Genomic DNA, 56614 nt, shown 5'->3' with positions numbered 1-56614 from the left:
CGAAGTGCGCGAGATCCTCGCCTCGCTCGGGTTTACCCGGCTCGACCAGATCATCGGCGCCTCCGAGCTTCTGGAGAAGGACGAGATGCTGGCGCACTGGAAAGCGAACGGCCTCGACTTCAGCCGCATCTTCCACAAGGTCGACGCTGCCAAGGAAGAGACGTTCTGGACGAGCCGGCAGCAGCACCCGATCGACGATATTCTCGACCGTGTGCTGATTGCGCAGGCTGAGCCGGCGCTGACCGCCAAGACACCCGTTGCCTTCGAAGTAGGCATCAAGAATGTCGACCGTTCGGCGGGCGCGATGCTTTCCGGCGAAGTCGCCAAGCGCTTCCGCCATCGCGGGCTGAAGGAAGACACGATCAATGTGACGCTTCGCGGCACGGCCGGCCAGAGCTTCGGCGCCTTCCTGGCGCGGGGCATCACCTTCAACCTGATCGGCGATGGCAACGATTATGTCGGCAAGGGGCTTTCGGGCGGCAAGATCATCATCCGGCCGCCGGAGAATTCGCGGATCGTCGCGGAAAACTCGATCATCGTCGGCAACACCGTGCTGTACGGCGCGACCGAAGGTGAATGCTACTTCCGCGGTGTGGCGGGCGAGCGGTTCGCCGTGCGCAATTCGGGTGCGATCGCGATCGTCGAGGGTGTCGGCGACCATGGCTGCGAATACATGACCGGTGGCGTCGTCGTTGTGCTCGGCGCCACGGGCCGCAACTTCGCGGCCGGCATGTCCGGCGGTGTCGCCTACGTGCTCGATGAGACCGGCGATTTCGCCAGCCGCTGCAACATGGCGATGGTCGAGCTCGAGCCGGTGCCCGAGGAGGACGACATGCTGGAGAAGCTGCATCATCACGGCGGCGACCTTATGCACAAGGGACGTGTCGACGTCTCCGGCGACATGACGCGCCATGACGAGGAGCGCCTTTACCAGCTGATCTCCAACCATCTGCATTATACGGGCTCCACCCGCGCCAAGCAGATCCTCGATAGCTGGGCCGATTACCGTCCGAAGTTCCGCAAGGTCATGCCGGTCGAATACCGTCGTGCGCTCGAGGAAATGGAGCGCAGCCGGATGGGCATCGCCGCGGAATGATTTGTACCGGGTCATCTGTCACCTGCTGATTGAGGTGACGGATGACGAATATCTCGACGACCTGTGAGGAACCGACGGCGAAGGCTGTCTCGACCGCACGGATGTTTGCAAGGGATATGATCCATGACGGTCAAGACAAGCAACTCGCTCGGGCTACCGGGACTGACGATAGACAGATTGGCTGCGGTGAGGCGGTCATGAGGGTAAGGGACGAAGATATGGGTAAGGTAACAGGGTTTCTGGAAATCGACCGGCAGGTGGCGAAGTATCAGCCGGCGTCGGATCGTATTCGTCATTTCCGTGAGTTCACGATCCCGATGTCGGACCCGGAAGTGCAGAAACAGGCTGCGCGCTGCATGGACTGTGGCATTCCCTATTGCCATGGCCCTACCGGTTGCCCGGTTCATAACCAGATCCCCGACTGGAACGACCTCGTCTACAATAACAACTGGGAAGCGGCGATCCAGAACCTGCATTCGACCAACAACTTCCCTGAATTTACCGGGCGCGTCTGCCCGGCGCCTTGCGAGGAAGCCTGTACTTTGAATCTCGAGGATGCGCCTGTTGCCATCAAAACCGTCGAACAGGCGATCGCCGACAAGGCCTATGAACTCGGCTTCATCCGACCGCAGCCGGCCACGGTGCATACCGGCAAGAAGGTCGCCGTCATCGGCTCCGGCCCTGCCGGCATGGCGGCGGCCCAGCAGCTCGGCCGCGCCGGCCACGAGGTGCATGTCTATGAGCGCGAGACCAAGCCCGGCGGCTTGCTGCGTTACGGCATCCCCGATTTCAAGATGGAGAAGAACTTCATCGATCGCCGCGTCGAGCAGATGAAGGGCGAGGGCGTCACCTTCCATTGCGGCGCCAATGTCGGCGTCGACGTCAAGGTCGAGCAGCTGTTGGCCGATCACGACGCCGTTCTCTACTGCGGCGGCTCCGAAACCCCGCGTGAGGCTGGCATTCCGGGCGCCGACCTTGCCGGCGTGCATGATGCCATGCCCTATCTCGTGCAGCAGAACCGCCGCGTCGGGCGCGAAAATATCGACAGCGTCGGCTGGCCGTCGGACCCGATCCTTGCCGGCGCCAAACATATCGTCGTCGTCGGCGGTGGCGATACGGCTTCGGACTGTGTCGGCACCGCGTTCCGCCAGGGAGCCGTCAAGGTCACCCAGCTCGACATCCGGCCGCAGCCGCCGGAGAAGGAAGACAAGCTTGCCGTCTGGCCCTTCTGGGCGACAAAAATGCGCACCTCCTCCTCGCAGGCCGAGGGCGCGGTGCGTGAATTCCAGGTGGCCACACTTGAATTCGTCGGCGAAGACGGGGTGCTGATCGGTGTCAAGTGCTGTGAGGTCGACGAGCGCCGGCGGCCCGTTCCCGGCACCGAATTCGTCATTCGGGCCGATCTCGCCTTCATCGCCATCGGTTTCCGCGGCCCGTTTACGACAAGCGTGCTGAAGGAGCTCGAGGGCAAGCTGACGCTCAACACCGACAAGCGCGGCTCGACCAATGTCGTCGCCAACGACAGCAACTACAAGACGTCGGTCGACAAGTTCTGGACGGCGGGCGATGTGCGCCGCGGCCAGTCGCTGGTAGTCTGGGCGATCCGCGAAGGCCGCCAGGCGGCGCGCGCTATCGACGAGGAATTGATGGGCTCGACCGTCCTGCCGAACTGACCGCCGGCAGCACACAGCTCACAAGACAAGAACTCCGCCCTCCGGCGGAGTTTTTTCGTAGAGCGCTGCGCGTCCTGTCGGCACGCGAGGACGCGCTTTAGCTCTTTGCTATGATGCATGCCGTTGTCCCGGAACCGCTGCATACTTCCGGGCGACATGCATTATCGCTTTGGATTATACCCGGGTGCGACCGCTTGACGCGCCGGCATTCGGCGCAAGCCTCAGGCAATGCCGGGAAGCGAGATTTTCGCCGGACGCGGGCTCGGGAAGAGCCGGCGGCGACCGGAAGGGAGGTGCCATACCGTTTCGGTCAAGGCATTTCACCATCGGCCGCGGGCGTTAGGGACATCGACCGCCGCGAATGATCGACAAGGATTTTTCAAATGGTTTCTGCACTTGACAGCACGCGGCTGGTTTCTGCCCAATATGCGCTGAAAAACCTTCGCAGCTCCGATGACAGTTCGCAGGATACGCAGAGTTCGTCGGCTGCCGGTATCTTGAGCAACTATGGGCTCGATCCGAGCTCCGCCTCGCTGCTTTCCAACCAGGCCCTGTCAGGGCTGCTCGACACGCTTTCATCCCAGAACGACACGCCCGATGCGACCGACACGACTGGCGGCAGCGCCGACGTGACCAGCGCTTCCTTCATGTCGATGCTGAAGAAGCAGCTGCAGGATGCGGCTGCGGCCGAAGGCGAGAGCGGCAAGGCCCACGACATGTTAGCCGCCCTCGAAGCGGGCATGCTCATCATCTCCGACCCGACGCAGGGCGTATCGATTGCCGCCTGGGACGTCGACGATGCCGATGAGGCGGACACTCAGAGCAAGGACGGCAAGGAGATCGATGTCAGCGGCTGGAGCGACTTCCTCGATGCGCATTTGGAGCGCGGCTCCGACGGCGCTTTCGTCAAGGAAAACGGCAGCTATGTCGACCAGACGAACGACAGCAATGCCTTCTTCGGCCTGATCGGCTCGAACTACTATTATCTGAGCTGGCCGCAGGCGACGGCGACGTAAACGGAACGACGAGCAAGGCTGGCGCACGCGGCCTTTTCATTTGACCGAGACTTCGGCCGCCGTCTTTGCCACCGGCAGGCGGTAATCATCGACGCGGCCAGGAGGCGCGGGCGTCATTTCGCCCTGCTCGACCAGAAGGTCGCGGGGCGACCGCGTCAAAGCCATCGGCGGCGGCCTGGCCCCGAGAAGCTCGGCGCCGCCGTCGAGATTGGGGTCGGAGAGGCTGATCGGCACGGTATGTTCGACCGGATTGGCGGGGAGGCCGAGACCGGGCAGATTGCTGGAGTCGAGGCGGACCAGATCGGGGCTTGCCTGCGTGCCGAGAAGTCGCCGCGCCGGTTTTTCTACATAGAAGGCGAGCTTGCGCCGGCCGGCCTGGGTCAGATTGATGCCATCGGAGGTGCGCAGTCTGACCTGCTGGCCGTTTACATCCGAGCCGGTGACGATGAAGTTGCTGTTTTCATCGACGAAACCATCCCAGATATCGACGAATTCACCACCGATGCTTTCGACCTGATTACGGTAGAGCTGATTCATCTGGACGGCATCGGCCGTCATCTGATCGGATTCGAAGGCGGGAAGGCCGACCCAGAGCAGCGGGATCTTGCGGTCGGTAACTTGCCTGCCGAAGGAGAGAACACGGCGGCGGTATTCGGTAAACCAGCTATCGGTGCGGAATTTTTCCTTGGCCGTATCGGTCACCATCTGCTGGCGATCGTTGGCGCCGATCATCACGACGACCATTGCCGGCTTCAGCTCGTCGATCATCTTCGGCAGCTGTTCCGGCCAGTCGTAATAATCGTCGCGGACGAGACCCGATGAGACATTGCCGCGAGCTTCGACGACGACCCCCGGCGAGGTCTCGAAGGCGGCAGTGAGGCCGTCGCCGAGGCCGCTGGCCAGGAAATCGCCGACGATCAGAATCTTCTTGGCGTCGCCGAGCTTCTGCACCACCGGCTCTTCCTGCACGGGCGCGCGGAGCGGCGGCGCGGTGCGGGTGTTGACGATGGCTTTCTGTGACGGCGGGCGCTTGCGCTGCTGGCGCCTCGGCTGCTGGACATCAGGGGCTTGCGGGGCGTCGTCGAGATAGCGGCGGCCGAGGAAGAAATCGAGGATCGAACGCCGCTGATAGCGCTGCTCCTGGGCTTGCGCCATAGGCACCGGCGCAAGCGTGCCAAGACATAGCGAGGCCGCCGCCAGGGCGAGCACAAGCCAACGGATGGGGGTTCGATCGGTTTTCTTCGTCATGGGCAGTTCCGCATCTGCCGGCATCTTGCACGTGGGGTAGGCCAGCGTCCACTCCCGCTGCTATCTAGGTCACGGTTCTGGCAGTTGTAGAGCATCATGCCGAAAAGTCTGTGTGGGTTTCGGGCGGCATCATGCCCTATTTCCTTGATTCAAAGGCGGATTCAGATTCCGGCCGATCTGGCCGGATCAACAGGGTCTAGCGGCGCAGCGCGTTCAGAAGCGGCAGCGACGGCTCGCCGTCCGGCTGCATGCCGATGCGCGACTGCACGGCTGAGATCGCCGCCTTCGAACCCGAGCCGAAATTGCCGTCGACCTCACCATTGTAATAGCCCAGCGTCTTCAAGCGGGTCTGCAGCTCGAATTTTTCGGTGACGTCAAGGGCGCCGTCCGGGCGCGGCCAACGCTGCTGCATGCCGCCGTAGCCGGCGATCTGGTCGGCGAGCAGGCCGACGGCAAGCGCATAGCTATCCGACGCATTGTAGTTCTTGATGGTGAAGAAGTTGGCGGTCATCAGGAAGCCGGGGCCACTGGGCCCAGCCGGCATTTTCAGCATGGCCTTGGTGGCGCTCTCGCGGAAGGCCTTGCCATTTGGTCGTGCCAGGCCGAGTGCCGCCCATTGGGCCAATGTGTGGGTCTTGCCGACCTGCTTGGCGACTGCGGCGGGAACGACAACCTCGTAGCCCCAGGTCTTGCCGGCGTCCCAGCCGTTCTTCATCAGAAGATTGGCCGAGGTTGCCAGTGCATCGGGCACCGAGTTCCAGATGTCGCGATGGCCGTTACCGTCGGCATCGACGGCGTAAAGCAGGTAGCTTGTCGGAATGAACTGGGTGTGGCCCATGGCGCCGGCCCAGGAGCCGGTCATCTCGCGTGCCGGCACATCGCCGTTCTGCAGGATCTTCAGCGCGGCGACCAGCTGCTTCTTGGCGAATTTGGCGCGGCTCGGATCGGCATAGCCAAGTGTTGCCAGCGCCCGCGGCACGTAGTGCAGCCGGTCGTCCTTGTCGAGGATGGCGCCGTAATTCGATTCCATCGACCAGATGGCGAGCAGAATGGTCTTGTCGACGCCGAATCGCTGTTCGATCGCAGCGAGCGTTCTTGCGTGTTTGACAGCCATCTCGCGGCCGATCTTGACCGTATAGGGATTGACGCGGGAATCGACGTAGTCCCAGATTTTCGATGTGAATTCCGGCTGATAGGCCGCCTTTTCGAGCACGGTTGGATCGGGCTCGGTCACCCCGGAAAAGGCCTTTTGATAAGTTGCCTTACTGATGCCACTCTGCGCGGCAGTCTGGTAAAAATCCGCGATCCATTTCTGGAACCGGGAATCGGCTTTCGCGTTGTCAGGAACCAGCCCGACCTGGGCGGCGACAACGAGGGCAAGAGCAAGACCACGAAGGGAGTATTTGTGATTCTGGGCCATCGACAATCGTATCCGTCATCTTCAGTTTCCGGTGCAGCGGGGCATCATGTCCGCCCAGACCCGAGACTACAGGAACGGAGTCAACAAATTCTTTACCATAGCGATCCGCTGCGGTCACCGTTTGCAAAACAGTAGCAATTCTATACTAGTTAAAGCTAAAAAGCTCCATTTCAAAAGCGATATGATCGAAGCAGGAGGCCGGGTGTGGCTCAACACAATAAAGTTCGTAAAGCAGTATTTCCGGTTGCCGGGCTAGGGACGCGATTCCTGCCGGCAACCAAGGCTGTTCCGAAGGAAATGTTGACCGTCGTCGACAAGCCAATCATTCAATATGTCGTCGATGAGGCGATCGAGGCCGGGATCGAACATCTGGTTTTCGTCACCGGACGCAACAAGCACGTCATCGAAGACTATTTCGACATCCATTTCGAGTTGGAGCAGACGCTGCGCGAGCGCTCCAAGAAGGCCGAGATAACCCTTCTCGCCCAGCAATTGCCGAAGGCCGGCACGGTGAGCTTTACCCGCCAGCAGGAGCCGCTCGGCCTCGGCCACGCGGTTTGGTGCGCCCGCGAGATCGTCGGTGACGAGCCATTCGCACTGTTGCTGCCCGATATGATCATGAAGGGCGACAAGGGCTGCATGAAGGGCATGATCGACCTCTACGGCCAGAGCGGCGGCAATATCATCGCCGTCGAGGAATGCGCACCCGACCAGGCCCATAAATACGGCATCGTCGGCGTCGGCGAGGCGATCGGCGACGGCTTCCGAATCACCGGCATGGTGGAAAAGCCTGCCAAGGGGACGGCGCCTTCCAACTTCTTCATCAACGGCCGATACATCCTGCAGCCGGAGATCTTCAAGATCCTCGAAACCCAGGAGCGTGGCGCCGGCAATGAGATCCAGCTCACCGACGGCATGCTGAAGCTGCTGAAGGAACAGGATTTCGCCGGTTACCACTTCCGCGGCGCGACCTACGACTGCGGCGCCAAGGACGGCTTCATCCTGGCAAACGTCGCCTTCGCCCTTGAACGCGACGATATCCGCCCCACCGTCGAAGGCGGCTTCAAGGAATTGCTTGCCGGTCTGAAGTAAGCTTCCGCACAGCATATAAATGATAGAGCGCCGCGTATCCTCTCAGATGCGCGGCGTTTTTGCATGACTAGCGCTTCAACTTGAGACCGACGCCGGCGCGCCATTGCTGCGAATCGGTGCCTTCCTTGCGCGTTGTCAGCTCGTAGCCGAGCGTGCTGGTCAAATCGAGATAGCGGTTGATGTTCCAGGTCAGGCCGGTCGCTGCGGTATAAACGAGCTCGTCATTGATGGTGCTATCGGTGGGATAATCGCGCCACGTTACCCCGCCGATCATCGTGCCCACCAGATTGTCGCGCAGCTGGTGGGTGACAGTCGTCGTCAGCGCGTGCGAGACGTAGCCGCTTTCGCCGGCCGTGGTCGACGGCTGGATGCTCGTCTGCAGGTCGAAATTCACGTCGGTGCCGCGGATCGGCGACCAGAGAAGGCTTGCATCGAGCGTGGCCGTGTCGATCGAGGACAGGCGGCTGTCTTCGAAATTCGCCATCTCGTAGCCGACACCGACTTCGCCCTTCAGCTTTTCGCCGAGGTCGACCTCGACGCCTGCCTTGGCGCCGTAGCTATGGCCGGAACGCTCGTAACCGGCGGAATCGCGCGTCTCGTCATAGACACTCCGGCCGATCGTCGCCTCGATGAAGGGGATGAGCGCCGGAGACAGCTCGTAGCCGACGCGGCCGCGCAGCGTGCCGGCCGTCTGGTCGCGGTCGCTCAGCGCAACGGTCGTGCCGTTCGCAAGCGTGGCATCCGAATAGATCGAGCGGGTCAGTGCCAGTGCCGTCGTGCCGCGCAGGATGCCGAAATCGCGTTGGACGGAGGCGCCTGCGCTAAACTCCTGCACATCAGACTGCTGTGTCGCATTGGCGACCGCATCCGGATCATCCGTGTCCTCGCGGTAGAAATTGTAACCGGCGGTGAGATGCGCGACAGTATCGTCGGGAAGATCCAGCCTGAGGTCGCCGTTGACCTTGAAGGAAGGCTGTTCCTCGCCCTCGCCGCTGATATTCTTCTGCCAGGCGCCTTCCGAGGTGACGGTCAGCTGATGCCGGCCCCAGTCGGAGGTCAGGGTCGCGGCTGCATCCGTTTCGAGGAAGGCGCGCTGTTGCCTGGTGTTGCCGTCCTTGGTGGTTTCGGTGTTGATGCTCTGGGTGACGCTCGGGCGGAGCACGAAGGTGCCGATCGGAATGCCCGGCGTTTCGGCGGCCGATGCACTTTCGGCGGTTCTGCGGCGCGGCAGCGTTTCATCGATCGGTGCTTCGCGGGTGTTCAGCCGGCGGATGTCGTCGTCGAGGATGGAGCCGGTAATGTCGTCGCCGGTTTGCGCTTCCGGTATGGCCGGCCGCTGCGCGGCATCATCGGGGTTAGTGGTCGTGCCGTTTGCCGCAGGCGTGGCGGTATCGTCGGTGCCGTCATCGAAGGCGGCGGCTGTGTTCGTGGTGCTATTGTCCTGAGAGACGGTGGAGCGGCTATTTGCCGTCGTTGCCGGCTGTTGCGAGGCGGACTGCGCCAGGGCTGCCGTCTGGCTGAGAAGCAGGCCACCGAACGCGGCAAAAGAGACGGCACGGCTCATGGCGCGGAGCGGCGTCACACTGCTCGTCTGTTTTGGCTGGCCCATGCAATTCGCGCCTGACATGCTTTCGGTTCTTACCCAAAGGTAAAGCCTCGTGGTTAATCATTCGTTGCCGGCGGCGGGCGCTGTTCACATTTCGGAAAGAGTGCGGGGTGGACTTGGAAAGTGAAAAGGTCTAACGCAATTTCATGAACAGAAGAGCGATAAACCTCGTTGAAAACAGCGTGCTCGAATCGGCAAAACGCACGATAGAGACCGAAAGACGCGGTCTTGAAGCGCTCGAGCAGGCCTTTGACAACGGATTGGCCGGTCCATTCACGCGCGCCATCGAAGTGATCGGCGACATCTCCGGGCGGGTCATCGTCACCGGCGTCGGCAAAAGCGGGCATATTGGCGCCAAGCTCGCGGCGACATTCGCGTCAACGGGAACACCTGCCTTTTTCGTGCATGCGGCGGAGGCCAATCACGGCGATCTCGGGATGATCGCGCGCGACGACGTCGTGCTGGCGATTTCCAAGGGCGGTGAGAGTGCTGAACTCAAGAGCATAATTTCCTTCACGCGGCGATTCTCCATACCGCTGATCGCGATCACTTGCAGCGACAGTTCCTCGCTTGCAACCGCCGCCGATATCGTCCTTCTCGTGCCGAACGAGCAGGAGGCCTGCCCGAATGGGCTGGCGCCGACGACCTCGACGCTGATGCAGCTCGCGATGGGTGATGCGCTGGCGGTGGCGCTATTGGAAGCGCGCGGCTTTACCGCCACGGATTTCCACGTGTTCCATCCCGGCGGTAAATTGGGCGCAAGTCTGATGCATGTCGCCGATATCATGCATACCGGCGAGCGGTTGCCGCTCGTTGCCAAGGGCACACCGATGCCGGAGGCGATCACGGTGCTATCGCGCAAGCATTTCGGCTGCGTCGGCGTGCTTGATGAGGATGGGCGGCTGTGCGGCATCGTCACTGAAGGCGACATGGCGCGCAACCTGACCCGCAATCTCTCCGAACTTGCTGTCGATGACATCATGACGCGGACGCCGAAGACGGTGAAGTCGACGGTGCTGGCGACCGCTGCCCTGGCGCTGCTCAACCAGCATCACATCGGCGCGCTGATCGTCACCGACGACGACCGCCGGCCGGTCGGACTGGTGCATTTCCACGACCTGCTGCGGATCGGCGTCGCCTGATCAGATTCTTTCTATCAGACTGGCTCGACCGTCAGGTCGCGGCCGTTGCTCGAAACCACCTTCACCTGCGTTCCGACGGGCAGGTCGGGTCCCATCACCTGCCATAGCGTATCGTCGAGACGGATGCGGCCGCGGCCCTCGCGGATCGGTTCGTGCAGCGTCGCGGTGCGGCCGACGAGGCTCGCGCCGCGCTGATTGAGGAAGGGCTCGTCGGTCGTGGAATTGCGCAGCGTCAGCCGACGGCCGGCGAAGGTCGTGGCGACGGCAAGCAGCGCAAAAAGGATCGCCTGCAGCTCCCAGATCCAGAAGGCGCTGTCCCAGAAGATGAGCGACAGCGCGCCGACGATCAAGGCGGCAAGGCCGATCCAGACCAGGAAGAAGCCGGGTACGATCATTTCCGCGGCGAGCAGGACGAGGCCTGCGACCCACCAGCTCCACGGACCAAGTTCGGCGACGATCTTCGCCAGCATGGCTTATCGCTCCTGATCCGGATTGAAAGGATTGGGGGTCGACGGATTGATCGGCGGCGTCGAGCGCGCCGGCGCGGGGCGCGGACGCGGCAAAGGTGGCGGCGTTGCCGGGTTGTTGCCGGCATCCCCGAAGACTTCGCGGGCAATGGCGCCAATGCCGCCGAGCGAGCTGAGGATGGACGAGGCTTCCATCGGCATCATCACGATCTTGGAATTGGGTGCCGAACCGATCGAGGTGAGCGCCTCGGTGTATTTCTGCGCGACGAAATAATTGATCGCCTGAATGTCGCCGGCGGCGATCGCTTCGGAGACCATCTTGGTCGCCTTGGCTTCAGCCTCGGCCAGGCGTTCGCGGGCTTCAGCATTGCGGAAGGCGGCCTCGCGCTGGCCTTCGGCCTGGAGAATGGCCGATTGCTTGGCGCCTTCGGCCCTGAGGATCTGCGCGTTGCGCGAGCCTTCGGCTTCCAGCACCTGGGCGCGCTTCTCGCGCTCGGCCTTCATCTGGCGGGCCATCGCATCGACGAGGTCGCGCGGCGGCTGGATGTCCTTGATCTCGACACGGGTGACCTTGATGCCCCAGGGATGCACGGCCTCGTCGACGACGCGCAGCAGCCGGTCGTTGATTGCATCGCGGTTGGAAAGCAGCTCGTCGAGATCCATCGAGCCCATGACCGAGCGGATGTTGGTCATGGTGAGATTGAGGATGGCGTTTTCGAGATTGGCAACCTGATAGGCGGCCTGGGCGGCGTTCAGCACCTGATAGAAGGAGACGGCATCGGCCGAGACCGAGGCATTGTCCTTGGTAATCACCTCCTGGGTCGGCACGCTCAGCACCTGCTCCATCACGTTCAACCGGGCGCCGACACGCTCGATGAAGGGAGTGATCAGGTTAAGTCCGGGCTCCAGCGTGCGGGTATAACGCCCGAAGCGCTCGATCGTATAGCGGTAGCCCTGCGGCACGGTTTTGATCCCGGCAAAGAGCACCAGAATGACGAAAATGACCAGCACGATCACGACGATATCGAAGCCGCCGAACAGCATGAAAAATTCCTCTCATCCGCGCATGCGCGCGCGTGCACACCATAGATGTGGTGAGTTAGCATGTTCTTTGCGAGGAGGAAATCACACACACATGCCCACCTCCCATCCAAGTGAAAAGAAGGTTTGGTCTTGCAATGCCCATTCGGGCTGGCGCCGGCTAACCGTGCAATGCTGCCTTCTGAAAACGGGTTCTCAGACCCAGCCCTGCAATTCGCGGCGGACGACCTTTTCCAGCACCGTCATACCGTCCTCGCCGTCGTTGAGGCAGGGGATATGCGCGAACTTCTCGCCGCCGTTCTCATGGAAGGAATGGGCAGCCTGTTCGGCGATCTCCTCCAGCGTCTCCAGGCAGTCGGAGACGAAGCCGGGATTGATGACGGCGATGCGCTTGACGCCGTCCTTGGCGAGCTTCTCCACTGTCTTGTCTGTATAGGGCTGCAGCCATTCCTCCGGCCCGAATCGGGACTGGAAGGTGACCATGAAGTTTTCCTTGGTGAGCCCGAGCCGCTCGCGCAGCAGCCGGCCGGTCTTCTGGCATTGGCAGTGGTAGGGATCGCCCTGCTTGAAATAGGACATCGGAATGCCGTGGAAGGAGGCGAGCAGCATTTCGGGCTTCCAGTCGAGCGTCGAAAGATGCTGTTCGACGGACTTTGCGAGCGCCTCGATATAGGTCTCGTCGTCGTGATAGGCGGGCACGGTGCGCAGCGCCGGCTGCCAACGCATCGAGAGCAGCTTCTGGAAGGCCTTGTCGTTGACAGTGGCGGTCGTTGCCGCCGCATATTGCGGATAGAGCGGGAAGAGCAGGATGCGGTCGCAACCCTCCTGCTTCAGCGCCTCCATGCGCGAGGCGATCGACGGCGTGCCGTAGCGCATTGCCCAGTCGACCTTGACGTTATCAAGATCCTTCAGGCGCCCGGTCATCAGCTCCGACTGGTTGCGGGTATAGGTGCGGAGATAGCTTTCGTTCTTCTCCCTGTTCCAGATCAGCTCGTAGGCCTTGCCGACTTTCTGCGGGCGGGTGTTGAGCACGATGCCGAACAGGATCGGATACCACTTCCAGGGCGACCATTCGATGACGCGGCGATCGGTCAGGAATTCCCTGAGATAGCGGCGCATTGACGTGTAATCGGTGCCATCGGGCGTGCCGAGATTGACCAGCAAAACACCGACCTTGCCTGATTTGACGGACGGATGGTCCGCCGGGCGGTGTGAAAGATCTGTTGTCATTTGGCCCCAACGCTCTCTTTTCCGTCTCGTCGGCTCATACGCAGCCTGGAGATCATGGTTCACCCTATAGAAAGAAAAACCGGCCCGGGAAACCCCGGACCGGTCGTGGCAATCGGGACAAATTGTCTTATTTTGCCGGAACTTCGATCTGTTTGCCGACCGTCAGGTGGCGTGGGTTCGGACTGCCGTTGGCCTCCGAAAGCTTCCGCCACAGCGTGCCGTCGCCATAGAAGGTCACGGCGAGATCCCAGAAGGTGTCGCCCGCGGCGATCACGTGGGTGGATGGCGTCGTTGCGGCGGGTGTGGAGGCTGCCGGCGCCGGTGTCGGTTCCCCGGTGGGGGCAGGCGTTGCTGGTGCTGCCGGAGCTGGTGCTGCCGGTGCCGCAGGGGCAGGCGCGGGCGTTGCCGGTGCAGCAGGCGCGGGGGCAGGTTCTGTGGTTGGTGTAGGGGCTGCCGGTGTTGCTGGTGCGGGAGCGGCCGGTTCGGCAGCCGGTGCCTGTGCCACTGCCGCGCCGTTTTCGGTGACGCGGCCGTCGGTATAGGGCTTATAGGGTGAGTGGGCGGCCAGATATTCGGCGGTCACGTCGGCAAGATCCGGGCCAAAGTCGTAGGCGTTCTTGCCTTCCTTGAAGATCGAATAGCCGTCGCCGCCGGCCCGCATGAAGTTGTTGGTGGCGACTTTGTAAGTCTTGGCTTGGTCGATCGGAGCGAAGTTGCCGCCGTCCTTCACCTGAACATCGCTGACGCGGCTGCCGACGGGCTTCGACTGGTCGAAGGAGAATTTCAGGCCGGCGACCTGCGGGAAGCGGCCGGCGCCCTGATCGATCTGGCTGACGCCGTTTTCAAGCGCCTTGACGACATCTGCGCCGGTGGCCTCGAAGGTGGCCAGCGTATTCTGGAAAGGCAGGACGGTGATGACCTCGCCCTGGGTGACCTCACCGCCATCGATCGAAGCACGCAGGCCGCCGCCATTCTGGACGGCGATGGCAACACCCTGGTTCTTCGTGCGGTCGAGCATGGCGTCGGCCACCAGATTGCCCATCGAGCATTCCTTGACGCGGCAGACCTTGCGGTCGCCCTCGATCGGGGCCTCGGAGGAACCGATGACCTTCTTGCGCAATTCTTCGATCGGTTTGGCCAGTTCGGCGATGCGGGCAACGACGGCCGGATCGGGGGTAAAGGTGGAATCGATCAGGATCGGATCGCCCGTGGCATCCTTGACGACGCCGCTATCGTCGAAATTGACAACGAGATCGCCGAGATATTTGCTGTAGGAGGCGGCCTGAACGACCGGCACCTTGTAGCCACCGGGATTGTCGACCATCGTCGGATAGGGACCCTCAGCCTTGGGATCGGTATTGGAGAGCAGGCTATGGGAGTGACCGCCGACAACGACATCGACATCCGGGATCTTGGCGATCAAAGCGAGATCGCGGGGGTAACCGACATGGGTCAGCGCGATGATCTTGTTGACACCCTGGCCCTTCAGATCCTGAACGGCTGAGGTGATCGCCTGGACGTCATCAGCGATCGTGACATTCGGGCCGGGGGAGGAAAGTTCGGGTGTATCATTGGTGACCGCGCCGACGATACCGATCTTCTGGCCGCCGACATCGAGCACCAGCGACGGCTTGATGCGGTCGCCGAGCTTGGAGGCGGCTGTCGCCTTGACGTTCGCCGTCACGACAGGGAACTGCACCTTGTCGAGGAAGGTCGCAAGCCCGTCCTCGCTGTCGTCGAATTCATGGTTGCCGACGGTCATGGCGTCGAACTTCATCAGGTTCAGGAATTCGGCTTCGGCAGCGCCCTTATAGGTCGTGTAGAAGAGCGAGCCCTGGAAATTGTCGCCGGCATTCAGCAGGAGGACATTCTTGCCGGAAAGCGCCTGACGGCGCTGGTCGATCACGGTCTTAAGGCGGGCAGCACCCCCGAAGCATTCCTTCTTGCCTTCTTCCTCGGCCGAGCAGGTGGAGTCGAATTTGTTGATCGATTCGATGCGCGAATGGAAATCGTTAATATGAAGAATATTGAGTTCGTAATCCGCAAAAGCGGCGCCCGCGCTCAGCGCCAGCATGGACGCGGTCAAAAGACCGAAGCTGAAAGACTTCGTCATCCTTGTTCTCCTGATTAAGGCGAGAGATCCCCCTGATCCTCGCCGATCCCTTCATAGTCCGCCGGGGGCGGTCCCGGCCTGCGGATGTTCCATCAGACGATGGGCGACCGCAAGTGAAAGCTGGGCCGGGCTGGGCGCTTTCCAAGGGGGCAGGGCAAAAAAGCCGGGTGGTTATCCCAGGCATTCGCCGGCGGCGGCGTTTCGATAGAGTTCGTGCACGGCCTCCGCAATATTCGGAACCGTAGCGAGCGCGATGCTCAAACAGAGAAGGAAAACGAGGCGATGAAAGCGCCGGCCGGCCCGATAGGCAAAGAGCGCGCCGGCGCCATAGATCAGGATTGCCGGCACGGCAAGGATCCACCTGCAGCGGCCCATCGCAATCGGGAGCGGCGACACCCTGGGCACGATAGACGTTGGCCGGCAAAACGACGGCAAGTGCTGCAAGCGGCAGCGCGAGCAGCAGGACGAGGTAAACGGCGAGGGCGCGCATGGCGTGCTTAGCCCATCACCTCATCTTCAGCCTCGGCGGGAAAGCGTGAATTGTGCGCCGGAATCGGAGGTGCAATTGAGCTGGCTCTGATTGACAAGGGCGCAATTCACCTTGGACTGGGTCTTACGCACCAGCGAGGTCATGTTGATCTCCACCAAGGTCGGCGAGGTGTTGATGTAGGTGCCCGAGGCAAGAAGCTGATTGCTGTCGGTCGTGCGGGTGGTGAAACTACCGCCCTGGAAGGTGGAAACGATGCCGTTCGGATCGCTCCAGTTGCCTTCGACGCCGGTGGCTGCCGGCGTCATTGCAACCGGCAGGCGGCGCGGCTCTGATGAAACGCAGGCGGCAAGAGCAGCCGCTGCACCGACAAGAACGAGACCAGTTCTGATTTTCATAAAGCTTCTCCCGGCGAATCGGCGCGGCGGAACACCCGCCAAGTTCGGGCAAAACATGGCGCGCGCCCGGCGTGAAGGCAAGCCTTGGCGGGGCGCCGGGCGGCATTTAGACAGCCGGCGTTACAAAAATGCCCGCCTTGCGGCGGGCATCTTCAGGGCCGCGTAAGCGATCTCAGCGAACGAGAATGTTCTTGAACTGCCACGGATCCTTGGTGTCGATATCTTCCGGGAAGAGGCCTGGGCGGCCATCGAGCGGGGTCCAGTCGGTGTAGTGTCCCTCGACCGGGCCGAGATAGGGCATCTGCACTTCGAGGCAGCGCTTGTAATCGATCTCGTCGGCCTCGACGATGCCGGCATTCGGGTTCTCAAGCGCCCAGACCATACCGGCGAGAACGGCTGAAGTGACCTGCAGGCCGGTGGCGTTCTGATAGGGCGCGATGCGGCGCGTTTCTTCCAGCGACAGGCGCGAGCCATACCAGTAGGCGTTCTTCTCATGGCCGTAGAGCAGGACGCCAAGTTCATCGATGCCGTCCTCCAGCTCGTCCTCGTCGAGAACGTGGTGGACGGGCTGCGCCGTGCCGCCATTGCCGAACATCTCATGAAGCGAGAGCACGGCATCGTTGGCCGGGTGGTAGGCATAGTGGCAGGTCGGGCGGAAGGTCACTTCGCCGTCCTTGTCGCGAACGGTGAAATAGTCGGCGATCGAGATCGACTCGTTGTGGGTGACGAGGAAGCCATATTGCGGGCCGGGCGTCGGGCACCAGGTGCGTACGCGGGTGTTGGCGCCGGGCTGCTCCAGGTAGATCGCCGCCTTGTTGCCCTTCTTGTGCTTCTTGGCGTTCTTCGGCATCCACTCTTCATGCGTGCCCCAGCCGAGTTCGGCCGGCTGCAGGCCTTCGGAGATGAAGCCTTCGACGGACCAGGTGTTCCAGAAGACGTTGAGCGGCTTCGGATGCTTGGTGCGCTGGGTGTCGCGCTCGGCGATGTGGACGCCCTTGACGCCGAGCTTCTTCATCAGCTTTGCCCAGCCTTCGCGATCGTGCTGGTCCGGTTCCTCGAATTTGAGGCCGGTGTCATTGGCGAGGTTGACAAGCGCCTGCTTGACGAACCAGGAGACCATGCCCGGATTGGCGCCGCAGGTGGAGACGGCAGTGGCGCCCCCCGGGTTCTTTGCCTTTTCCTTGCGCATGGTTTCGCGCAGCGCATAGTTGGTGCGGTCAGCATTGCTCATGCCCTTGTCGAAATAGAAGCCGAGCCAGGGTTCGACGACGGTGTCGACGTAGGGCACGTCATGCTTGCGGCAGAGCTTGATAATGTCGAGCGAGGACGTGTCGACCGAGAGGTTGACGCAGAAACCCTGGCCTTCGCCTTCGGTCAGCAGCGGCTTCAGCAGTTCCTTGTAATTTTCCTTGGTGACATATTCCTTGATGTGGCGAACGCCGTGCTTCTTCAGAATCTCCATGTCGGAGGGCTCTTCGCGCGGGTCGATGACGACCATCCGGCTCTTGTCGAATTTGAAGTGGCGCTCGATCAGGGGCAGGGTGCCGCGGCCGATCGAGCCAAAGCCGATCATGACGATCGGACCGGTGATTTCGGCATATACCGGATAGTTCTGTTCCGTCATTCTTTTCTCCTATGGAAGGGGACGAAGGCGTTCAGCCCGAAGAATTCTTTTGCAATTGCCGCAGAGATGCGAAGTGACCGGCTCTAACCATAAAACGGCGTCACAATAAAGAGCGTTGAGGGGGAAACAGCAAATATCGGGCCGGCGAGAGGTCAGCGAGGCCATCTGACCGGTCTCCTGCAAAATCAGCGTTTCAGGATTTCCAATCCTTCGACCGTCGTCGTCACGGCGAGCTCGGTGATGTCGTATTCGGCGACCCCTTTGGATTGTGAAGGGATCGGCGGCAACATAGGCCTCGATCATGGCGCGGTCGCCGACCGCCAGGATCGCGCCGCCGGTGCGCGGCACCTTGCGGCCGGAGGCGAGGAACCAGCCCTTCGCATATCCCTCCTTCACCCAGGCCATGTGCGGCTCCATATGCCGGTCGGCTTCGTCATTGGATTTGATATAGGTGAGGGAGAGAATGAACATGGTCAGTTCCTCAGAAGGTTTGCGCGGATCAGGCCGCGCAGCGAGTTGCCGATATAAAGCGTGCCGGCATCGAGATCGGTAAGGGTGAGGCGGCCGACGCGAGCCTTGCGGGCGCAGATCAGCTCAGTGCGCAGCACGCCGGCGAGCAGGCCGCAGGAGATGGGCGGGGTGCGCAGAATGCCGGTCCCGTCGTCCAGGAAGATCGAGGTGATAGTGCCCTCGCAGACGTCGCCGCGTTCGTTCAAAAGAATGACTTCGTCGGCCTCGTCGAGCCTGTATTCGGCGCGTGCGCGCTCGTAGACGGCGCGGCGGGTGGTTTTGACGCGCAGCAGCCTGTCGGTGGAGTTCAGACGAGTTTCGGCAAGGCGGACGGTCCAGGTTGCGTCGGACGCCAGCGGCACGAACGCGGCGCTTGTCACCTCGATGCGGCCTTGGGCGTCGAAAGTCAGGCGGACACGCAGCGGACCGGCAGCACCGGCTACGGCTGCGTCAAGCCTTGCCGCCGCGTCGATCGGTTGCGGGAAGCCAAGGCGACGGGCGGAGCGGGAAAGCCTGGCGAGATGCAGGCGCAGGCGGATAAAACCCTCGCCAGGCTGCCAACGCAGCGTCTCGATCAACGAAAAATCGATCATCGCGCAATCCATTGGTCGCCGACGGCGAAGCGGGCTTTGAGCAGGCATTCCTCATATTCGGCCTCGGCTGTGGAATCGAAGACGATGCCGCCGCCGACATTGAAGACGGCTCTGCCGCCGTCAAATAGCGTGATGGTGCGGATGGCGACGGAAAAGCGCATGGCGCCCCTCGGCGAAATCATCCCGATCGCGCCGCAATAGGCGTCGCGGGGCGTATCTTCGAGCGCATGCAGAATTTCCATCGACCGCATCTTCGGCGCGCCGGTGATCGAGCCGCAGGGAAAAAGCGCGGAGAAGACGTCGCGGATCGAAAGGCCGGGGCGGAGCCTTGCCTGCACATGGCTGACCATCTGGTGGACGGTCGGATAGGTCTCGATGTCGAAAAGCTTGGGCACGTCGAGCGTGCCGACCTCGGTGATGCGGGAAATATCGTTGCGCAGCAGATCGACGATCATGCGGTTTTCCGCCTGCGTCTTGATATCGCGGCGCATGGCCTCGACGATTTCGGTATCCTCAGTAGCGGTGGCGCCGCGTTTGGCGGTGCCTTTCATCGGATGGGTTTCGATCCAGCCTTCTTCATCGGTGCGGAAGAACAGTTCCGGCGATCGCGAAAGGATGACCGGACCGCCGAGATCGACCAGCGCGCCGTATTTGACCGGCTGGCGTTCGATCAGCGACCAGAAGGCGGCACGGGGATCGCCGCTCCAGCGGGCCTCGACCGGCATGGTGAGGTTTGCCTGATAGGCGTCGCCAAGCTGCAGGTGCCGGTGCAGGCGGTCGAAGCGCTCTTTATATAAGGGGAAATCCCAGGCGGCTTTCGGGGCGGTTAGGAATTCTTCGTTTTCGAGGCGCTGTTTCGACTGGGCAAGCGGGTGTGTGTCCGGCTGCGGCGCGTCGAAGACGCCGAAACAGAGTAGCGGCGTTTCGCGGTCTTCCCCGGCAAAAGACGCGAGTTTTTCTTCGAAGAGATATCCGGCCTCGTAGCTCATATGCCCGGCAAGCCATTTGCCGTCAGCCTTGGCCTGTTCCATTCGGATAAGGCCGGCAAAAAACTCAGCGCGCGTCCGGGCGAGGATGATTTCTGCCGGTTCGGCGAAAAGCATCACCTGGCCTGATGTGTCGTCGCGGAAGAGGATATAGGGTTGATCGGCCACGCTACGCTTTCAGTTTTGTTGGGCTTCCGAGGGTGAGCGACGGTTCCACCGTTTCGCCCTGTCATCCGCCTGGCGGTCCCTTCTGCCCGGGGAGAAGGGACTCGCTCTCTCAGCCCCTATCCAAAGCCTCCAACTCGTCGATCAGCCCTTCGATCATCGACAGGCCCTGGCTCCAGAACGACGGATCGGTGGCGTCGAGGCCGAAAGGCTTCAGCAGTTCCGAATGATGCTTGGTGCCGCCAGCCTTCAGCAGTTCGAAATACTTTTCCTGAAAGCCGGTCTCGGCCTTCTGGTAGACGGCATAGAGCGAATTCACCAGGCAATCGCCGAAAGCATAGGCGTAGACGTAGAAGGGCGAGTGGATGAAGTGGGGGATATAGGCCCAATAGGTCTCGTATCCTTCAGAAATGTTGATCGCCGGCCCGAGGCTTTCCGACTGGACGGAGAGCCAGAGTTCGCCGATGTCGTCGGCGGTGAGTTCACCAGCCTTGCGGGCGGTGTGCAGCTTGCGCTCGAATTCGTAAAAGGCGATCTGGCGCACGACCGTGTTGATCATGTCCTCGACCTTCTGAGCGAGCATCGCCTTGCGCTCGCGCATGTCGCCGGTTTTTTCCAGGAGCGCGCGGAAAGTCAGCATCTCGCCGAAGACGGAAGCTGTTTCGGCAAGCGTCAGCGGCGTCTGGCACATCAGTGCCCCTTGCGCGCCGGCCAGAACCTGGTGCACACCGTGCCCGAGCTCATGGGCAAGCGTCATCACGTCGCGCGGCTTGCCCATGTAGTTGACGAGCACATAGGGGTGGGCCGAGGGAACCGTCGGATGGGCGAAGGCGCCGGGCGCCTTGCCGGGGCGGACCGGGGCATCGATCCACTGCTCGTCGAAGAACCGCCTGGCGATCGCCTCCATCTCGGGGGCGAAATTGCCGTAGGCCGAAAGTACCGTGTCCTTTGCTTCGGGCCAGGAGATGACGGCACTGGAGGTTTCCGGAAGCGGCGCGTTGCGGTCCCAGAAATTCATCTGCTCCATGCCGAGCCATTTCGCCTTCATCTTATAATAGCGGTGCGAAAGGCGGGGATAGGCTTCGCGGACGGCGGCGGCCAGCGCATCGACGACCTCGCGCTCGACGCGGTTTGCCAGATGCCTGGAGTCGGCGATGTCCTCGAAGCCGCGCCAGCGGTCAGCGATCTCCTTGTCCTTGGCAAGCGTATTGGTGATCAGCGTGAAGGTGCGGATATTCGCCTTGAATGTTTCGGCGAGCGCCATGGCGGCCTTGCGGCGGGCTTCGGGATCCTTTTCCTGCAGCCTGTTCAGCGCCACTTCGAGCGGCACTTTCTCGCCATCGATCTCATAGCGAAGCTCTGCCATGGTTTCGTCGAAGAGGCGGTTGAAGGCAGCGGCCGATGTCATCGACTTCTCGAGGAAGAGCTGTTCCAGCCTGTCGTCGAGCTGGTAGGGCTTGTCCTTCCTGAGGTCGATGAGCCAGGGGCGATAGTGTCCGGCGGCGGTATCTCTCGCCATGCAGGCGTCGATCACCGCGTCGTCGATGCGGTTCAGTTCCAGCGCGAAGAACAGGAGATGACCTGAAAATTCGGTGATCTTGGTCTGCACGTCGCCATAGAGCTTGCCGTTTGCCGGGTTGGTGGTGTCGGAGAAATAGGTGAGGCCGGCAAAAGAGCCGAGGCGGCCGATGATGTCGTCCAGCGCCTCATATTCCTTCAGCGCCGCGCCGATGCCCTCAGTGCCGGTCTTGGTTGCCGCCGCGGCCAGTTTGCCCTTCCACTTTTCTTCGAAGGCGATCGCGGCCTTGCCGGCCTTTTCCATGTCGGCGACGAAGGCGGTCGAGGTGGCGGAGGGATAAAGATCCTGCAGCTTCCAGACCGGCAGATCGCCGAGCGCCGGATCGGTCGCCCCAGCTGGCGCTGCTGCCGAGAAAAGAAGGCTGGCGTGCGGGAGCTTGATTTTCATGGGGCAATTCCTCTCCACTTTCATAACAGGTCTGCTTGAATAAGCGCGAGAAGGCCCGGCATCAAGGGCCTTTCGGCGCAAGAAAGGCGTCGGTTCGGCACGAAAATGACCCGTTCCAATCGTTAAAATGCAATTATTTCTCAAAACTGGATGTTCAAGCCTTCCTGTCAGAGTGCGCTTCATGGTTTCGCATGAAGTGAGGCGACAATGACCGGTTACAATGAGCTCAAGGGAGCAGGGCAAATCCTCGTGGTCGAGGACGACCCCGTGCAGCGCCGCCTGCTCAAGAACGCAATCGAGCGACACGGCCATGTCGTGCACCAGGCGGAAAACGGTCGCATCGGCTTGGAAATGGTCAAACGCGACAGCGGCCTTTTCAACGTCATCGTGCTCGATCTGATGATGCCGGAGATGACCGGCCTCGAGTTCCTCGACGCGCTTCACGAATTTGGTACGCAGATCCCGGTCATCGTTCAGACCGGGCAGGGCGGCATCGAAACGGTGGTGCAGGCGATGCGGGCCGGCGCCTTCGATTTCGTCGTCAAGCCGGTCTCGCCCGAACGTATCGCCACGTCGATCTCGAATGCGATGAGGCTCGATCAGCGCGAGGTGAAGGCGCGGGCCGGCCGTCGGTCGCGCTCAGGCTCGGTGGGCTTCGACGACATCGTATCGGCAAGCCCGGCGATGCTGCGCGTCATCGATCTCGCCCAGCGGGCGGCTCAGTCCAATATTCCCGTCGTGCTCGAAGGCGAATCCGGCGTCGGCAAGGAGCTGGTGGCACGTGCCATCCAGTCCGGCGGCGACCGCTCGAACAAGCCCTTTGTCACGGTCAATTGCGGGGCGATCCCCCATAATCTCGTCGAGAGCATTCTCTTCGGCCACGAGAAGGGTGCGTTTACCGGCGCGACCGAGCGCCACATCGGCAAATTCATGGAAGCCGACGGCGGCACCATCTTCCTCGACGAGATCGGCGACCTGCCGCTCGAGGTGCAGGTGAAGCTGTTGCGCGCCGTGCAGCAGGGCGAAATCGAGACCGTCGGTGCGCGCACCGCCCACAAGGTCAATGTCAGGCTGATCTCGGCGACCAACAAGGATCTGATCGAGGAGGTCAAGAACGGCCATTTCCGCGAGGATCTCTATTATCGCCTCAACGTCTTTCCGATCACCATTCCGGCACTGCGCAAACGCAAGGAGGACATTCCGCATCTGGTGCGGGTCTTTGCCGAGCGCTTCTCCAGCGAGCAGAAGAGTGGTCGCCGCATGACGGTGAATTCAGGCGCGCTGGCATTGCTGACTGCCTATGACTGGCCGGGCAATATCCGCCAGCTTGAAAATGCGATCTTTCGCGCGGTCGTTCTCGCCGAAGGGCCGGAGCTGACCGAGGGGGACTTCCCGCAGATCGCCGCCCAGCTTCCGGAATACGAAGTCGTGGACCATCTGGCGCTCGTTGCCGACAATACCGGCCTCGATCCCGACGACAGCTATGGTGAAGATTTCAGGGCATCGATTTCGGGAGAGGTGCATCACCGTCTGTCCGAAGCCTCCGAAAACGCGATCGCCAGCGTCAATCCCGCCGGCGACGTGCGCAGGCTTGCCGATGTCGAGGAAGAGCTCATCCGATTCGCGCTCAAATTCTATCGCGGACAGATGAGTCAAGTGGCGCGTAAACTTGGCATTGGCCGGTCCACACTTTATCGTAAGCTCAAGGACTACGGCATAGACCCCGATAATCCCCAGAAAGATGCGGCTTAAGGGCTTTTTGTTAAGACTCAGGCAACCACGATTTGTTACTTGTCATAAACCACTTGTTAGTGGCTCGTTCACTATGTAAAGAAAAGGTTGATCATGTGTGGCATTTTTGCCATCGTGTGACCGCATTTGACAGTCATCTGAGACAGTACGGGACATTGTCTGTCTGACGGGGATCGAGTTGCCGAATCTGAATGGGAATTCCAAGCCTTCGCGCTTGAGCTGGCGCTTGTTGTGCGCCGACCTTTGCGGAAAGGCAGTAAGGACGGCAGCGGCCGCCCTTATTGTGCTCGCGGTTTCCTCACCGGTATTCGTCAGTACACCTTCGCAGGCAGCGGGCGACACCCGCAGCCTCAAGCTCTATTTCATTCATACTGGCGAAAAGGCCGTCATCACCTACAAGCGCAACGGCAAGTTCGACCCGAAGGGCCTGGAGCAGCTGAACCGCTTCCTGCGCGACTGGCGCAAGAACCAGCCGACGAAGATGGATCCGCGCCTGTTCGACCTGATCTGGGACGTCTATCGCCAGAGCGGTTCGAAGGACTACATCAACGTCGTCTGCGGTTTCCGCTCGCCGGGAACCAACGAGATGCTGCGCGGCCGCTCGCGCAATTCAGGCGTCGCCGAAAAGAGCCAGCATATGCTCGGCAAGGCGATGGACTTCTTCATTCCCGACGTCAAACTCGCGACGTTGCGCGGGATCGGCATGAAGATGCAGGTCGGCGGCGTCGGCTTCTATCCGAAATCCGGCTCGCCCTTCGTGCATATGGATGTGGGCGGCGTTCGCGCCTGGCCGCGCATGAGCCGCGACGAGCTGGTCCGGCTTTTCCCGAACGGCAATACCATTCATATTCCGGCTGACGGCAAGCCGCTGCCGGGCTACCAGCAGGCAATGGCCGACTACAAGCGCCGCGTCAGCGGCACGCAGATCGAGATCGCCAGCGCCTCCGAATCGGCGCCGAAGCACAAGACGCTGTTTGCCGCGCTGTTTGGCGGTGGAGCGGATGAACAGGAAGACGATACGGACGATTCGACCCCTGTTGCCGTCGCCAAGGCGACGCCGCCGAAGGCCGAGCCAGCCCCTGTCGAGCCGCAGCAGACCGAAGTCGCCGATCTGAACGCGCCAGTGCCGCAGGTTCGCCCGGCATTCAGCAACCAGCCGGCCGGCAGCGACGTGGCGAGCGCGCTCGTCGCACCGTCTTCGGGTAATGCGGCGCAACAGGCTCTTGCAGCGGCCCTCCCGGCCGATCAGGCCCAACCGCAGCAGTTTGCCGATCTCAGCGCCTATAGTATTCCGGTCCCCTCGCTTCTCGGCCCCCGCCGTGCGCCTGGCGACGCCGAGCTTGCGTCGCTGACGGGCGCCAATGCCCTGCCGGTTCCGACGCCGGTCGAACGCCCCGCCGTTGCCGAGAACCTGCTTGCTGCGGCCGATGCCGATCCAGAAGCGGAGGCCGACGAAGCCGATCAGGACGCGTTATCTCCCGCCGTCGCCGATGCGCTCGACCAGCAGCGGAACGAGGGGGAAAGTCAGGTCGCGTCGAAGGCGCCTGAGATGACGGTAGAGCAGGCGATCAACGCCGCGATGACGCAAAAAGCGCCTGTTGCAAAGCCGCCGCTCGAACTCGCGGCTTTGGCGCCGACGACCAAATCGGCAAGCTTTGGCGACGGCTTCGACGAACCGGCCGCCGAAAGTGCTGTGGCTCAGGGACTTCCCGCCAAGGGCGGCCGCCCGACGCACAAGGAAGCCGCCGCAGCCGATGCCAGCCGCGCGGCAGTGCGCACCGAGCCGAAGCTGACGGAAAAGATGATTTCGCAATGGGCGCTGACCAATGCCCGCCTCGAAATGGCCTCCAAGCAGGTCAAGGCGCCGCGTTTCGTCAGCCAGACGATGCGTGCCCAGCCGACCGCCGTTTATGCCGAGGGCTTCAATGTCAAGACCGCTTCGGTCGACCCCGCCCGCTTTAGCGGCACTGCGGTGAATTTCATGCAAGTGCGCAAGTTCAATACGAACTGAGCCGGCCGATCCTGAAAATATCGAAAACCGTCGGAGAAATACCGGCGGTTTTTCCTTGATCGCTTCCATCGAGGCGAGGTGACCGTTTGGTCAAGCGTGTTCCAGAGCACGATGCCGAAACGTGTGAGCGGGTTTCTTATGACATTCTGTTCTAAAGCGCGCCGCATCAAACTTGGTTTATGCGACGCGCTTTAGGCCTTTGTTTTATGCATGTCGTTGTCGCTGCGCACTTCCGGGCGACATGCATTGGGCAAAAGAAAAGCCGCCGGAAGGCCCGGCGGCTTGTCGGCATCCGTGATGCGCGGCGGATCAGCCTTCCGGCGGCGACTCGATCATACCAAGCGCGAGCAGGTAGGTGTCGAGGATGGCTTCCTCCTCCATCCGCTCCTGCTCGTCCTTCTTGCGCAGCGCCACGACCTTTTTCAGGATCTTGGTATCGAAGCCCGTTCCCTTGGCTTCGCCATAGACGTCCTTGATATCGTCGGCGATGGTCTTCTTTTCTTCTTCCAGCCGTTCAATGCGCTCGATGAAAGCGCGAAGCTGATCGCGGGCGACGCCATGAGCATCAGACATCGTGTTCTCCTGATTTTTCGGATGATCGATTTTGGATGCACGTGACTGCCGCGAAGCGGCGTCACGGTCAAGCCTGTTGTCGGCGGCTTCAGCTATTTCTGCGGGTTGTTCAGTTCAAAAGCAGCCTTTTGCACAGGCGAGGCCTCGTTCTGGTGAAGATTCTTCCAGTCTTCATACGGCATGCCATAGACCATTTCGCGCGATTCGTCCTTGGTCATTGGGACACCATCGCCCTCGGCGGCTTCGCGATACCAGTTCGACAGGCAGTTGCGGCAGAAGCCGGCCAAGTTCATCAGGTCGATGTTCTGAACGTCGCTGCGTTCGCGAAGATGTGCGAGGAGGCGGCGGAAGGCTGCGGCCTCGAATTCGGTCTGCTGTGTTTTGCTGAGCGCGGTCATCTCGCTTTCCTTTCTTCACCAGGGCCCTTCTTGAACGGGGCCTTTCACTTAATAGGGGCCTGTACGCGACAGGTGGACGTCGTATTCGTGCACGGCCGGATCGGCATTCATCGCCGCAAAGATCGGCGCCAGGCGTTCGGCCCATGCCGATATTCCGGCCTCGTCTGCGATCAGGTCCTGGCGCACCTCGAGCAGCGCGTGCGGAATGCCGGTGATCATGCAGTGCCGGTACATGGTATCGCCCTTCAGCGCGCCGTCATAGGGCTCGTTGTCGCCGACGACAAGATCGGGGTCGGCGCGCAACCTCTGGAGCAGCGGGCCGACGGCGCGATGGTCGCTATCCCAAAGCACGGCGGCGTGCCAAGGGCGGGCAATGCCCTTCCAGGCCGGGGTGAAGGAGTGCAGCGACAGCACCAGCGGCGCTCTGCCGGTGGCGTTGGCCACCTTGTCGATCGTTGCGGCGACGGCACCCTGATAGGGTCGATGGAAGGTTTCGATGCGGCCATTCCACTCCTGCGGCGTGATCGGATGATTGCCTGGTATGACGGCGCCGTCGGAGATCTTCATGATCAGCGTCGGATCGTCTTCGCCACGGTTCGGGTCGATCAGCAGTCGCGAAAAGCCGCCGAGCACCGCGGGCACGCCGAGGCTCGCCGAAAGCTGCCGCGTCAGCCCCTCAATGCCGATGTCATAGGCGATGTGGCGGGCGAAGGCGGCGTCCGGCAGGCCGAGCCGGCCATATCGCGCGGGGAGGCGGTTCATCGCATGATCTGCGAGGATCACCATGCCTTTGTCATGTTTGCCGGGTAGGATTTCGAAGGGCTGGAAGTCGTCCATCGGTAATTGCCATTCGTCATTGCGAAGTCGGTGGCAGTGATCGCATGCGTCTGCGCCACGTTCAAGCGCCGCAGGCGGACAGAGGTTGAGCCGGACCCTCGACGGGTGGTTTGTGAAAGGAAATATAATCGATTAGCATTGCGTTGACTTTCGCTTGACGGCGGCGCAAGAAGACACGGATACGAATAACCGTGGAGCTATTTGGGAGCCGTGTTGATCCAAGCCGCACCAAGTTTCCTCACGCGGTCCGGACCGCTGGTCCGTCTCGCTTTGTTCGCTCTTGCAGCCATCATGCCGTTTTTCATTGCAGATGCCGCACGCGCCGATTTTCGCGTCTGCAACGGAACGCAAAATCTCGTCGGCGTCGCGATCGGCTATCGGGCCAAGGACGGCTGGATGACCGAGGGCTGGTGGCAAGTGCCGGCAACGACCTGCGCCACGTTGATCGAGGGAGAGTTGCAGTCGCGTTATTATTACCTCTACGCAGAGGACGCCGCCCGGGGAGGACGATGGACGGGTGACGTGCAGATGTGCGTGGCGGAAAACGAGTTCAAGATTACGGGTGTGCAAGATTGTTATGCCCGCGGTTACCAGAAGATGGGATTCAAGGAATATGATACGGGCCGCCAGGGTAGCTGGATGGTCCAACTCTCCGACACCCCAGGGACGCAAGAAAGCCAGAATTGATGAAGCGTAATCGCAAAATTAAAATCCTCGCCACCCTCGGGCCTGCCTCCGCCGAGGAATCGATGATCGAGAAGCTGCACCAGGCCGGTGCCGATGTCTTCCGCATCAATATGAGCCATGCAAGCCACGACCTGATGCGTACGCTGATCCAGCGCATCCGCTCGGTTGAAGCGCGCTGCGGCCGGCCGATCGGCATTCTCGCCGACCTGCAGGGACCGAAACTGCGCGTCGGCAAGTTCGTCGACAGCAAGGTCGACCTGAAGCCCGGCCAGACCTTCACGCTCGACAACAACGAAGCGCTCGGCGATCAGAACCGCGTCTTTCTGCCGCATCCTGAAATCCTGGAATCAGTGCAGCCCGGCCACCGCCTGCTGATCGATGATGGCAAGCTCGCGCTGCGCGCCGAAAAATGCGACGGCAAGAGCATCGTCACCACCGTTATTTCGGGCACGCGCATCTCCGACCGCAAGGGCGTCAGCCTTCCCGACACGCTGCTCGGCGTCGGCGCACTGACAGACAAGGACCGCGCCGACCTCGACGCCGTGCTCGCCACCGACGACGTCGATTGGGTGGCGCTGTCCTTCGTCCAGCGTCCCGATGACCTTGCCGAAGTGCGCAAGATCGCTCGTGGCCGTGTCGGCCTGATGTCGAAGATCGAAAAGCCGCAGGCGCTTGAGCGGATCGAAGAAATCATTGAGCTTTCCGACGCATTGATGGTCGCCCGCGGCGATCTCGGCGTCGAAATGCCGCTCGAATCGGTTCCCGGTATCCAGAAGCAGCTGATCCGCGCCTGCCGCCGTTCGGGCAAGCCGGTGGTCGTCGCCACGCAGATGCTGGAATCGATGATCTCCTCGCCGGTGCCGACGCGCGCCGAAGTTTCCGACGTCGCGACCGCCGTCTTCGAAGGTGCGGATGCCGTCATGCTCTCGGCCGAATCGGCCTCTGGCGACTATCCGGTCGAAGCCGTGTCGACCATGGCGTCGATTGCCACCGCCATCGAGCGCGAGCCGCATTATCCGGGCATCATCTATGCCCAGCGCGCCCAGCCGGAAGCGACCGGTGCGGATGCGATCTCGCTCGCTGCGCGCCAGATCGCCGAGACGCTGAAGCTGTCGGCGATTGTCTGTTACACCTCGTCGGGCACGACAGGCCTTCGCGCCTCGCGTGAGCGTCCGCAGGTGCCGATCCTGGCGCTGTCGCCGATCATCAAGACGGCACGCCGCCTTGCCGTCGTCTGGGGCCTGCATTGCGTCGTCACCCATGACGCGACCGATCTCGACGATATGGTCAACCGCGCCTGCCGCATCGTCGCCGACGAAGGTTTTGGCAAGCCGGGCGACCGCATCATCATCTCGGCCGGCGTGCCGCTCGGCACGCCCGGCGCCACCAATATGATCCGCATCGCCTATATCGGCTCCGACGGTCAAAGCGGCGTCTGATCCGACCGCGCCTGTTCGAAAGCCCGCTGCCTCAGTGAACTGACCCCCGAAGGTTGATGTCCAACTTTCGGGGGTCAGTTCACAGGAGGTGGCGGGCTTTTTCGTTGACGGGACGGCATTGCCAAGGGCTGCTATGCGTGCAAGTTTCGATCCTTGGATTGGGAGGGGATCATCATGGATATCGTCACGCTTCTGGCTTTTGCAGCCGTTTCCTTCGTCGGCATCGCCACACCGGGGCCGACCGTGTTGCTGGCGCTGACCAATGGTTCGAGGCATGGACTGCGCCGGGCGATTGCCGGCATGATCGGCGCGGTGCTTTCCGATTTCGTGTTGATCGGCGCCGTCGCGATCGGCCTCGGCGCCTTGCTGGCGGCATCGGAATTCTGGTTTTCAATGCTGAAATGGGCTGGTGTCGCCTATCTCGCCTTTCTCGGCATCATGCTGCTGCGCTCGAAGGGCACGATCGATGCGGCGCTGAAGTCCGGGGCGTCTTCGGGGGCAGCGTCGCCCTTTGCGATCGGGCTGAAGAGCTTCATGGTCGCGGCGACCAATCCGAAGGGGTATTTGTTCTTCTCGGCCTTCCTGCCGCAGTTCATCGATCCGACCCTGCCACAGGCAACGCAATATGCGCTGCTCGCGCTCACCTTTGCCGCGCTCGATTTTCTCATCATGTTCGGCTACGCCTTCTTCGGCTCGCAGGCGGTGCGTTTCCTGAAAACCTCAAGCGCCCTCTGGCTGGAGCGCGCCTGCGGCGGCGCGCTGTTGGCGCTTGCCGGCTCGCTTGCCTTCTATCGCCGGGCAACCGCTTGAGCTCAGGCTCGAGCCTGGGATAGGTGACCGACGCGATAGGCCTGCGTGTGCGCGTCAATTTCAGGAATTTCTCGCCATAGCCTGAAGCGCACCCGCGTCCATGTCGTCGGTTCGAAGCCGGAGACCGAGGCGAGCGCGCTGCCGGTCACGACGTCGGCTGCAGCTTGTACGCCGTCGGCACGGCGGATTTCGGCAAGCGGCGCGTAGGGCTCGATAGGCAGTATATCGCGGGTGGCAAATCTCGCTGCGGCGATATCCGGCGAGATTTCTGCCTGCCAGACGATCCAGGTCTTCACCTGCGGCCAGCCGAAGGCGCCGGTGAGCGTTTGGAAAGCCGGGCTGCAGAGGAAGTCGCTTGCACCTTCCGGCTCTTGCCAGAGGTAAAAGGGCGCATAGAGATTGTCGCGGCGGGCGAATTCTCCCTTCAAGGCACTGAGATAGGCCTTGAAGCCGAGATTGGGAAAGCCGTCGAGCAGCGGACCTTTTTCGCGGATGCGCCGGTCGATAATCGACATGTCGTAATCGGCGGGCAGGGTGAAGCTGTACTGCATGGCGATCATGACCGTGCCTCCACCGCCTGCAGCCATTCGACGGTGCTGCCGTTTTCGGCTGCCTGGATGCTGATATAGCTGAAAGGGCTGTCATCGGCTGCGCCATGCCAGTGGCGCTCGCCGGCGGCAAACCAGACAGCATCACCGGCACGCAAATCCTCGACGGGGCCGCCCTCGTTCTGCGCCAACCCATGCCCCGAAAGCACGTAGAGCAACTGACCCCTGGGGTGCGTGTGCCAGCGGGTGATCGTACCGGGATCGAGTGTGGCGCGCATGGCGGTGTTCTCACGGTCGGCCCCGCCTTCGAGCAACATCTCGACCCAGAAAGGCGCCGTTGCAACGCCTTCCGGCGAGCGCACCGCCCTGCCGGGGCGGCGAAGGGTCATCGTCGTCGGGTTCGAAGCGCTCATTGCTGGCCTCCTGCTATCCGCGAGCGCCAGTCGGGATTAGCCATCTGGGCGACGCCGTCGCCAAAGGACCAATCATCAGGGGCGCTGGTGCTGATGACGATCATCACATCCTCGGGCCGGAGGCCCGGCGATTGTGCCAGAAGTTCGGCGAGCCGCCGATAGAGCGCCGCCTTCATCTCGGCTGTCCGAGGCCTGCCGATGGTGATCGAGATGTAAACAAAATCACCAGAGCGCGGACCGGCGAGATAGTTGCGGTCGAAGATCAGCTCGTTCTCGTCATGCTGATGGATGGCCTGGAAGCGGTCGTGTTCGGGCACGTCGAAGGTTTCGACCAGGGCGCGCTGGATGTTGTCGACCAGCGCGGTGAGATAGTCCGGCGACTTGCCTTTGCGAAGCGAAATTCGAACGAAGGGCATCTGGATCTCCATGGTTCAGGCCGTTCGTCGGCCTTGACAGCAGAAGCATCGCACGGCACGATAATGCTGAAAATCAGAAATTTATGGATCAATGATCCTGGAAAATGGGATTATAAGATGCGGCGGACAATTTTCGATCTCGATGTGCTCCGTACCTTTTCGACCGGCATGGAGCTCGGCAACTTCGCCAAAGCGGCGGAAAGGCTCGGGCGTTCCACGTCGGCGGTCAGCGCACAGCTGAAGAAGCTGGAGGAGCAGGCCGGCACGCCGATCTTCCGCAAAGTGGGACGCGGCCTGGCTCTGACCGACGCCGGCGAGACGATGCTCGCTTATGCCAGGCGGTTGCTGGAACTCAACGACGAGGCGGCTGCGGCCGTGCACAGCGTCGAGCTGGAGGGCTGGGTGCGGCTCGGCCTGCAGGAGGATTTCGGCGAAAACCTGCTGCCGGAGGTGCTCGGCCGCTTCGCGCGCGCCCATCCGAAGGTTCGAATCGAGGCGCGGGTGGTGCGCAATGCCGAACTGCTCGAGCGCGTCACCTCGGGCAAGCTCGATCTGGCGCTTGCCTGGAGGGATGGCACACTGACGGCCCATTGCGAGCAGATTGGTGAGGTCCCGATGCGTTGGATCGGACCTGTCGAGGGAGCCACCGGCTGGCATGCGGCGAGCGGTGAGCCGATGCCGCTCGCCTCGCTGGAGGCGCCGTGCCTGTTGCGAAGTGCTGCGACCCGGGCACTTGATGAGGCGGGCATTTCATGGCGTCTCGCCTTTGTCAGCCCCAGCCTCGGCGGTCTCTGGGCGGCGGCGGCGGCGGGCCTCGGCATCACCATCCGTACACCGATCGGCCTGCCGGCGAAGGTCCAGCCGCTGGCGCCGGAGACGATCGGCCTGCCTGACTTGCCGAAGCTCGGCCTGGTCCTGCATCGGGCCGAAGCCGAACAGCAACCGGTTGCGGCCCGGCTCGCCGAGCTCGTGTTGCAGTCGGTGCACGGTGCGCTACGCGGAACAATGGCCTGACATCTGCGCATTGACCCGTCTGTCGCGTGGCTATAGCTTCGGATTGCTATGAAGATGATCACTCTCAATATCGCTACAGCCTTCTTCTTGAGTCTTTAAAGCTCCGCCTTCGGGCATTGGAAGACGCGGCCGCTTACCAGCCTTCGCGGCTGGCGCGTTGCCGTAGACTGGAACGATCCTGCATTTGGCCAAGGCAAGAGCCGGCAGGATTAGCGGTAGAGAGATATTTCATGACATCAACTGTTTACCCGCCGGCGCTGAGCGCCGCGCAGATCGAGCAATTCATCGAGGATGGCTTCATCCGGATCGAAGATGCTTTTCCCGGCGAACTGGCCGAGGAAGCTCGTGCCATCATGTGGCGCGATATTCCCTTCGATGCGGCTGACCCGAGGACGTGGACACAGCCAGTCGTGCGACTTGCCGGTTATGGCGGAGGGCCATTCGAGAAAGCCGCCAATACGCCGGTATTGCATTCGGCGTTCGACCAGCTCATCGGCAAGGGGCGCTGGGAGCCACGCAATGGGCTTGGCAGTTTTCCGGTGCGCTTTCCCCATCCGGACGATCCCGGCGATGCCGGCTGGCATGTCGATCTGAGCTTTCCCGGTGTGGATTCCGATGATCCGAACGAGCAACGGGACTTTTCCGCCTGGCGGGTGAATATCACCTCGCGCGGGTGGGCGCTGTTGATGCTGTTTCTGTTTTCGGATGTCGGGGAGGAGGATGCACCGACTCGCATTCGGGTCGGCTCGCACAAGGACATCGCACGCCTCCTGGCACCCGCGGGCGAGGCGGGAGTGGCGCACCTCTGGCTGGAGCATGTGGGGGAGGACCGGCCGCTGGCGTTGGCGACGGGTCCGGCAGGTACGGTGTATCTGTGCCACCCGTTCCTCATCCATGCGGCGCAGATACACCGCGGCAAGGAGCGGCGCTTCATGGCGCAGCCCGGCCTTGCGCCTTCCGAACCTCTGCGGCTCGATCGGGAGGACGGTTCCTGTTCACCGGTCGAGATGGCGATCCGACGAGCGCTTCAGGAGCGGTAGCAGAAATATGATGCATCCGACCGTAGCAGGTCGGATGCATCATACCCGCAGTTGCTGCAAGGCCGCACCCGATTGCCGGCGGGTGTCCGGACCCGAAGATGCGGTCTTCTTCTGCTCAGCCGAAGCGTTCGAGCGCCATGGCAAAGATATCGGCATCGACATTGCCGCCAGAGGTAACGGCGACGACGGTGTCGCTTTCCAGAGCCTCGCCATGGAAGAGGGCGGCAGCAAGCGCCACCGCCCCGCCGGGCTCGACGACGATCTTCAGCCTGACGAAAGCGAGTGCAATGGCACGCAGCGCTTCTTCGTCGGTGACGACGATGCCGGCGCCGGTGAGGCGCTTCAAGATCGGGAAAGTGATATTGCCAGGCTGCGGCGTAAGGATCGCGTCGCAGATCGAGCCCGACATCGAAGCGTTGCGCTCGATCCTGCCCGAAGCGAGCGAGCGGGTGGTATCGTCGAAATCCTTGGGCTCGCAGGGGCGGACGCGAAAGCCGGGGGCGCTGGCTTCGAGGGCGAGCGCGATGCCGGAGGTCAATCCGCCGCCGCCGCAGGGAACGAGGACTTCGGCTGACGTCACGCCTTCCTCTTCGGCCTGCTCTGAAATCTCCAGACCGGTCGTGCCCTGACCGGCGATGACAAGCGGTTCGTCGAAGGGCTTGATCAGCGTCAGGCTGCGCTCAGCTGAAAGTCTCGCGCCGATCTCGTCGCGATCCTCATTGACGCGGTCGTAGAGGACGACGTCGGCGCCGAATGCGCGGGTATTGGCGATTTTCAGTTTCGGCGCATCACTCGGCATGATGATGACCGAGGGCACATTGTGCAGCTTGGCAGCAAGCGCGACACCCTGGGCATGGTTGCCGGAGGAAAAGGCGATGACGCCCTTCGAGCGGACAGTCGGATCAAGGCCGGAGACGGCCGACCAGCCGCCGCGAAACTTGAACGAGCCGGAATGCTGCAAGCATTCGGCCTTCACGAACAGGCGCCGGCCGGCGATCTCGTTCAGGAAGGGAGAGGAGAGAAGCGGCGTGCGCCTCGCGTGACCGCGTAGACGGGCGCGGGCGGCGACAATCATTTCAATGCTGGCCATTCGGGAATCGTCCTGCTTGCGGGTTCGCTCATGCTTAGGGCGCGGCCAGCCATTTGTGAACGGCGACTTTGTCACCGTGACATGAATGGGGCGCCGCGTTTGCCGGCCGCTGCGATCTGCGGACGTCAGTAGCCGTTCGCCGACCCCTCCTCCGCGCGGCTGTCCATCGCCCCATTATACCGCGCACCGCCACCCTTTTCGATGGCGGCGAGGCTTTTGCCACCGACGAGGATGCCGGCGGCCTGGCCCCAGAGCGGTGCGTCATTGCCGCCATCGAAGCTGTAGCCCATGGCGGCGAGAGTCTTTTCCGTATCGGGCGAAATTGCATAGGGTTCGAGATAGACCTTGTCGGGCTGCCATTGATGGTGGATACGCGGCGCATTCACCGCCTGGCTGATATCCATGCCGAAATCGACGACGTTGAGGATCGCCTCCAACGTGATGGTGATGATGCGCGAGCCGCCGGGGCTGCCGATCACCATGAAGGGCTTGCCGTCCTTGGTGACGATCGTCGGGCTCATCGAGGAGAGCGGTGTCTTCTTCGGTGCGATGGCATTCGCCTCGCCCTGGACGAGGCCATAGAGGTTCGGCACGCCGGGCTTGGAGGTGAAATCGTCCATCTCGTTGTTGAGCAGGACGCCTGTGCCCGGCGCCACGACGGCGGCGCCGAAGGACCCGTTCAGCGTATAGGTGACGGCAACCGCATTGCCCTCGTCATCGATGATCGAATAATGCGTCGTCTCTGTGCTTTCCTTGCCGCCGAGCGGTTTGAGGTTGGCCGACGTGCCGGCCTTGTAGGGATCGATCTTGGCGACGATCTCCTTGGCATAGGCCTTGTCGATGAGCTTTGCGACCGGGTTCTCGACGAAATCGGGGTCGCCGAGCGCAGCATTGCGATCGACATAGGCATAGCGCATGGCCTCGACCATGACATGGACGGTGTCGGCTGAACCGTAGCCCAGGTAGGAAAGCGGATAACCTTCGAGAACGTTGAGGATCTCGCAGATGATGACGCCGCCGGAGGAAGGCGGCGGCGAGGAGATGATGTCGTAGCCGCGGTAATTGCACTCGACCGGCTTCAACTCCCGCACGGCATATTGCTCGAAATCTTGCCTGGCGAGGATGCCGCCCTTGGCCTGGCTTGCCTTGACGATTGCCTCGGCGGGCACGGCCTTGTAGAAGGCGTCAGGACCTTTTTCCGAAATGGCTGTCAGGACCGCGGCAAGGTCGGGCTGCTGGAGTTTTTCGCCGGATGCATAGGCTTTGCCATCGGGCTTCAGGAAGATCTTCGCCGCTGCCTCGTCCTTGGCAAGCCGCTTGGCGCTGCCGGCGAGGCTTGCAGCGTCGCCCTGTTCCAGCGTGAAGCCCTCCGTGGCGAAGCGGAGTGCCGGTGCGATCAGATCCTGGCGCGGCTTCGTGCCGTATTTCTCGCGTGCGGTCTCGAAGCCCATGACGGAGCCAGGAACGCCGACGGCAAGATAACCGTCAAGGCTGGCGCGCGGCACGATATCGCCCTTGGCATCGAGGTACATGGTCTTCGTGGCGGCGAGTGGCGCACGTTCGCGAAAATCGAGGAAGGTCTTCGTGCCGTCCTTCAGGCGGATGGTCATGAAACCGCCGCCGCCGAGATTGCCGGCCGAAGGATAGACGACCGCCAGCGCATAACCGACGGCGACCGCTGCATCGACGGCATTGCCACCGCCCTTCAGCACCTCGACGCCGACATCGGTGGCCAGATGCTGGGCGGTAACGACCATGCCGTGCTCGGCTTCGACAGGGGCGGGCGAGGCGGCGAGTGCGGAACTCAGGCTCAGCGAAAGGGCTGATATGACGGAGATCGTCCCGATATGCAGGCGGCCCATAATTTCCCCTCCTATGGACAATGATGGGAAGCATATGGGGCTGGGACGGCCCGAGGCAATGCAAGGATTTGGCTTTATGTGAGGAGTTCCGAAGCCGGCTGAGTCATGCGCCGTGAAGGGCGCCAGATCTCAACGAAGGTACGGTTCCAAGCGGTTGATCGCGTGATGCGGCGGCGAGCCTCTCCTCGGCCCTGCGGGCGATTGCCTGCAGGTCGCGTGGCTTGCCGGCGATCTTCTCGATGGCGGCGATGGCGACATCGGTTGCGAGGTAATCCGGCTTGTGGCCGACACCGCGAACGGTAATGAGCTCGGAGCCTGTGATATCGCGGGCCAGGCCGCGCGAATGCAAGTGCTCCCAGACGATCTCGTCGCTGTCGCCTGTTATGATGACGGTCGGAGCGGTGATCCGCGAATAGAGCGGCGACTGTTCCTTCACATAGGCAATCAATCTTTTCAAATCGGCGGCGTTGTTGTGGAAGGCCCTCGGCCGCAGCACCAGCGACGGACCGGTCTTTTCGATGTAGTCGGCCGGGCGTGGATTGGGGCGGAAAATATTCAGCGTGCCGCGTTCCAGCCGGCGGAGCCCGAGGGGTACGACGATTGCGTGGTTGAAGAGCCAGCCGAGGATTGGCACGGTTGCCACGTGATAGTACCAGTCGATGCCGCCTGGCCAGGGATGGGTGGCGGGTGCGAGGAAGAGCAGACCGGCGGCCTTATCGGGATGACGAAGGCCGAAGGCAGCGGTGATCGCGCCGCCGAAGGAATGGCCGACGATGACAGCTTTTTCGATGCCGCGCTTTTCCATCAGCCTGGCGATCGCATCGGCCTGACCGGAGGGAGCCGCGTTATCAGGACCGCCGCGTTCGGAATAGCCGTGGCCGGGACGATCGACGAACAGCATCTCCGCCCGGCCTTCGAGAGCAGCGCGGAAGGCAACGATTTGGTCGAGCAGATTGCCGCTGGCGCCGTGAATGAAGACGAGGGCCGGCAGATCCGCATTTTCGGGACGCTCGATGTGGACGGCGTTCATGCGGTAGCCGCCGACATCCGTCAGTTCGCCGATATTCGGATAGGCATATTCGAATTGCCGCGCCTTATAGGAGGAGTAGCCGATGGCGGCTGCGAGCGGGGCGAGAAGAGCGGAAACTTCTGCAAACATGATCTTAACGGTCGATAGTTGCGGCGGTTTTGCCGAGAGCGGACGCGCTGGGTCGTTTCCGGTCTACAGTTCTAAATTGCGCGGCTTGGCTGGAGGTCAAGATCGGCGAGCCGAGATCAGGTGCGGTTGCCGGCGAGTTTTTCCGCAAGCGTGTTGACCTGTTCCTGGGCGGTGCGCTCGGCGGGATAGACATCGAGGAAACGCTCCCAAGCCTTCAAGGTCAACTGGTCGTTGCCGGAGTTGCTGAGGATCGCCGCCATGCCGGAGAGCGCACCGAAATGGCGCGGCTCGAGATCGAGCACGTGTTCGATGTCCGACATTGATTTGCGATAATTGCCCATGACGAAGTTCAGCGTGGCGCGGCGGTTCCAGCTTTCGGCATAATCGGGCTTCAGCGCGATCGCCTCGTCGAGAAAATCGAGGGCGGCGGGATTGCGCTTTTCCTCGATTGCCTTGTCGGCCCACTGCATCAGCAGATTGACAGTGGCGCTGCCGGAATCGTTCCATTCCATGCGGATTTCATTGGCGATGCCGTTGGCCTTGTCAGGGTCGCGCTCGCGTTTCAGCTGGCTGAAGAGTTGGTCGAGGTGTTGCTTCGGCGAATTGGCGACAGCCGACTTCTCGACGATAACGTCCTTCTCCGCCGCAGCGGTCGGAAAGGCGGAAGTGAGGAGGATGAGGGCGAGCGGCAGCGCCGCTGACGTCAAAGCAAAAAAGCGCATGGCGGACATATTAGCCCGCCAACGCCGAAGATCAAACAAATTTGACGTGATCACCGCAGCGACCCACCGGATATATCTGCCGAGGCAACTGCGCGGCAAGGCGATCCGGGCGCGCGAAATCAGCCCTGACGAGCCTTAAAGCGCGGGTTCAGCTTGTTGATGATATAGATGCGGCCCTTGCGGCGAACCAGACGGTTGTCACGGTGACGAGCCTTGAGCGACTTGAGCGAATTCTTGATCTTCATTTTTCTGATCCGCGATCTCTATGGGGGAATTCACATTCGCCCGTATCTTTTAACAATCAAAAGCGCGCCATCGGGCGCGCTGTTTAGGTGGGGGAGCAGATACCCCGTCACCTTTTCCGTGTCAACCGCATGACGGTGTTTTTCCCAAAGCGTAAGGGTGTTTTCTCAGGCCAAAACCGGCGATTTCGGCGTCAGGGTGGTGACGTGCCCCATCTTGCGGCCGGGGCGCCACTCGGTCTTGCCGTAGAGATGAACCAGCGTATCCGGACGCTGCAGCCAGTTGGGAACGGCCAGGATATCGTCGCCGATCAGGTTCTGCATGATGCAGTCGGAATGACGTCCAGCGTCTCCCAAAGGCATTCCGGCAACGGCGCGGATGTGCTGCTCGAACTGGCTGACGACACAGGCGGCTTCCGTCCAGTGGCCGGAGTTGTGGACACGCGGCGCCATCTCGTTGGCAATCAGGCCACCATCGGCAAGCACGAAGAATTCGATGCCGATGACGCCGACATAGTTCAATGCTGCGAGGATCTTTTCGGCCGATCGGCGCGCGGCATCCGCCGCCGTCGGCGAGATCGTAGCGGGAACCGTCGAGGTGTGGAGGATGCCGCTGCGATGGACATTCTCGGCGGGATCGAAGCAGACGACCGTGCCGTCCGTGGCGCGCGCAGCGATGATCGAGATCTCGCGCTGGAAGGCGACGAAGCTTTCCAGGATGAGCGGCACGGCCCCGAGCGCTGCATAGGCGCCATCAGGGCTGTCTGCCACTGAGCGAAAAACCTTCTGGCCCTTGCCGTCATAACCGAGACGGCGGGTCTTCAGCACGCCTTGGCCGCCGAAATCCTCAAGCGCCATTTCGAGATCGGCCTGACTGTCGATCGCGTGGAAGCGGGCTGTGGTTATGCCGCAGCCGTTGAGAAAACGCTTTTCGACGAGGCGGTCCTGGGCGGCTTCCAGCGCTTTCGGCGGCGGATAGACGGCCACGCTGGCCGAGAGTGTCTCGGCAGCTTTAACGGGCACGTTCTCGAACTCGTAGGTAACGACATCGCAGACCTCGGCGAGTTCGGCGAGTGCCGCCGGATCGTCATAGGCCGCGGTAATCTGCCGGTTGGCCAGCTGGGCGGCCGGGCAGTCCGCCTGCGGCTCGAGAATGACCGTGCGAAAATTCAACCGGGCGGCGGCAATGGCCAGCATGCGGCCGAGCTGGCCGCCGCCGATAATGCCGATCGTTCTTGCCGTCATAGGTCGTCCATCGGGTATTCGGCGACCGCAGCACTCTGGCGCTCGCGCCACTCGTCGAGCCGGTCGGCGATTTCTTCGTCGGAAAGGGCAAGTACGGCGGCGGCGAGAAGGGCAGCGTTAACCGCGCCGGCTTTGCCGATGGCGAGCGTTCCGACAGGAATGCCGGCCGGCATCTGAACGATGGAAAGAAGGCTGTCCTGGCCCGACATGGTTTTGGACTGGACCGGCACGCCGAAAACCGGCAGCGGCGTCATCGATGCGGCCATGCCAGGCAGGTGGGCTGCGCCGCCGGCGCCGGCGATGATGACCTTGAAGCCCTCCGTGCGGGCGCCCTTGGCAAAATTGAACAGCCGGTCGGGTGTGCGGTGCGCCGAAATGATGCGCGCGTCATAAGGGATTTCCAGCGCCTCCAGTGTGTCGGCGGCGTTTTTCATGGTCTCCCAGTCGGACTGGCTGCCCATGATGATGGCGACGGACGGTCTGTCTGTCATCATTGCTGCTATCCCCCTCAGGCGATGATGTCAGGGATGATCTGATCTTCCAGCTTGGAGAGCCTGTCCTTGATGACGAGCTTCTTCTTCTTCATGCGCTGGACCCGCAGAGCATCGCATCCGATCTGGATCATGGCGTTGATCGCGGCGTCGAAATCCTCGTGCTCCTGGCGCAGACGCGCCACTATGAGCCTGATTTCCGCCTGTTCCTGATCGGCCATATGCATTCCCCGTTATCGTCCTCGGACCTTGTCCGACCTGCCGATGATTTCCGCAAGCTCCTATCACCAAATACAGGTAACGGCTAGTTAGTCTTGATCATGAAATTGCCATCCAGTCTCCATCTTTTGGCCTTCGACAAGCCTTCAAAAATATGTCACAGTCCGCCGCGTTGACACCTTGATCCCCGACGATGTTGGCCGGGGAGGGTAAGAGGAAGGAAGGGTCAAATGACAGTTCAAGCTCATCTTGAATCACTCCAGAAAAAGCATGTCGCTCTTGAGGAGGAGTTGCATACTCTCAGAACAGCTCCCTCTATCTCCGATACGGAAATTGCCGAATGCAAGCGCCGCAAGTTGCGCATCAAGGACGAGATTATGCGTCTCAAGTCATCCGTCCACTGATCTTCCCAAGGGTCGCCGGTCGACCATCTTGCGAACGAAAAGGTAAATCCATCCATTCCGCCTGAAATCAGCAAGAACCGGTGATTTTACACCAGATTTGCGCCAGCCCGATGCCTGCAGCATCGCGGCTGGCGCTTTTGGGTCGTAGGCTTTGAGCGGCGGTGCATCATAAGCATCGTGTCCCACAGTCTCGCGGGAGCAGGCATCAAGCCCAGAACTGATCGAGCCACAAATTAAGCTTGTCGAAGCCGCGATTGTTGACCGTGTAAATGCGCTTCGTGCCTTCAGAGGTCACTGAGACGAGGTTGCTTTCGAGCAGCGCCTTCAGGTGTTGCGACACGGCAGGGCGGCTGATCGGCAGACCCTCGGCGAGTTCGTTGACCGTCCGTGGCGCGCGACGCAGTTCCTCCAGCAGAAACCGCCGGTTCGGATCGGCAATCGCAGAGAAAGGGTCCGTGTTCGACATGGCGGGAACGCTACGGCAAACCGACCGGTCCAGCAAGGAAATTGTGCATTGCAGCGTACTGCAGCGCCGCTGTTACGCTTGGAATTGCCGACTCTACCAGCCAAGACCCTCGCGCACGATCAGGAAGGCGGCGATCAGGGCCATCGCATACATGAACGGATAAAAGATCGCCGGCTTCATGCGGCGCACGCACCAGGCGCCGGCAATGGTGGCGATCGGAGCGAAGGGCAGAAGCGTTGCGGAGGTCGCAAGGTTTTGGGTGTCGAGCTGGCCGAGCGCGAAATAGGGGATCAGCTTGATGGCGTTGAGGATCGCGAAGAAGCGCACGCTTGTGCCGGTATATTCGCGCGGCTGTAGCTTGAGCGGCAGGGCATAGATCTGGAAGGGCGCACCGCCGGCATGGGCGACGAAGCTGCCGTAACCGGAAAATGTGCCCCAGAGGCCGGCGGCCACCGGTCGCTGGCCGCGCGGCGGGATTATCTTGCCGGCGCCCGGGCCGTAATTGTTCCAGAAATAGCGCAGGCAGAAGAGAATGGTCACCGCGCCGATGACGATGCGCAGAATATTGCCCGGAACGAGCGCCGAAGTCGCCCAGCCGAGCGCGATGCCGAAGATTGCCCCCGGCAGCATGATCTTCAGCGTCGCCCAGTCGCCATGTCTGCGCCAGATGACGAGCGAGATCATGTCCATGAAGACCAAGATCGGCAGCAGGATCGCCGCCGCCTCGACGGGCGAGACGACGAGGGCAAGGAAGGGTAGGCCGATCAGCGACAAAGCGTCGCCCATACCACCCTTTGCGAGGCCTACCAGCAGAACGGCGGGCACGGCGGCGTAGTAGAATGACAAATCCTGCGGCATGCTTTCGGCGTCCTCCTCTTGCAAGCCTCGTCTAACGGAACTACTCACACAAAACGAGTGCGGATCCCTCCTTTCGAAGGGGAATCCGCAGGAAACGGAAAGATCCCATGACTGAACCGGAAAACCGCTGCCGCCTTGTGCTCATCACAGCTGATATCGCCGATGCCGATGAACAGGCAAGGATCGTTGCCGACGCGCTGCGGGGCGGCGATGTCGCCTCGGTGATCGTGCCGCAATACGGGCTGGACGATGGCACCTTCCAGAAACATGCGGAAAAACTGGTGCCGCTGATCCAGATTGCCGGAGCGGCCGCGCTGATTTCAGGCGACAGCCGGGTGGCAGGGCGAGTGAAGGCCGATGGTCTGCACCTTTCCGGCAATGCCGAGGCGCTTTCGGAAGCGATCGAAAAACATGCGCCGAAGCTGATCGTCGGCGGCGGTAACGCAGCCGACCGCCACAATGCACTGCAGATCGGCGAAGTCAGGCCCGACTATATCTTTTTTGGTAAGCTCGACGGCGATATCAAGCCGGAGGCCCATCCGAAGAACCTTGCGCTTGGCGAATGGTGGGCCTCGATGATCGAGATTCCTTGCATCGTCATGGGCGGCACCGATCCTGCTTCGGCGCTTGCCGTCGCCGAGACCGGAGCGGAGTTCGTGGCACTGCGGCTGGCAGTCTTCGGCGAACCCACCCGGGCGCCATCGATCGTCGCCGAGGTCAACGCGCTGCTTGACGAAAAAGCGCCACGGTTTGAGGATTGAAATCGCGCTCATGCCGATCCCGACCGCCCCCCTGTTGAAATTTATCCTTGCCAGCATGGCCGCCCTCGTTGCGGCCGGGCCGGATGTCGCCTTGGCGCAGGCCAGCGACAGCGTCATCAGCCAGCCGGGCTCAGCGCCGGCTTCGACTTTCCGCACCGACCGGCCCTCCGGCCCGGTTGTGAAGCCTTCCGATGGTGTCGGCGTGTTCGAGCGCATGGGTGCGAAGCTGCCTGACCTGCCGCCGGAGAAGGATTACAAGGGGCCGGTCGACGAGGCTTACGGTGCGTTCCAGCGCGGTTATTATCTGACGGCAATGGACAAGGCACTGCCGCGCGCCCAGCTCGGCGATGCGGCGGCGCAGACGCTGATTGGCGAGATCCTCTCGCAGGGCCTCGGCGTCAAGAAGGACGTGAAGAATGCGGCCTTCTGGTACGGCAAGGCGGCCGAAGGCGGCGATGCGGCGGCAATGTTTAAGTATGCGCTGATCCTCATGGAAGGCGAAGGCGTGCCGCGCGACAAGGTCAAGGCCGACGACTACATGCGCAAGGCGGCAGAGGCCGGCAATCCTTCGGCGGAATTCAACTGGGCGCAGCTTCTCATCGCCGACAATCCCGGCGAGAAGGGGTTGAGGCTTGCGCTGCCGTTCTACGAGAAATCTGCCGAGCAGGGCATCGCCGATTCGCAATATGCCGTGGCGCAGATCTATGCGACCCTGAAGGACCTGCCGGAGGAAAAGAAACAGCTTGCCCGCGAGTGGATGGCGCGTGCGGCGCGTGCCGGCTTCGACACGGCCCAGCTCGATCTCGGCATCTGGCTCGTCAACGGCGTCGGCGGGCCGAAGGATTACGTCAAGGGCTTCGAATGGCTGAAACTTGCCGCCATTGGCGGCAACGTCGCCGCACAAAACAAGCTTGCCCACCTTTATATCAACGCCATCGGCACGGCGCCCGATCCGGTCGAGGCGGCGAAATGGTACGTCCTGTCGCGCCGGGCCGGGCTCGCCGATCCGTCGCTTGAGGATTTCTATCTCGGCATCGAGGACTATCAGCAGAAAGCGGCGATCGAGGCCGCCAACAAGTTCCGGCGGCGATAGCAGGCGCACGTCCAACTGAAGCGCGTCGCGATCTTTAGATTCGCTTGTCGCGCTTTAGCTTATTGTTTTACGGATGTCGTTATCCCAGAGCCACCGCGCACTTTGTTTGAGCTTGCTCTAGAAAAGCGCGTCGGCGAACAGATCCTCGTCGTTTTCGGCTTTGACGGTCTCGACGGGAGCGAGGACGCTGTCTTCGCTCGCGGGGATGATGTCGCGATGAACGTTGCGCTCCTGGGCCATCGTGTAGTGCTTGAAGATTTTGCGATCGAGCGGCGCGATCGCCTCAGCGAGGTCCGAGATATCGGCGATATCGGTGCCGGCAGCGCCCTCGAGCAGATCAGCGCAGCGGGCAAGCACTTCGCCGAGATCATGCTGGAAATCGAGCTTGCCGATCAGCAGGCTGATCTTGGTGGCGACTTCGCGGCCGTTCTCGGCGAGTACCTTCAGCTCGTTTTCCATCGCGTTGGCTGCGGAGCGAATGTTGCCGACGGCCGATGTCAGGCTTTCTCCCAGGCCGCCAGGCCCGGCGTCCGTGGCGGGGGCGACCCGCCCGGCCGCGGCTTCGAGCGCCGGCAGGCCGTTGACAATGGCGTCGGCGGAATCGTCAAGCTTGCCGGCGAAGATGCGCAGTTCGGCGGTGACGACGTTGATCGACTTGCCTTCCTCGCCAAGGCGGCTGCAGCGCAGGTTGGTATTCAGAGCCATATAGTGAATGTCGGTCTTGACGGCGCGGATGTTGCCGATCGCCTCGAAGAGCTTGGCGGCCGTGCCGATCGTCGACTGGCTCACTTGGTCGGCCTGGCGGCTTGCCGTATCGACCTGCTTGACGATTTCGTGGGCGGCCGAAACGCTGGATTCCAGCGCGCGCATGAAGTTGCCGCCGGCCTCGCCGCTCTCGCCGCTCATCCGATCGCGCAGCTTGAGGATCTCCCGCATGTCGTGGTCGAAACTTGCTATCGTCTTGACGACGTTCTCCGAATCCCGCTGGAAATTTACGCACATGTCGCTCATCTGCGCTGCGGTCAAATGGTGAATGACGTTCTGGAGGCGCTGGCGCGCGCCGGCGTCGAGTCTTGCGCCATCCTCCCCGGCAAAGAAATCGTCAAGCAGCGAAAAGGTGGCCTGCACATGCTCGATGCGCTGGCGGGTGATGTCGCCGATCTGCAGGGCCGATAGCGTCGAGGCGACTTTGCTCTGGACGGCGCGGGCAATTGCGCCGACGTCGCGGGCGATGACGCCGAGATCTTTGCGGTGCTCGGCGATCTTGGCTGCATCATCGCGCAGGGCTCCGGCAACCGCCGGAACGGTATCGGCATAACCCTTGGAAACGCTGGCGCCGAAAGAGGCTGCGAGCTTCACCTCCTTGTCGAGGCTGTCGAGATGGGTGGCGAAGCGGTTGACCTCATCGGTGCCGGAATAGATGCGCTCCAGGATCTCCTGGGCGAAGCCGGCGAATTCGGCAAGGCCGGCACCGGTGATCTTCACGGTCACGGCGAAGGTCCTGAGATAGCGCATCGTCTCCTGCATGTCGGAGACATGCTTGCGCAGCTCCCTGCCGGTATGCGCCAGTGAGATGAGTGCCTGCTGGCGGTTTTCCTCGGTAACCGGCAGCGCCGTCAGGCTCTCCACTGTTGCGCGGAGATCGGCGCTGGTGTCGCTCGCCTCCTTGTTGTCGAGCGTCGTGGTGACGCTCTCGAGCGAGTTCAGCAAACGGTTGAGCACTTCCATCACCGACAGCAGCACGGTGCCGCCTTCGAGGAAACGTTCCTCGACCTGGCTGCGGGCGGATTCCAGGGTCTGGCTGATGTCCCGCCCTGACGTGTAGGTTGCAGCGTTCGATGTTGCCAGAGCGTGTGCCACTTTTATACCTTTTCTTAGAATGCAGGCGATTTGACTCTATTTTTACGGGCAGGATGGAAACGTCCGGTAAACGCGCCGGACTCGCCAGCGTTGTGATTAACGAAAGATGTGGATGGTGGCATCGGTCGAAGCGCCACGGCCCAGAGATCAATTCAAATTGCTGTTTTTACTTTATTTTTCTCTAAATTCTGAGGAAAAAATACAACTTTTCCCGGATGAGAATTGGGAGTCGCGGGGTGCCCTATACGGCAGTTTCCTACAACCGCCGTTTACCGCGCATTAACGCTGCCGTGAGAGTCCTTTTAGGGCCGTAAAGTATTTCCCTGGCCCAGGAGGCTGCATTGGATACTCCGAAACAATATTACGAATCTATAAATTTGCCGGAGGTGCTCAGTATTCGCACCGTGTCCGAACTACATTCCAAGCTTACCGGTGAATTTCACGGCAGAGATACGATCATCATCAGCATTCCTGAAGGCGCGGAAGCAGATTTGAGTTTCGTTCAACTCATCGAATCCTCGCGCCGCCAGGCAAAATCCAAAGGAAAGACCTTCAAGCTTTCTTCCCCGGCCAGCGGCTCGGTTCTCAAGGTACTTGAGCGCGCAGGTTTCATCGAATCCTTCGATCAAGAAGACGAAAATTTCTGGTTGCATAAAGAGGTGACGTTATGAGTGCAAATATCCTGACTGTCGACGATTCCGCCAGCATTCGTCTGACAACCAAAGTCACGCTGACCAATGCCGGCTACAGCGTCACCGAGGCGGTCAATGGGGCAGAGGGCCTGGCGACGGCCAAGGGCAGCAGCTTCGATCTGATCGTCACCGATCTGAATATGCCTGTCATGGATGGGCTGACGATGATCGAAGAACTGCGCAAGTTGCCGGCCCAGGCCGGCGTCCCGATCATCTTCCTGACGACGGAATCGGACGCCGATCTCAAGGCGCGCGCCAAGGCCGCCGGCGCGACGGGCTGGCTGACCAAGCCGTTCGACCCGGAAAATCTCGTGAAGATCGTGAAGAAGGTTCTCGGACAATGACGACGCTCGATCCCGTTGCCGTATTCCGCACGGAGGCCGCCGAATGCCTCGAAGCGATCGAGGCCGGTCTTCTCGACCTGACCCACCAGCTCGACAATAAGGATCTCGTCGACGCCGTCTTTCGCGGACTGCACACCCTCAAGGGCTCCGGCGCGATGTTCGGCTTCGAGGCGCTCGCCGCCTTCACCCATCATTGCGAAACCGCCTTCGACCGCGTCCGCAAGGGCGAGGTCGCAGCGACCAGCGAACTCGTCGCCGCCGTTCTTGCCGCCCAGGACCATATGCGTGCCCTCGTCGACCAGCCGGACGCCGATCACGGCGATACCGGGCAAAAGCTTCTGGCTCAGTTGCAGGCTGCCGTCGGCGGCAAGGAGGCATCGCCTGCTGCAGCGCCGGCCGCTGCTACCGCACCCTCTGCTATCCGCGAGGCGCCGGCGAAGAAGAAAAACAGCTGGCGCATTCGCTTCAGCCTGCCCGCCAATTCGATGGCCAACGGCACCAACCCGCTCGGGCTGCTCGACGAGCTGCGCGATCTCGGCGAATGCATCGTGCGCGCCAACACCTCGGCCATACCGCCGCTCGACGAGCTCACGCCGACAGAACTCCACATTTCCTGGGACGTGACGCTGACCAGCGAGCAGGATCGCTCGGCGATCGACGACGTCTTCATCTTCGTGCTCGACGATATGGAGCTCAGCGTCGAGGACATCGCCGGACCGGCAGCCGCAGTTGCTGCAGTGTCCGCGGCGCCGGTTCCACCGGCCGCCATCCCGGAATTCCGTGCTGTCGAGGCAGTTCCGGCCAGGCGCGAGGCACCCGTCGCCGTCAGCCAGGCAAAGGCAGCTGAGAACGTCCGCGTTCCGGCCGAACGTCTCGACGAATTGATGGACCGCGTCGGCGAGCTCGTCATCGCTCAATCGCGTCTCAGCCAGCTCGCCAGTGCCAGCAGCGATATCGCGCTGCGCTCCGTCTCGGAAGAAATCGAACGTCTCTCCGGTGAATTGCGCGACACGATGATGGTGCTGCGCATGGTGCCGGTCGCCACCCTGTTCTCCCGTTTTCGCCGCCTCGTCCACGATCTTGCCCGCGAGACCGGCAAGGTGATCGAGCTGGTGACGGAGGGCGAGAGCACCGAGGTCGATAAGACGGTCATCGAACGTCTGGCCGATCCTTTGGTGCATCTGGTGCGCAACTCGATCGATCATGGCCTCGAAACGCCCGCCGACCGCCTTGCCGCCGGCAAGTCCGAAGCCGGCACGGTGACGCTTTTGGCCCGTCAGGCCGGCGGCGAAGTGATCATCTCGATCAAGGATGACGGTCGCGGCATCAATCGCGAAAGGGTTCGCGCCAAGGCCGAATCTTCCAGCCTCATCCAGCCCGGCCAGCTGCTTTCCGACTCTGAGCTGCTGCAATTGATCTTCGCACCCGGCTTCTCGACGGCCGCGGCGATCACCAATCTGTCCGGCCGTGGGGTCGGCATGGACGTGGTCAAGAAGACGGTCGAAGCGCTTCGCGGCGCGATCGACATCGTCAGCGTGCCGGGGCAGGGTTCGGAAGTGTCGCTGCGCATCCCGCTGACGCTCGCCATTATCGATGGCCTGCTGGTGCGCGTCGGTTCCGGCCGCTACGTCATCCCGCTCTCGGCGGTCGAGGAATGCCTCGAGCTATCGCTCGAAGAAGATCTCCGCTCGCGCGGCCGCAGCTTCATCTCGCTGCGGGACAGCCTGGTACCGTTCCTGCGCCTGCGCGATCTCTTCCGCACCGGCACCAAGCCCGACGTACATCAAAAGGTCGTCGTCATCTCGACCGGCACGGAGCGTGTCGGCCTGGTCGTCGACCAGATCATCGGCGACCACCAGACGGTCATCAAGTCGATGTCGAAACTGCACAATAACGTCGCGACATTCTCGGGCGCCACCATTCTCGGCGACGGCAGCGTCGCCCTCATTCTCGACGTCGGGCACCTGGTTGCCGCGGGTCAGCAACAGGAGGCGCAATTGCGTGTAGCAGGATGAGTGCAACAGCAGCAGCCGGACGATTTGACAATCACTGGAGCTATGCCGAGGAAGTCGAGGTTCTGACCTTCGATCTCAACGGCGAAACCTTCGCGCTGGAAGCGGTCATCGTCCAGGAGATCCTGGACCTGCTTCCCGAGACTGCGGTGCCAGGCAGCCAGCCCTTCGTTGCCAGCGTCATCAACTTTCGCGGCAAGGTCATTCCGCTCGCCGATCTGCGTCTCGCCTTCGGCATGGAAGCAGCAGAGGCGACGATCGACAGCCGCATCATCGTCATCGAGATCGATCTGCAAGGCGAGCAGACGCTCGTCGGCCTCAGGACCGACAAGGTGAACGAGGTGACGACGCTTGCAAAGACCGCGAGCGAAGCGCCGCCGAGCATCGGCATGCGCTGGCGCGCCGACTATATCAACTGCCTGGTGAAGAGGGGCGGAGAATTCATCATTCTCCCGAATCTGCAGGCGATTTTTTCATCGAGGCGCGATGCGGCGGGAGCCGCCAGCTGATGTCGGCTGAGTTCAGGTTGGGGTTAAACCGATGCGATTGACCATCAAGACAAAACTGGTGACCGCGTTCACCTTCATCATCCTCATGCTGATGGGCACCGCTGCCTACGGCATCGTCAGCCTTGGATCGCTGAACGACACGATCGGCAATCTCATCGCCGGTCCGGCAGCCCGTCTCGACCTGGCGCAGCAAATCAACATCGCCCAGCTCGAGGCCATTCGCCAGCAGAAGAACCTGCTCACCGCCCGCACTGCCGACGAGACGGCCGGTGCGATTGCAAAGGGCAATCAGGCCCGCAAAGAATTCACCGATGCCTTCAGCCAGGTGCTGGCGCTGGCAACGGAAGAAGGCAAGGTTCGCTGGGCGCGCATCGCCGAACTTTCCAAGACATTCAATGCAGCCGACGACCAGATCCGCGACTATGTGAAGGCCGGTAACGCCGAAGGCGCTAATACCATCTCCGTCACGGCGGCCCGGGCCGCCGCCAATGATATCGACTCGACGCTCGGCGAAATCCTGGCACTCGAAAAGCAGCGCATGAAGGCTGCGGACGATAGCGCCGACGCGCAGTATGCGACCACACGCACGATGATGATGGCGGTGGCTGCTTTTGCTCTGTTGATTGCGGCCATTACCGCCTTCTGGATCGCCAGCACGATCAGTAAGGGCCTTAGCCGGGCCAATACCGTGGTTCGCGAAGTGTCGGAAGGCGATCTGACGAAGATGGCCGATATCACCAGCCGCGACGAAATCGGCGAGCTTCTCGGCAACGTCAACATTATGATCGAACGGCTGCGCGGCGTCGTGGCCGATGCCCTGTCGGCCGCCGACAACGTCTCTTCGGGCAGCCAGGAACTTTCGGCGAGCTCCGAGCAGGTTTCGCAAGGGGCCAGCGAACAGGCCGCTTCGGCAGAAGAGGCCTCCGCCTCGATGGAGCAGATGGCCGCCAACATCAAGCAGAACGCCGACAACGCGGCGCAGACCGAAAAGATCGCCCGTCAGTCGGCAAAGGATGCCGAGATGAGCGGGGAAGCGGTGACGCGTGCGGTCGACGCCATGCGCACGATCGCCCATAAGATCGGCATCGTCCAGGAGATTGCCCGCCAGACCGATCTTCTCGCTCTCAACGCTGCTGTGGAAGCAGCACGTGCCGGCGAGCACGGCAAGGGTTTTGCGGTGGTCGCCTCGGAGGTGCGCAAACTTGCCGAACGCAGCCAGTCGGCTGCTGCCGAAATCAGCTCGATGTCGAGCGATACGGTCAAGGCTGCCGCCGATGCCGGCGACATGCTCGGCCGTCTGGTGCCGGACATCCGCAAGACGGCGGAGCTGGTCTCCGAGATCAGTGCCGCTTGCCGCGAACAGGATATCGGCGCTTCGCAGATCAACGAGGCGATCCAGCAGCTCGACAAGGTGACGCAGCAGAATGCCGGCGCCTCCGAGCAAATGTCGGCAACCTCCGAGGAGCTCGCCTCCCAGGCCGAAGAACTGCAGGCCTCGATCGCCTTCTTCAAGGTCGATATGGCGGGCAGTGCGCGGTCCGGCGCCCACAAGGCGCAGCCAAAAACCGCGACCAAGGGCCTCCAGCCCTCCGCCGCTGTCCGCAGGCCCGCCCCGCAGACCCATAACCATGGCCGCGGCCAGACGGTTTCGGCTCAGCAGCAGCGCCTCAAGGGCTTTGCCCTCGATATGTCGATGGGCGGTCCAGACGCCAGCGACGACGACTTTAGGGAGAGCGCATAAGCGCTCCCCTGGGAAGAGCGCGTAAAGCGCTTCGCCTATGTGATCCCTCGGGTTGCTCCTGCGGCCCGAGGCGGGAATATCCCCCAACGCGTGTAGGCGTTGGCGCTGCGATCGATAGATGTCCGACTGCCGGGAAGCGAATGAAGTCGGTTCCCCTTTTCAGACACATCCTTCCAAGCTCGACGTCCCGCCAAGGGGACATGTCTCTCTCCATTCGTTTTGACCGCAAATTGGGGTATCACATGCGTTTCACCATTAAACTCAAACTGGGTCTTGCCTTCGGCATCATGACGCTGCTGCTGATCGGCATCGCCGTTTACGGAAGCATGAGCCTCGGAACTTTGAATGACGCGAGCGCCCAGATGATCAACGGCTCAGTCCGTCGTCTGGAGCTGGCACTGACCGCCAATGTTGCCGAAGTCAACGCCATCCGTTCCCAAAAGAACGCACTGCTCTCCACGGATCCCGAAACTGCTGCCGGTTTCTACAAGGACGCCGACCAGTACCTGCAGGATATGTTCAACGCCGTCGATAGCGGTCTTGCCATCGCCTTGCCGGAGGGAAAGCCATATTGGGAGAAGTTGCAAACGATCGGCGCGAAGTTCCGCGAAAGATCCGCCGAACTGCAGCAACTTGACGCAAGAGGTGACCAGGCCGGCGCGCTGGCGCTTTCACTGGGTGACCTCAGGACGATGACCGATGACATGGGCACTGCGATCGCGGCCCTCGTCGAAATCCAGCGCAAGGGAATGAAGGCGACCGCCGCGTCGAACACCGATCTCTATGGCTCGACGAAGCTGATCCTCGGCAGCGCTTCCGGCATTGCAGTCCTCATCGCGCTCGGCGCCGCCTTGTGGATCACCCTTGGAATCAACAATGGCTTGCGAAAGATCACGATGGTCGCAAACGCCGTGGCGATCGGCGACCTCAACCAGAAGGTCGATGTCAAGACCAATGACGAGATCAAGGATCTCATCAATACGGTCAACGCCATGACCGCCAATCTGCGCGCCACGGCGGCCCTTGCCGACCAGATCGCCATGGGTGACCTCAGCACCGATGCAAAGCCGCTCTCGGACAAGGATGCGCTCGGCATCGCGATGCAGAGCATGATCTCCAACCTCAGGACCACCGCCGGCATCGCCGATCAGATTGCAAATGGCGACCTGACGGTGTCTCCGAAGCCGCTCTCCGACAAGGATGCGCTGGGCATCGCCCTGGAGCAGATGGTCGAGCGCCTGCGCGGCGTCGTTGCCGATGCGATCTCCGCGGCGGAAAATGTCTCTTCCGGCAGCCAGGAACTGTCGGCGAGCTCCGAGCAGGTATCGCAAGGCGCTACCGAACAGGCTGCATCGGCCGAAGAGGCTTCCGCCTCGATGGAGGAGATGGCGTCCAACATCAAGCAGAACGCCGACAACGCCGCTCAGACCGAGAAGATTGCCCGTCAATCGGCCAAGGACGCGGAAGCCAGCGGTGAAGCCGTCTCCCGCGCCGTCGAAGCCATGCGCACGATCGCCCAGAAAATCGGCATCGTCCAGGAAATCGCCCGCCAGACTGACCTTCTCGCCCTTAATGCTGCTGTGGAAGCAGCACGCGCCGGCGAGCACGGAAAGGGCTTTGCGGTCGTCGCCTCCGAGGTGCGCAAGCTCGCCGAACGCAGCCAATCGGCCGCTGCCGAAATCAGCGCCATGTCGGGCAATACCGTGACGGCCGCCCAGGAAGCCGGCGAAATGCTCGGCCGGCTGGTGCCCGACATCCGTAAGACGGCCGAGTTGGTCTCCGAGATCAGTGCCGCCTGTCGCGAACAGGATATTGGCGCTGCCCAGATCAACGAGGCGATCCAGCAGCTCGACAAGGTGACGCAGCAGAATGCCGGCGCCTCCGAGCAGATGTCGGCAACTTCCGAGGAACTGGCCTCGCAGGCCGAAGAGCTGCAGACGTCGATCGCCTTCTTCAAGGTCGACATGGTGGGTGGGCGCCGTGAGCGCGCGCCAGCTGCAAAAGCCGTGGTCCGCAGCCGGCCTCAGCCCGCACCGCGCAAGCCGGGCACCAAGTCACCCGCCAATACGGTCGCCGGCCAGCAGGCCCGTGTGAAAGGGTTTGCTCTCGACATGTCGATGGGCGGTCCCGACACGACCGATGACGAGTTCCGGGAAAGCGCATAACCGCGTCCCGTTCGCAGCAGTCGCGGGCCAACCAGCACGGCCCGCGACGGATGCTCCGGGCGTTTATGAGCACCGGCACGGGAGCCCGCCGATCTCTCCGTGATCTGGCTTCGCATACCAGAATTTCTTTGCCGCATGATGCCGCCCCGTCGATCCAGATTTATTGCTTCGCTCCCAAAGGATATTGAGATGCGTATTACGATTAAACTTAAACTCGCAGCCGCGTTCGGCTTTGTCATATTGTTGCTGGTGGGCAGCGCGGTCTATGGGATCATCAGTCTCAGTTCACTGAACGATGCCGTTGGCAACCTCATTTCGGGTCCCGCAAAACGGTTGGAATTGGCTCTGGAAGCAAAGACTGCCGAGCTTAATGCCGTTCGCTGGCAGAAGAATGCGCTTCTGGAAATGGATCCTGAAGTGGCAAGGAAGGATTACCAGAATTCGGCAAAGAGCCTGGATGAAATGGTGGTCTTCGCCACCAGCGGCCAACAGCTCGCCACTGCGGAAGGCAAGCCCACCTGGGACAGACTGGTCGAGCTGGCCAAACGCTTCGGTGAAGGCTCCAACAAGGTTGCCTCCATTCAGGAAGGCGGCGACAGGGCAGCGGCTGCGGCACTTTCGTCGGGAGATGTTCGCGGCCTCGTCATGGAATTGGAAGAGGTTTTCGAGACGCTCGTCACGCTTCAGCAGAAGTCGATGGCACAAGCCGATGACGACACCGACATTCTTTATAGTTCGACGAAGAACATGCTGATTGGTATCGCTATCGGGGCTTCCGTCATCGCGTTCGCCGCGGCGCTGTGGATCGCGCTCGGGGTCAATAGGGGCCTGCGCAAGATCATGAACGTTGCCAGCGCCGTCGCCATCGGTGACCTCAGCCAGAAGGTCGAGATCAGAAGCAACGACGAGATCAAGGATCTGGTCAACACGATCAATGTCATGACGGATAATCTTCGCAACACCGCTGAGATCGCCAACCAGATCTCGAACGGCGACCTGACGGTGTCGCCCAAACCGCTGTCCGACAAGGATATGCTCGGCATAGCGCTCGAACAGATGGTCGAGCGCCTGCGCGGCGTGGTCTCCGATGCGGCCGCGGCCGCGGAAAATGTCTCTGCCGGCAGCCAGGAACTGTCGTCGAGCTCCGAGCAGGTTTCGCAGGGCGCCAGCGAACAGGCCGCTTCGGCCGAAGAGGCTTCCGCTTCGATGGAGGAGATGGCCGCCAACATCAAGCAGAATGCCGACAACGCCGCCCAGACCGAAAAGATCGCCCGCCAGTCGGCCAAGGATGCCGAGATGAGCGGCGAAGCGGTGACGCGCGCCGTACAGGCGATGCGGACCATCGCCGAGAAGATCGGCATCGTCCAGGAGATCGCCCGCCAGACCGACCTGCTGGCTCTGAATGCCGCGGTCGAAGCAGCGCGTGCCGGCGAGCACGGCAAGGGTTTTGCGGTGGTTGCCTCCGAGGTGCGCAAGCTTGCCGAACGCAGCCAGTCGGCTGCTGCCGAAATCAGCTCGATGTCGGGCGATACGGTCAAGGCCGCTCAGGAGGCCGGCGACATGCTCGGCCGCCTGGTGCCGGACATCCGTAAGACGGCGGAGCTGGTCTCCGAGATCAGCGCGGCCTGCCGCGAACAGGATGTCGGCGCCTCGCAGATCAATGAAGCGATCCAGCAGCTCGACAAGGTAACCCAGCAGAATGCCGGCGCCTCAGAGCAGATGTCTGCGACTTCGGAAGAACTTGCCACCCAAGCCGAGGAACTGCAGGCGTCGATCGCCTTCTTCAAGGTCGATGCCGCCGGCACCCGTCCGTCCCGCGCGCCGGCTGCCAGGATGACGGTGCGCAGCCCCGCTCCGGCCGCCGGCCGCAAGCCTGCAGCCAAGAAACCGGCCGCCAATGCCGTCGCGGCTCAACAGGCGCGTGTGAAAGGTTTCGCTCTCGATCTCTCCATGGGCGGTCCCGATGATGGGGACGCCGAATTCAAGGAAAGCGCATGATCATGGCCACGACATCTCTGGAAGCGCAATTCGTGACCTTCAGCCTCGGCGAGGAGATCTTCGCCGTGCCGGTAGAGGTGGTCCGAGAAATCCTCGACTATGCGGAAGCGTTCAAGATTCCGAATGGTCCCGACTATCTGCTCGGTCTGCGCGACGTGCGCGGGCAGGGTGTGCCGACGATCGATCTGCGATTGAAGCTCGGCATGACGAAGACTGTGCCGACGCCGCACACGCGCGTGCTTGTCCTCGACGTGCCGATGGAAAGCCGGCTGCTGACGCTTGGCCTTGTCGCCGACCGCGTCTTCGAGGTCACGCCGTTCCGGCGCGAGCAGATCGAGGCGGCCCCCGATATCGGCGTGCGGTGGCGCTCGGACTATATTGCCGGTGTCGTTCGCCGTGAAAACGGCTTCGTCGTCATCATCGATCTTGCACGGTTGCTGTCGCGCGAGGACGCCTCGGCACTGCAATCGGCCGCCTGACCGCGTTATCAACTTGGAGTACGGCGTTCTATGAGTATGGCAGCAGCGGTGGAAACCCAATTGCCGGGCGACCGGATCAGCAAGCGCAATTTCGACAAGCTTGCCCGGTTCATTTACGACTATAGCGGCATCAAGATGCCGCCGACCAAGCTAACGATGCTCGAAGGGCGGCTGAGGCGCCGCCTTCGTGCGACCAACCATTCGACCTTCGACGATTATTGCGACTTCCTGTTCGATCATGACGGCCTCGCCCAGGAAGCCGTCTACCTGATCGATGTGGTCACCACCAACAAGACCGACTTCTTCCGCGAAGCCAAGCATTTCGACTATCTGCAGACAGTGGCGTTGCCGGCGATCGCCAATAGCGGCGTGCGAACCATCCGCACCTGGA

General features: G+C 61.8%; 53 protein-coding genes and 2 pseudogenes (2 of these 55 only partly in view). 24 read left to right on the top strand and 31 right to left on the bottom strand.

Annotated elements, in window-relative coordinates; genetic code table 11:
- The 3 genes from gltB to GR197_RS07930 form a co-directional block, all read left to right on the top strand.
- On the top strand, positions 1 to 1096 hold the 3' end of the coding sequence (gene gltB / locus GR197_RS07940) for a glutamate synthase large subunit (RefSeq protein ID WP_204330108.1). The gene continues 3629 nt to the left of window position 1, outside the view; only the last 1096 of its 4725 coding nucleotides appear in the window; the start codon falls outside the window, past its left edge; it ends in the stop codon at positions 1094 to 1096.
- A 218-nt stretch (positions 1097 to 1314) separates the two neighbouring features.
- On the top strand, positions 1315 to 2769 hold the full coding sequence (locus GR197_RS07935; RefSeq protein WP_164008248.1) for a glutamate synthase subunit beta: 1455 nt from the start codon (positions 1315 to 1317) through the stop codon (positions 2767 to 2769).
- A gap of 383 nt (positions 2770 to 3152) precedes the next feature.
- Positions 3153 to 3785 (top strand): hypothetical protein, encoded by a 633-nt coding sequence (locus GR197_RS07930; protein ID WP_164008246.1) that lies wholly within the window; start codon positions 3153 to 3155, stop codon positions 3783 to 3785.
- Positions 3786 to 3821: 36 nt separating this feature from the next.
- Here GR197_RS07930 and GR197_RS07925 read toward each other — a convergent pair whose 3' ends face one another.
- On the bottom strand, positions 3822 to 5057 hold the full coding sequence (locus GR197_RS07925) for an SGNH/GDSL hydrolase family protein (RefSeq protein WP_204330107.1): 1236 nt from the start codon (positions 5055 to 5057) through the stop codon (positions 3822 to 3824).
- A gap of 172 nt (positions 5058 to 5229) precedes the next feature.
- Positions 5230 to 6453, bottom strand: a complete 1224-nt coding sequence (locus tag GR197_RS07920; protein WP_164008243.1) for a lytic murein transglycosylase — start codon at positions 6451 to 6453, stop codon at positions 5230 to 5232.
- A 204-nt stretch (positions 6454 to 6657) separates the two neighbouring features.
- Between GR197_RS07920 and galU the strand changes: the two genes are divergently transcribed.
- The gene (gene galU, locus GR197_RS07915; protein ID WP_164008241.1) at positions 6658 to 7545 is read left to right on the top strand and encodes a UTP--glucose-1-phosphate uridylyltransferase GalU; all 888 of its coding nucleotides are present in this window, start codon (positions 6658 to 6660) and stop codon (positions 7543 to 7545) included.
- Positions 7546 to 7612: 67 nt separating this feature from the next.
- Here the strand turns inward: galU and GR197_RS07910 are convergent, their stop codons facing one another.
- Positions 7613 to 9154, bottom strand: coding sequence for an outer membrane beta-barrel protein (locus GR197_RS07910; protein ID WP_164008239.1), 1542 nt, complete (start codon positions 9152 to 9154; stop codon positions 7613 to 7615).
- Between the two features lie 143 nt (positions 9155 to 9297).
- Here GR197_RS07910 and GR197_RS07905 point away from each other — a divergent pair, with 143 nt between their 5' ends.
- Positions 9298 to 10293 (top strand): KpsF/GutQ family sugar-phosphate isomerase, encoded by a 996-nt coding sequence (locus GR197_RS07905; RefSeq protein ID WP_164008237.1) that lies wholly within the window; start codon positions 9298 to 9300, stop codon positions 10291 to 10293.
- A gap of 14 nt (positions 10294 to 10307) precedes the next feature.
- Here the strand turns inward: GR197_RS07905 and GR197_RS07900 are convergent, their stop codons facing one another.
- The 11 genes and pseudogenes from GR197_RS07900 to GR197_RS07850 form a co-directional block, all read right to left on the bottom strand.
- A complete protein-coding gene (locus GR197_RS07900; RefSeq protein ID WP_164008235.1) occupies positions 10308 to 10763 on the bottom strand; it encodes an NfeD family protein in 456 nt (151 codons plus the stop codon).
- Between the two features lie 3 nt (positions 10764 to 10766).
- Positions 10767 to 11804, bottom strand: a complete 1038-nt coding sequence (locus GR197_RS07895; RefSeq protein ID WP_164008233.1) for an SPFH domain-containing protein — start codon at positions 11802 to 11804, stop codon at positions 10767 to 10769.
- A 192-nt stretch (positions 11805 to 11996) separates the two neighbouring features.
- The gene (gene hemH, locus GR197_RS07890; protein ID WP_164008231.1) at positions 11997 to 13031 is read right to left on the bottom strand and encodes a ferrochelatase; all 1035 of its coding nucleotides are present in this window, start codon (positions 13029 to 13031) and stop codon (positions 11997 to 11999) included.
- 127 nt (positions 13032 to 13158) lie between these two features.
- Positions 13159 to 15144 carry a bifunctional metallophosphatase/5'-nucleotidase gene (locus tag GR197_RS07885; protein WP_164008229.1) on the bottom strand — a complete coding sequence of 662 codons (1986 nt, stop codon included), beginning with the start codon at positions 15142 to 15144 and terminating at the stop codon, positions 13159 to 13161.
- A gap of 171 nt (positions 15145 to 15315) precedes the next feature.
- Positions 15316 to 15634 (bottom strand): annotated as a pseudogene (locus GR197_RS07880) (hypothetical protein).
- A 26-nt stretch (positions 15635 to 15660) separates the two neighbouring features.
- Entirely contained in the window at positions 15661 to 16029 is a 369-nt protein-coding gene (gene omp10, locus GR197_RS07875; protein WP_007631625.1) for an outer membrane lipoprotein Omp10, read from the bottom strand.
- A 172-nt stretch (positions 16030 to 16201) separates the two neighbouring features.
- The gene (locus GR197_RS07870) at positions 16202 to 17653 is read right to left on the bottom strand and encodes a homospermidine synthase (RefSeq protein WP_007631624.1); all 1452 of its coding nucleotides are present in this window, start codon (positions 17651 to 17653) and stop codon (positions 16202 to 16204) included.
- Positions 17654 to 17838: 185 nt separating this feature from the next.
- Positions 17839 to 18124, bottom strand: a pseudogene (locus GR197_RS07865) (YciI family protein).
- Between the two features lie 2 nt (positions 18125 to 18126).
- Positions 18127 to 18756, bottom strand: a complete 630-nt coding sequence (locus GR197_RS07860; RefSeq protein ID WP_164008227.1) for an aminotransferase class IV family protein — start codon at positions 18754 to 18756, stop codon at positions 18127 to 18129.
- Complete coding sequence (locus GR197_RS07855) at positions 18753 to 19859, bottom strand: aminodeoxychorismate synthase component I (protein WP_204330118.1); 1107 nt, start codon at positions 19857 to 19859, stop codon at positions 18753 to 18755. Before GR197_RS07855 ends, GR197_RS07860 begins: the two co-directional genes overlap by 4 nt.
- A gap of 160 nt (positions 19860 to 20019) precedes the next feature.
- A complete protein-coding gene (locus GR197_RS07850; RefSeq protein ID WP_164008224.1) occupies positions 20020 to 21873 on the bottom strand; it encodes a M3 family oligoendopeptidase in 1854 nt (617 codons plus the stop codon).
- Positions 21874 to 22080: 207 nt separating this feature from the next.
- Here GR197_RS07850 and GR197_RS07845 point away from each other — a divergent pair, with 207 nt between their 5' ends.
- Positions 22081 to 23625, top strand: coding sequence for a sigma-54-dependent transcriptional regulator (locus GR197_RS07845; protein ID WP_164008222.1), 1545 nt, complete (start codon positions 22081 to 22083; stop codon positions 23623 to 23625).
- A 178-nt stretch (positions 23626 to 23803) separates the two neighbouring features.
- A complete protein-coding gene (locus GR197_RS07840) occupies positions 23804 to 25636 on the top strand; it encodes a DUF882 domain-containing protein (RefSeq protein WP_164008220.1) in 1833 nt (610 codons plus the stop codon).
- Positions 25637 to 25945: 309 nt separating this feature from the next.
- Here GR197_RS07840 and GR197_RS07835 read toward each other — a convergent pair whose 3' ends face one another.
- From GR197_RS07835 to GR197_RS07825, 3 genes are all read right to left on the bottom strand, one after another.
- Positions 25946 to 26209: a DUF2312 domain-containing protein gene (locus tag GR197_RS07835; RefSeq protein WP_007631616.1), complete on the bottom strand. Its 264-nt coding sequence runs from the start codon at positions 26207 to 26209 to the stop codon at positions 25946 to 25948.
- A 92-nt stretch (positions 26210 to 26301) separates the two neighbouring features.
- Complete coding sequence (locus GR197_RS07830; protein ID WP_164008218.1) at positions 26302 to 26607, bottom strand: DUF1244 domain-containing protein; 306 nt, start codon at positions 26605 to 26607, stop codon at positions 26302 to 26304.
- A gap of 48 nt (positions 26608 to 26655) precedes the next feature.
- Positions 26656 to 27444: an N-formylglutamate amidohydrolase gene (locus GR197_RS07825; RefSeq protein ID WP_164008216.1), complete on the bottom strand. Its 789-nt coding sequence runs from the start codon at positions 27442 to 27444 to the stop codon at positions 26656 to 26658.
- A 201-nt stretch (positions 27445 to 27645) separates the two neighbouring features.
- On the opposite strand from GR197_RS07825, the gene GR197_RS07820 reads away from it, so the two are divergent.
- From GR197_RS07820 to GR197_RS07810, 3 genes are all read left to right on the top strand, one after another.
- Positions 27646 to 28131: a DUF1036 domain-containing protein gene (locus GR197_RS07820; protein ID WP_089152718.1), complete on the top strand. Its 486-nt coding sequence runs from the start codon at positions 27646 to 27648 to the stop codon at positions 28129 to 28131.
- Positions 28131 to 29570 carry a pyruvate kinase gene (pyk, locus tag GR197_RS07815; RefSeq protein ID WP_007631609.1) on the top strand — a complete coding sequence of 480 codons (1440 nt, stop codon included), beginning with the start codon at positions 28131 to 28133 and terminating at the stop codon, positions 29568 to 29570. The genes GR197_RS07820 and pyk overlap by 1 nt, the downstream gene beginning before the upstream one ends.
- Positions 29571 to 29744: 174 nt before the next feature.
- A complete protein-coding gene (locus tag GR197_RS07810; RefSeq protein WP_164008213.1) occupies positions 29745 to 30380 on the top strand; it encodes a LysE family translocator in 636 nt (211 codons plus the stop codon).
- Between the two features lie 2 nt (positions 30381 to 30382).
- Here the strand turns inward: GR197_RS07810 and GR197_RS07805 are convergent, their stop codons facing one another.
- Genes GR197_RS07805 through GR197_RS07795 form a run of 3 tightly spaced genes read right to left on the bottom strand, consistent with a single transcriptional unit; the run spans position 30383 to position 31757 of the window.
- Entirely contained in the window at positions 30383 to 30940 is a 558-nt protein-coding gene (locus GR197_RS07805) for a DUF4865 family protein (protein WP_164008211.1), read from the bottom strand.
- Entirely contained in the window at positions 30937 to 31341 is a 405-nt protein-coding gene (locus tag GR197_RS07800; protein ID WP_164008209.1) for a cupin domain-containing protein, read from the bottom strand. Before GR197_RS07800 ends, GR197_RS07805 begins: the two co-directional genes overlap by 4 nt.
- Positions 31338 to 31757, bottom strand: coding sequence for a tautomerase family protein (locus GR197_RS07795; RefSeq protein ID WP_164008207.1), 420 nt, complete (start codon positions 31755 to 31757; stop codon positions 31338 to 31340). The genes GR197_RS07800 and GR197_RS07795 overlap by 4 nt, the downstream gene beginning before the upstream one ends.
- 117 nt (positions 31758 to 31874) lie before the next feature.
- Here GR197_RS07795 and GR197_RS07790 point away from each other — a divergent pair, with 117 nt between their 5' ends.
- Both GR197_RS07790 and GR197_RS07785 read left to right on the top strand, forming a co-directional pair.
- Complete coding sequence (locus GR197_RS07790) at positions 31875 to 32771, top strand: LysR substrate-binding domain-containing protein (protein ID WP_164008205.1); 897 nt, start codon at positions 31875 to 31877, stop codon at positions 32769 to 32771.
- Between the two features lie 230 nt (positions 32772 to 33001).
- Positions 33002 to 33811 carry a phytanoyl-CoA dioxygenase gene (locus GR197_RS07785; protein WP_164008203.1) on the top strand — a complete coding sequence of 270 codons (810 nt, stop codon included), beginning with the start codon at positions 33002 to 33004 and terminating at the stop codon, positions 33809 to 33811.
- Positions 33812 to 33926: 115 nt separating this feature from the next.
- Here the strand turns inward: GR197_RS07785 and GR197_RS07780 are convergent, their stop codons facing one another.
- The 8 genes from GR197_RS07780 to GR197_RS07745 form a co-directional block, all read right to left on the bottom strand.
- Positions 33927 to 34901: a threonine ammonia-lyase gene (locus GR197_RS07780; RefSeq protein WP_164008201.1), complete on the bottom strand. Its 975-nt coding sequence runs from the start codon at positions 34899 to 34901 to the stop codon at positions 33927 to 33929.
- 125 nt (positions 34902 to 35026) lie between these two features.
- Positions 35027 to 36763: a gamma-glutamyltransferase gene (ggt, locus tag GR197_RS07775; protein WP_164008199.1), complete on the bottom strand. Its 1737-nt coding sequence runs from the start codon at positions 36761 to 36763 to the stop codon at positions 35027 to 35029.
- A 103-nt stretch (positions 36764 to 36866) separates the two neighbouring features.
- Positions 36867 to 37922, bottom strand: coding sequence for an alpha/beta fold hydrolase (locus tag GR197_RS07770; protein ID WP_164008197.1), 1056 nt, complete (start codon positions 37920 to 37922; stop codon positions 36867 to 36869).
- A gap of 116 nt (positions 37923 to 38038) precedes the next feature.
- Positions 38039 to 38653, bottom strand: a complete 615-nt coding sequence (locus GR197_RS07765; protein WP_164008195.1) for a tetratricopeptide repeat protein — start codon at positions 38651 to 38653, stop codon at positions 38039 to 38041.
- 110 nt (positions 38654 to 38763) lie between these two features.
- Positions 38764 to 38889, bottom strand: a complete 126-nt coding sequence (gene ykgO, locus GR197_RS07760; protein WP_003566454.1) for a type B 50S ribosomal protein L36 — start codon at positions 38887 to 38889, stop codon at positions 38764 to 38766.
- Positions 38890 to 39054: 165 nt separating this feature from the next.
- A complete protein-coding gene (locus GR197_RS07755; RefSeq protein ID WP_164008193.1) occupies positions 39055 to 40131 on the bottom strand; it encodes a 5-(carboxyamino)imidazole ribonucleotide synthase in 1077 nt (358 codons plus the stop codon).
- The gene (gene purE, locus GR197_RS07750; protein ID WP_164008565.1) at positions 40128 to 40622 is read right to left on the bottom strand and encodes a 5-(carboxyamino)imidazole ribonucleotide mutase; all 495 of its coding nucleotides are present in this window, start codon (positions 40620 to 40622) and stop codon (positions 40128 to 40130) included. The genes GR197_RS07755 and purE overlap by 4 nt, the downstream gene beginning before the upstream one ends.
- Positions 40623 to 40639: 17 nt before the next feature.
- Positions 40640 to 40843: a YdcH family protein gene (locus GR197_RS07745; protein ID WP_164008191.1), complete on the bottom strand. Its 204-nt coding sequence runs from the start codon at positions 40841 to 40843 to the stop codon at positions 40640 to 40642.
- 228 nt (positions 40844 to 41071) lie between these two features.
- Between GR197_RS07745 and GR197_RS07740 the strand changes: the two genes are divergently transcribed.
- On the top strand, positions 41072 to 41245 hold the full coding sequence (locus GR197_RS07740; RefSeq protein WP_007631579.1) for a YdcH family protein: 174 nt from the start codon (positions 41072 to 41074) through the stop codon (positions 41243 to 41245).
- 205 nt (positions 41246 to 41450) lie between these two features.
- Here GR197_RS07740 and GR197_RS07730 read toward each other — a convergent pair whose 3' ends face one another.
- On the bottom strand, positions 41451 to 41711 hold the full coding sequence (locus tag GR197_RS07730; RefSeq protein WP_164008189.1) for an ArsR/SmtB family transcription factor: 261 nt from the start codon (positions 41709 to 41711) through the stop codon (positions 41451 to 41453).
- Positions 41712 to 41804: 93 nt separating this feature from the next.
- Positions 41805 to 42569 (bottom strand): sulfite exporter TauE/SafE family protein, encoded by a 765-nt coding sequence (locus GR197_RS07725; protein ID WP_164008187.1) that lies wholly within the window; start codon positions 42567 to 42569, stop codon positions 41805 to 41807.
- Between the two features lie 107 nt (positions 42570 to 42676).
- On the opposite strand from GR197_RS07725, the gene GR197_RS07720 reads away from it, so the two are divergent.
- Both GR197_RS07720 and GR197_RS07715 read left to right on the top strand, forming a co-directional pair.
- Positions 42677 to 43330 (top strand): thiamine phosphate synthase, encoded by a 654-nt coding sequence (locus tag GR197_RS07720; RefSeq protein WP_164008185.1) that lies wholly within the window; start codon positions 42677 to 42679, stop codon positions 43328 to 43330.
- Positions 43331 to 43340: 10 nt separating this feature from the next.
- The gene (locus GR197_RS07715) at positions 43341 to 44423 is read left to right on the top strand and encodes a tetratricopeptide repeat protein (RefSeq protein ID WP_164008183.1); all 1083 of its coding nucleotides are present in this window, start codon (positions 43341 to 43343) and stop codon (positions 44421 to 44423) included.
- Positions 44424 to 44540: 117 nt separating this feature from the next.
- On the opposite strand, the gene GR197_RS07710 is transcribed toward GR197_RS07715, so the two are convergent.
- The gene (locus GR197_RS07710) at positions 44541 to 46283 is read right to left on the bottom strand and encodes a chemotaxis protein (RefSeq protein ID WP_164008180.1); all 1743 of its coding nucleotides are present in this window, start codon (positions 46281 to 46283) and stop codon (positions 44541 to 44543) included.
- Between the two features lie 341 nt (positions 46284 to 46624).
- On the opposite strand from GR197_RS07710, the gene GR197_RS07705 reads away from it, so the two are divergent.
- The 9 genes from GR197_RS07705 to GR197_RS07665 all read left to right on the top strand — a co-directional run.
- On the top strand, positions 46625 to 46954 hold the full coding sequence (locus GR197_RS07705) for an STAS domain-containing protein (protein ID WP_164008178.1): 330 nt from the start codon (positions 46625 to 46627) through the stop codon (positions 46952 to 46954).
- Positions 46951 to 47319, top strand: coding sequence for a response regulator (locus GR197_RS07700; protein ID WP_164008176.1), 369 nt, complete (start codon positions 46951 to 46953; stop codon positions 47317 to 47319). The genes GR197_RS07705 and GR197_RS07700 overlap by 4 nt, the downstream gene beginning before the upstream one ends.
- The gene (locus GR197_RS07695; RefSeq protein ID WP_164008174.1) at positions 47316 to 49334 is read left to right on the top strand and encodes a chemotaxis protein CheA; all 2019 of its coding nucleotides are present in this window, start codon (positions 47316 to 47318) and stop codon (positions 49332 to 49334) included. The genes GR197_RS07700 and GR197_RS07695 overlap by 4 nt, the downstream gene beginning before the upstream one ends.
- Positions 49331 to 49840 carry a chemotaxis protein CheW gene (locus GR197_RS07690; protein WP_164008172.1) on the top strand — a complete coding sequence of 170 codons (510 nt, stop codon included), beginning with the start codon at positions 49331 to 49333 and terminating at the stop codon, positions 49838 to 49840. The genes GR197_RS07695 and GR197_RS07690 overlap by 4 nt, the downstream gene beginning before the upstream one ends.
- A gap of 31 nt (positions 49841 to 49871) precedes the next feature.
- A complete protein-coding gene (locus GR197_RS07685; protein ID WP_164008170.1) occupies positions 49872 to 51581 on the top strand; it encodes a methyl-accepting chemotaxis protein in 1710 nt (569 codons plus the stop codon).
- A gap of 242 nt (positions 51582 to 51823) precedes the next feature.
- Positions 51824 to 53746, top strand: coding sequence for a HAMP domain-containing methyl-accepting chemotaxis protein (locus GR197_RS07680; protein ID WP_164008168.1), 1923 nt, complete (start codon positions 51824 to 51826; stop codon positions 53744 to 53746).
- A gap of 189 nt (positions 53747 to 53935) precedes the next feature.
- Positions 53936 to 55744, top strand: coding sequence for a methyl-accepting chemotaxis protein (locus GR197_RS07675; RefSeq protein WP_164008166.1), 1809 nt, complete (start codon positions 53936 to 53938; stop codon positions 55742 to 55744).
- A complete protein-coding gene (locus tag GR197_RS07670) occupies positions 55741 to 56223 on the top strand; it encodes a chemotaxis protein CheW (protein WP_018072866.1) in 483 nt (160 codons plus the stop codon). The genes GR197_RS07675 and GR197_RS07670 overlap by 4 nt, the downstream gene beginning before the upstream one ends.
- A gap of 30 nt (positions 56224 to 56253) precedes the next feature.
- Positions 56254 to 56614: the start of a CheR family methyltransferase gene (locus tag GR197_RS07665; protein ID WP_164008164.1), read on the top strand. Its footprint extends 497 nt past the window's final position; only the first 361 of its 858 coding nucleotides appear in the window; its start codon is at positions 56254 to 56256; its stop codon lies beyond the right edge, outside the window.

This window comes from Rhizobium phaseoli (assembly GCF_010668805.1).
Taxonomy (GTDB): Bacteria; Pseudomonadota; Alphaproteobacteria; order Rhizobiales; family Rhizobiaceae; genus Rhizobium; species Rhizobium phaseoli_A.
Note: the sequence above shows the minus strand (reverse complement) of the source record. Positions and strands in the feature narration are given on the sequence as shown.

Excerpts from the sequence above, each read along its gene's own strand:
- GR197_RS07935 (WP_164008248.1), top strand. The coding sequence starts at position 1,315 with ATGGGTAAGGTAACAGGGTTTCTGGAAATCGACCGGCAGGTGGCGAAG.
- GR197_RS07930 (WP_164008246.1), top strand. The coding sequence starts at position 3,153 with ATGGTTTCTGCACTTGACAGCACGCGGCTGGTTTCTGCCCAATATGCG.
- GR197_RS07925 (WP_204330107.1), bottom strand. The coding sequence starts at position 5,057 with ATGCCGGCAGATGCGGAACTGCCCATGACGAAGAAAACCGATCGAACC.
- GR197_RS07920 (WP_164008243.1), bottom strand. The coding sequence starts at position 6,453 with ATGGCCCAGAATCACAAATACTCCCTTCGTGGTCTTGCTCTTGCCCTC.
- GR197_RS07910 (WP_164008239.1), bottom strand. The coding sequence starts at position 9,154 with ATGGGCCAGCCAAAACAGACGAGCAGTGTGACGCCGCTCCGCGCCATG.
- GR197_RS07905 (WP_164008237.1), top strand. The coding sequence starts at position 9,298 with ATGAACAGAAGAGCGATAAACCTCGTTGAAAACAGCGTGCTCGAATCG.
- GR197_RS07900 (WP_164008235.1), bottom strand. The coding sequence starts at position 10,763 with ATGCTGGCGAAGATCGTCGCCGAACTTGGTCCGTGGAGCTGGTGGGTC.
- GR197_RS07895 (WP_164008233.1), bottom strand. The coding sequence starts at position 11,804 with ATGCTGTTCGGCGGCTTCGATATCGTCGTGATCGTGCTGGTCATTTTC.
- hemH (WP_164008231.1), bottom strand. The coding sequence starts at position 13,031 with ATGACAACAGATCTTTCACACCGCCCGGCGGACCATCCGTCCGTCAAA.
- GR197_RS07885 (WP_164008229.1), bottom strand. The coding sequence starts at position 15,144 with ATGACGAAGTCTTTCAGCTTCGGTCTTTTGACCGCGTCCATGCTGGCG.
- omp10 (WP_007631625.1), bottom strand. The coding sequence starts at position 16,029 with ATGAAAATCAGAACTGGTCTCGTTCTTGTCGGTGCAGCGGCTGCTCTT.
- GR197_RS07870 (WP_007631624.1), bottom strand. The coding sequence starts at position 17,653 with ATGACGGAACAGAACTATCCGGTATATGCCGAAATCACCGGTCCGATC.
- GR197_RS07860 (WP_164008227.1), bottom strand. The coding sequence starts at position 18,756 with ATGATCGATTTTTCGTTGATCGAGACGCTGCGTTGGCAGCCTGGCGAG.
- GR197_RS07855 (WP_204330118.1), bottom strand. The coding sequence starts at position 19,859 with ATGCTTTTCGCCGAACCGGCAGAAATCATCCTCGCCCGGACGCGCGCT.
- GR197_RS07850 (WP_164008224.1), bottom strand. The coding sequence starts at position 21,873 with ATGAAAATCAAGCTCCCGCACGCCAGCCTTCTTTTCTCGGCAGCAGCG.
- GR197_RS07845 (WP_164008222.1), top strand. The coding sequence starts at position 22,081 with ATGACCGGTTACAATGAGCTCAAGGGAGCAGGGCAAATCCTCGTGGTC.
- GR197_RS07835 (WP_007631616.1), bottom strand. The coding sequence starts at position 26,209 with ATGTCTGATGCTCATGGCGTCGCCCGCGATCAGCTTCGCGCTTTCATC.
- GR197_RS07830 (WP_164008218.1), bottom strand. The coding sequence starts at position 26,607 with ATGACCGCGCTCAGCAAAACACAGCAGACCGAATTCGAGGCCGCAGCC.
- GR197_RS07825 (WP_164008216.1), bottom strand. The coding sequence starts at position 27,444 with ATGGACGACTTCCAGCCCTTCGAAATCCTACCCGGCAAACATGACAAA.
- pyk (WP_007631609.1), top strand. The coding sequence starts at position 28,131 with ATGAAGCGTAATCGCAAAATTAAAATCCTCGCCACCCTCGGGCCTGCC.
- GR197_RS07810 (WP_164008213.1), top strand. The coding sequence starts at position 29,745 with ATGGATATCGTCACGCTTCTGGCTTTTGCAGCCGTTTCCTTCGTCGGC.
- GR197_RS07805 (WP_164008211.1), bottom strand. The coding sequence starts at position 30,940 with ATGATCGCCATGCAGTACAGCTTCACCCTGCCCGCCGATTACGACATG.
- GR197_RS07800 (WP_164008209.1), bottom strand. The coding sequence starts at position 31,341 with ATGAGCGCTTCGAACCCGACGACGATGACCCTTCGCCGCCCCGGCAGG.
- GR197_RS07795 (WP_164008207.1), bottom strand. The coding sequence starts at position 31,757 with ATGCCCTTCGTTCGAATTTCGCTTCGCAAAGGCAAGTCGCCGGACTAT.
- GR197_RS07790 (WP_164008205.1), top strand. The coding sequence starts at position 31,875 with ATGCGGCGGACAATTTTCGATCTCGATGTGCTCCGTACCTTTTCGACC.
- GR197_RS07785 (WP_164008203.1), top strand. The coding sequence starts at position 33,002 with ATGACATCAACTGTTTACCCGCCGGCGCTGAGCGCCGCGCAGATCGAG.
- GR197_RS07780 (WP_164008201.1), bottom strand. The coding sequence starts at position 34,901 with ATGGCCAGCATTGAAATGATTGTCGCCGCCCGCGCCCGTCTACGCGGT.
- ggt (WP_164008199.1), bottom strand. The coding sequence starts at position 36,763 with ATGGGCCGCCTGCATATCGGGACGATCTCCGTCATATCAGCCCTTTCG.
- GR197_RS07770 (WP_164008197.1), bottom strand. The coding sequence starts at position 37,922 with ATGTTTGCAGAAGTTTCCGCTCTTCTCGCCCCGCTCGCAGCCGCCATC.
- GR197_RS07765 (WP_164008195.1), bottom strand. The coding sequence starts at position 38,653 with ATGTCCGCCATGCGCTTTTTTGCTTTGACGTCAGCGGCGCTGCCGCTC.
- ykgO (WP_003566454.1), bottom strand. The coding sequence starts at position 38,889 with ATGAAGATCAAGAATTCGCTCAAGTCGCTCAAGGCTCGTCACCGTGAC.
- GR197_RS07755 (WP_164008193.1), bottom strand. The coding sequence starts at position 40,131 with ATGACGGCAAGAACGATCGGCATTATCGGCGGCGGCCAGCTCGGCCGC.
- purE (WP_164008565.1), bottom strand. The coding sequence starts at position 40,622 with ATGACAGACAGACCGTCCGTCGCCATCATCATGGGCAGCCAGTCCGAC.
- GR197_RS07745 (WP_164008191.1), bottom strand. The coding sequence starts at position 40,843 with ATGGCCGATCAGGAACAGGCGGAAATCAGGCTCATAGTGGCGCGTCTG.
- GR197_RS07740 (WP_007631579.1), top strand. The coding sequence starts at position 41,072 with ATGACAGTTCAAGCTCATCTTGAATCACTCCAGAAAAAGCATGTCGCT.
- GR197_RS07730 (WP_164008189.1), bottom strand. The coding sequence starts at position 41,711 with ATGTCGAACACGGACCCTTTCTCTGCGATTGCCGATCCGAACCGGCGG.
- GR197_RS07725 (WP_164008187.1), bottom strand. The coding sequence starts at position 42,569 with ATGCCGCAGGATTTGTCATTCTACTACGCCGCCGTGCCCGCCGTTCTG.
- GR197_RS07720 (WP_164008185.1), top strand. The coding sequence starts at position 42,677 with ATGACTGAACCGGAAAACCGCTGCCGCCTTGTGCTCATCACAGCTGAT.
- GR197_RS07715 (WP_164008183.1), top strand. The coding sequence starts at position 43,341 with ATGCCGATCCCGACCGCCCCCCTGTTGAAATTTATCCTTGCCAGCATG.
- GR197_RS07700 (WP_164008176.1), top strand. The coding sequence starts at position 46,951 with ATGAGTGCAAATATCCTGACTGTCGACGATTCCGCCAGCATTCGTCTG.
- GR197_RS07695 (WP_164008174.1), top strand. The coding sequence starts at position 47,316 with ATGACGACGCTCGATCCCGTTGCCGTATTCCGCACGGAGGCCGCCGAA.
- GR197_RS07690 (WP_164008172.1), top strand. The coding sequence starts at position 49,331 with ATGAGTGCAACAGCAGCAGCCGGACGATTTGACAATCACTGGAGCTAT.
- GR197_RS07685 (WP_164008170.1), top strand. The coding sequence starts at position 49,872 with ATGCGATTGACCATCAAGACAAAACTGGTGACCGCGTTCACCTTCATC.
- GR197_RS07680 (WP_164008168.1), top strand. The coding sequence starts at position 51,824 with ATGCGTTTCACCATTAAACTCAAACTGGGTCTTGCCTTCGGCATCATG.
- GR197_RS07675 (WP_164008166.1), top strand. The coding sequence starts at position 53,936 with ATGCGTATTACGATTAAACTTAAACTCGCAGCCGCGTTCGGCTTTGTC.
- GR197_RS07670 (WP_018072866.1), top strand. The coding sequence starts at position 55,741 with ATGATCATGGCCACGACATCTCTGGAAGCGCAATTCGTGACCTTCAGC.